This is a genomic window from Curtobacterium sp. GD1 (assembly GCF_020882855.1).
In the GTDB taxonomy this organism is placed as follows: domain Bacteria; phylum Actinomycetota; class Actinomycetes; order Actinomycetales; family Microbacteriaceae; genus Curtobacterium.
This window is the reverse complement of sequence record NZ_JAFEVQ010000030.1, coordinates 1-43,568: the sequence shown is the minus strand read 5'-3', so window position 1 is coordinate 43,568 and position 43,568 is coordinate 1. Positions and strand designations below refer to the sequence as shown.

Annotated in this window: 42 protein-coding genes; 21 read left to right on the top strand and 21 right to left on the bottom strand. The window is 71.8% G+C overall.

Features of this window, described 5'->3' with window-relative positions; genetic code table 11:
* The 10 genes from JSX79_RS15080 to JSX79_RS15035 all read left to right on the top strand — a co-directional run.
* On the top strand, window positions 1–342 hold a 342-nt coding region (locus tag JSX79_RS15080; protein WP_229086878.1), incomplete at its 5' end, for a substrate-binding domain-containing protein.
* 257 nt (window positions 343–599) lie between these two features.
* Window positions 600–2,339 carry a xylulokinase gene (locus JSX79_RS15075; protein WP_229086877.1) on the top strand — a complete coding sequence of 580 codons (1,740 nt, stop codon included), beginning with the start codon at window positions 600–602 and terminating at the stop codon, window positions 2,337–2,339.
* Window positions 2,336–3,034 (top strand): L-ribulose-5-phosphate 4-epimerase, encoded by a 699-nt coding sequence (locus JSX79_RS15070; RefSeq protein WP_071295581.1) that lies wholly within the window; start codon window positions 2,336–2,338, stop codon window positions 3,032–3,034. The genes JSX79_RS15075 and JSX79_RS15070 overlap by 4 nt, the downstream gene beginning before the upstream one ends.
* The gene (gene araA / locus JSX79_RS15065) at window positions 3,031–4,572 is read left to right on the top strand and encodes an L-arabinose isomerase (protein ID WP_229086876.1); all 1,542 of its coding nucleotides are present in this window, start codon (window positions 3,031–3,033) and stop codon (window positions 4,570–4,572) included. Before JSX79_RS15070 ends, araA begins: the two co-directional genes overlap by 4 nt.
* Window positions 4,573–4,582: 10 nt before the next feature.
* Window positions 4,583–5,842 (top strand): D-arabinono-1,4-lactone oxidase, encoded by a 1,260-nt coding sequence (locus JSX79_RS15060; RefSeq protein WP_229086875.1) that lies wholly within the window; start codon window positions 4,583–4,585, stop codon window positions 5,840–5,842.
* A 96-nt stretch (window positions 5,843–5,938) separates the two neighbouring features.
* A complete protein-coding gene (locus JSX79_RS15055; RefSeq protein WP_229086874.1) occupies window positions 5,939–6,790 on the top strand; it encodes a cation-transporting ATPase in 852 nt (283 codons plus the stop codon).
* A 381-nt stretch (window positions 6,791–7,171) separates the two neighbouring features.
* Entirely contained in the window at window positions 7,172–8,839 is a 1,668-nt protein-coding gene (locus JSX79_RS15050) for an ABC transporter substrate-binding protein (protein ID WP_229086873.1), read from the top strand.
* Window positions 8,836–10,524: an ABC transporter ATP-binding protein gene (locus JSX79_RS15045; RefSeq protein WP_229086872.1), complete on the top strand. Its 1,689-nt coding sequence runs from the start codon at window positions 8,836–8,838 to the stop codon at window positions 10,522–10,524. The genes JSX79_RS15050 and JSX79_RS15045 overlap by 4 nt, the downstream gene beginning before the upstream one ends.
* Window positions 10,521–11,459: an ABC transporter permease gene (locus JSX79_RS15040; protein WP_229086871.1), complete on the top strand. Its 939-nt coding sequence runs from the start codon at window positions 10,521–10,523 to the stop codon at window positions 11,457–11,459. The genes JSX79_RS15045 and JSX79_RS15040 overlap by 4 nt, the downstream gene beginning before the upstream one ends.
* Window positions 11,456–12,454, top strand: coding sequence for an ABC transporter permease (locus JSX79_RS15035; RefSeq protein ID WP_229086870.1), 999 nt, complete (start codon window positions 11,456–11,458; stop codon window positions 12,452–12,454). Before JSX79_RS15040 ends, JSX79_RS15035 begins: the two co-directional genes overlap by 4 nt.
* A 73-nt stretch (window positions 12,455–12,527) precedes the next feature.
* On the opposite strand, the gene JSX79_RS15030 is transcribed toward JSX79_RS15035, so the two are convergent.
* The 5 genes from JSX79_RS15030 to JSX79_RS15010 form a co-directional block, all read right to left on the bottom strand.
* Window positions 12,528–12,776 carry a hypothetical protein gene (locus JSX79_RS15030; protein ID WP_156794858.1) on the bottom strand — a complete coding sequence of 83 codons (249 nt, stop codon included), beginning with the start codon at window positions 12,774–12,776 and terminating at the stop codon, window positions 12,528–12,530.
* Between the two features lie 99 nt (window positions 12,777–12,875).
* Window positions 12,876–13,835: a prenyltransferase/squalene oxidase repeat-containing protein gene (locus JSX79_RS15025; protein WP_229086869.1), complete on the bottom strand. Its 960-nt coding sequence runs from the start codon at window positions 13,833–13,835 to the stop codon at window positions 12,876–12,878.
* 187 nt (window positions 13,836–14,022) lie between these two features.
* Window positions 14,023–14,478: a DUF2087 domain-containing protein gene (locus JSX79_RS15020; RefSeq protein ID WP_229086868.1), complete on the bottom strand. Its 456-nt coding sequence runs from the start codon at window positions 14,476–14,478 to the stop codon at window positions 14,023–14,025.
* Entirely contained in the window at window positions 14,478–15,797 is a 1,320-nt protein-coding gene (locus JSX79_RS15015) for a GNAT family N-acetyltransferase (protein WP_071302740.1), read from the bottom strand. Before JSX79_RS15015 ends, JSX79_RS15020 begins: the two co-directional genes overlap by 1 nt.
* Window positions 15,798–15,916: 119 nt before the next feature.
* Complete coding sequence (locus JSX79_RS15010) at window positions 15,917–16,411, bottom strand: MarR family winged helix-turn-helix transcriptional regulator (protein WP_229086867.1); 495 nt, start codon at window positions 16,409–16,411, stop codon at window positions 15,917–15,919.
* A 90-nt stretch (window positions 16,412–16,501) separates the two neighbouring features.
* Between JSX79_RS15010 and JSX79_RS15005 the strand changes: the two genes are divergently transcribed.
* Window positions 16,502–17,431, top strand: a complete 930-nt coding sequence (locus JSX79_RS15005; RefSeq protein WP_229086866.1) for an NADP-dependent oxidoreductase — start codon at window positions 16,502–16,504, stop codon at window positions 17,429–17,431.
* Window positions 17,432–17,482: 51 nt separating this feature from the next.
* Here the strand turns inward: JSX79_RS15005 and JSX79_RS15000 are convergent, their stop codons facing one another.
* Entirely contained in the window at window positions 17,483–19,006 is a 1,524-nt protein-coding gene (locus JSX79_RS15000) for a cryptochrome/photolyase family protein (protein WP_229086865.1), read from the bottom strand.
* A gap of 164 nt (window positions 19,007–19,170) precedes the next feature.
* Between JSX79_RS15000 and JSX79_RS14995 the strand changes: the two genes are divergently transcribed.
* Window positions 19,171–20,040 (top strand): SDR family oxidoreductase, encoded by an 870-nt coding sequence (locus JSX79_RS14995; protein WP_229086864.1) that lies wholly within the window; start codon window positions 19,171–19,173, stop codon window positions 20,038–20,040.
* Window positions 20,041–20,203: 163 nt separating this feature from the next.
* On the opposite strand, the gene JSX79_RS14990 is transcribed toward JSX79_RS14995, so the two are convergent.
* From JSX79_RS14990 to JSX79_RS14970, 5 genes are all read right to left on the bottom strand, one after another.
* Complete coding sequence (locus JSX79_RS14990; protein WP_229086863.1) at window positions 20,204–20,731, bottom strand: hypothetical protein; 528 nt, start codon at window positions 20,729–20,731, stop codon at window positions 20,204–20,206.
* A 1-nt stretch (window position 20,732) separates the two neighbouring features.
* A complete protein-coding gene (locus JSX79_RS14985) occupies window positions 20,733–21,377 on the bottom strand; it encodes a signal peptidase I (protein WP_229086862.1) in 645 nt (214 codons plus the stop codon).
* Window positions 21,374–22,267 carry a hypothetical protein gene (locus JSX79_RS14980; protein WP_229086861.1) on the bottom strand — a complete coding sequence of 298 codons (894 nt, stop codon included), beginning with the start codon at window positions 22,265–22,267 and terminating at the stop codon, window positions 21,374–21,376. The genes JSX79_RS14985 and JSX79_RS14980 overlap by 4 nt, the downstream gene beginning before the upstream one ends.
* Window positions 22,264–22,860, bottom strand: coding sequence for a CalY family protein (locus JSX79_RS14975; RefSeq protein WP_229086860.1), 597 nt, complete (start codon window positions 22,858–22,860; stop codon window positions 22,264–22,266). The genes JSX79_RS14980 and JSX79_RS14975 overlap by 4 nt, the downstream gene beginning before the upstream one ends.
* Before the next feature lie 135 nt (window positions 22,861–22,995).
* Window positions 22,996–23,550: an alternate-type signal peptide domain-containing protein gene (locus tag JSX79_RS14970; RefSeq protein WP_229086859.1), complete on the bottom strand. Its 555-nt coding sequence runs from the start codon at window positions 23,548–23,550 to the stop codon at window positions 22,996–22,998.
* A gap of 345 nt (window positions 23,551–23,895) precedes the next feature.
* Here JSX79_RS14970 and pnuC point away from each other — a divergent pair, with 345 nt between their 5' ends.
* The gene (gene pnuC / locus JSX79_RS14965) at window positions 23,896–24,561 is read left to right on the top strand and encodes a nicotinamide riboside transporter PnuC (RefSeq protein ID WP_070418223.1); all 666 of its coding nucleotides are present in this window, start codon (window positions 23,896–23,898) and stop codon (window positions 24,559–24,561) included.
* Between the two features lie 56 nt (window positions 24,562–24,617).
* Window positions 24,618–25,250, top strand: a complete 633-nt coding sequence (locus tag JSX79_RS14960) for a TetR/AcrR family transcriptional regulator (protein ID WP_070418224.1) — start codon at window positions 24,618–24,620, stop codon at window positions 25,248–25,250.
* Window positions 25,251–25,263: 13 nt separating this feature from the next.
* Here JSX79_RS14960 and JSX79_RS14955 read toward each other — a convergent pair whose 3' ends face one another.
* The 6 genes from JSX79_RS14955 to JSX79_RS14930 form a co-directional block, all read right to left on the bottom strand.
* Window positions 25,264–26,484 carry an ABC transporter permease gene (locus JSX79_RS14955; protein ID WP_229086858.1) on the bottom strand — a complete coding sequence of 407 codons (1,221 nt, stop codon included), beginning with the start codon at window positions 26,482–26,484 and terminating at the stop codon, window positions 25,264–25,266.
* Window positions 26,481–27,428 carry an ABC transporter ATP-binding protein gene (locus tag JSX79_RS14950; RefSeq protein WP_229086857.1) on the bottom strand — a complete coding sequence of 316 codons (948 nt, stop codon included), beginning with the start codon at window positions 27,426–27,428 and terminating at the stop codon, window positions 26,481–26,483. Before JSX79_RS14950 ends, JSX79_RS14955 begins: the two co-directional genes overlap by 4 nt.
* A 107-nt stretch (window positions 27,429–27,535) precedes the next feature.
* Complete coding sequence (locus tag JSX79_RS14945; protein ID WP_229086856.1) at window positions 27,536–29,206, bottom strand: glycoside hydrolase family 13 protein; 1,671 nt, start codon at window positions 29,204–29,206, stop codon at window positions 27,536–27,538.
* Window positions 29,207–29,241: 35 nt separating this feature from the next.
* Window positions 29,242–30,147 carry a carbohydrate ABC transporter permease gene (locus JSX79_RS14940; protein WP_070418228.1) on the bottom strand — a complete coding sequence of 302 codons (906 nt, stop codon included), beginning with the start codon at window positions 30,145–30,147 and terminating at the stop codon, window positions 29,242–29,244.
* Entirely contained in the window at window positions 30,147–31,115 is a 969-nt protein-coding gene (locus JSX79_RS14935) for a carbohydrate ABC transporter permease (protein ID WP_071295602.1), read from the bottom strand. The genes JSX79_RS14940 and JSX79_RS14935 overlap by 1 nt, the downstream gene beginning before the upstream one ends.
* 10 nt (window positions 31,116–31,125) lie before the next feature.
* On the bottom strand, window positions 31,126–32,424 hold the full coding sequence (locus tag JSX79_RS14930; RefSeq protein WP_229086855.1) for an extracellular solute-binding protein: 1,299 nt from the start codon (window positions 32,422–32,424) through the stop codon (window positions 31,126–31,128).
* Between the two features lie 187 nt (window positions 32,425–32,611).
* On the opposite strand from JSX79_RS14930, the gene JSX79_RS14925 reads away from it, so the two are divergent.
* The 7 genes from JSX79_RS14925 (at window position 32,612) to JSX79_RS14895 (ending at window position 37,255) form a co-directional block, all read left to right on the top strand.
* A complete protein-coding gene (locus tag JSX79_RS14925) occupies window positions 32,612–33,733 on the top strand; it encodes an ROK family protein (protein WP_229086854.1) in 1,122 nt (373 codons plus the stop codon).
* A 43-nt stretch (window positions 33,734–33,776) separates the two neighbouring features.
* The gene (locus tag JSX79_RS14920; RefSeq protein ID WP_083295452.1) at window positions 33,777–34,316 is read left to right on the top strand and encodes an RNA polymerase sigma factor; all 540 of its coding nucleotides are present in this window, start codon (window positions 33,777–33,779) and stop codon (window positions 34,314–34,316) included.
* On the top strand, window positions 34,306–35,094 hold the full coding sequence (locus JSX79_RS14915) for a hypothetical protein (RefSeq protein ID WP_229086853.1): 789 nt from the start codon (window positions 34,306–34,308) through the stop codon (window positions 35,092–35,094). Before JSX79_RS14920 ends, JSX79_RS14915 begins: the two co-directional genes overlap by 11 nt.
* Before the next feature lie 7 nt (window positions 35,095–35,101).
* A complete protein-coding gene (locus JSX79_RS14910; protein WP_229086852.1) occupies window positions 35,102–35,695 on the top strand; it encodes a bifunctional 2-polyprenyl-6-hydroxyphenol methylase/3-demethylubiquinol 3-O-methyltransferase UbiG in 594 nt (197 codons plus the stop codon).
* 37 nt (window positions 35,696–35,732) lie between these two features.
* Complete coding sequence (locus tag JSX79_RS14905; protein WP_229086851.1) at window positions 35,733–35,870, top strand: hypothetical protein; 138 nt, start codon at window positions 35,733–35,735, stop codon at window positions 35,868–35,870.
* A 300-nt stretch (window positions 35,871–36,170) separates the two neighbouring features.
* Window positions 36,171–36,704 (top strand): hypothetical protein, encoded by a 534-nt coding sequence (locus JSX79_RS14900; protein ID WP_229086850.1) that lies wholly within the window; start codon window positions 36,171–36,173, stop codon window positions 36,702–36,704.
* Window positions 36,705–36,718: 14 nt separating this feature from the next.
* Window positions 36,719–37,255, top strand: a complete 537-nt coding sequence (locus JSX79_RS14895; RefSeq protein WP_229086849.1) for a hypothetical protein — start codon at window positions 36,719–36,721, stop codon at window positions 37,253–37,255.
* Between the two features lie 11 nt (window positions 37,256–37,266).
* Here the strand turns inward: JSX79_RS14895 and JSX79_RS14890 are convergent, their stop codons facing one another.
* The 4 genes from JSX79_RS14890 to rhaI all read right to left on the bottom strand — a co-directional run bounded on the left by JSX79_RS14890 (window position 37,267) and on the right by rhaI (window position 43,349).
* Window positions 37,267–38,460, bottom strand: a complete 1,194-nt coding sequence (locus JSX79_RS14890) for an alpha-hydroxy acid oxidase (RefSeq protein ID WP_229086879.1) — start codon at window positions 38,458–38,460, stop codon at window positions 37,267–37,269.
* 128 nt (window positions 38,461–38,588) lie between these two features.
* Window positions 38,589–40,064 (bottom strand): rhamnulokinase family protein, encoded by a 1,476-nt coding sequence (locus JSX79_RS14885; protein ID WP_229086848.1) that lies wholly within the window; start codon window positions 40,062–40,064, stop codon window positions 38,589–38,591.
* A 22-nt stretch (window positions 40,065–40,086) separates the two neighbouring features.
* Window positions 40,087–42,174, bottom strand: coding sequence for a bifunctional aldolase/short-chain dehydrogenase (locus tag JSX79_RS14880; RefSeq protein WP_229086847.1), 2,088 nt, complete (start codon window positions 42,172–42,174; stop codon window positions 40,087–40,089).
* 5 nt (window positions 42,175–42,179) lie between these two features.
* Complete coding sequence (gene rhaI, locus JSX79_RS14875; protein WP_229086846.1) at window positions 42,180–43,349, bottom strand: L-rhamnose isomerase; 1,170 nt, start codon at window positions 43,347–43,349, stop codon at window positions 42,180–42,182.
* Window positions 43,350–43,568 lie beyond the last annotated feature (219 nt).

The window sequence follows — 43,568 nt, the reverse complement described above, 5'->3', positions numbered from 1 at the left end:
GGGCTCGCGTCGGCGGGGACCGGGGCCGGGGCAGCGTCCGGGTCGGGTGCGCTCGGCGTGGACGCGATCGTCTGCGGCAGCGACCAGATCGCGCGGGGCGTGTGCGACCGGCTGCGGGAGCTCGGGCTGTCCGTGCCGGACGACGTCGCGGTCGCCGGGTTCGACGACTGGGACGTGATGGCGCTCGCGAGCCGGCCGCCGCTGACCACGGTGGACCTGCGCCTCGAGGAGCTCGGGCGCGTTGCGGGTCGGGCGCTGCTCGACCTCATCGACGGGGGCGCTGCGGCGTCCGCGACCGTGACCCCGTCCCTGGTCGTCCGCGAGAGCACCGTCGGCGCGTAGGGCCCGCGCGGGGCGCCAGCCGGCGGGCGGGCCGAGGTCGCACGACTCGCCGTGGCCTGGTCGGTCAGGTCGCACGACGTGCCGTTCGGGGCGGCGGCGAGCGGCAGTTCGTGCGACCTCGCCGAGCGCGGGCGGGCGGCGGCGAGCGGCGGTTCGTGCGACCTGGGCGGGCGCGGGCGTGGCGGCGTTGCGGGAGTGAGCGCTCACGTGCCAGGATGTGAGCGCTCACGGAGGACGACGAGGTTCTGGAGGAACGCATGGGCGACGACCGCAGGCAGCAGGTCGTGGACGGCCGCACCACGCTCGGGATCGAGCTCGGCTCCACCCGCATCAAGGCGTGCCTCGTGGACGAGGACCTCGTCCCCGTCGCCGCGGGCGCCCACGAGTGGGAGAACGAGTTCGTCGACGGGCGCTGGACGTACTCGCTCGAGGCCGTCGAGACCGGACTCCGCGCGGCCTACGCCGCCCTCGTGGCCGATGTGGAGGCCCAGTACGGCGTCACCCCGACGACCTTCCGCGCCGCCGGCGTGAGCGCGATGATGCACGGCTACCTCGCGTTCGACGCCGCGGGCGAGCTGCTCGTGCCGTTCCGCACCTGGCGCAACACCTCGACCGGCCCCGCCGCCGAACGACTCAGCGACGCCCTCGGGTTCAACATCCCGCTGCGCTGGTCCATCGCGCACCTGTACCAGGCCGTCCTCGACGACGAGCCGCACGTCGCCGACCTCGCGAGCGTCACGACCCTCGCCGGGTACGTGCACCGACGGCTCACGGGGCGGGACGTGCTCGGCGTCGGCGATGCGAGCGGTGTCTTCCCGATCGACAGCACCCCGGCGGACAGCGGTCCGGGCGACCCCGGCACGCGCGACTACGACGACGCGATGCTCCGGACGGCCGAGGACCTGATCGGGGTCGGGGACCTCCGGGCGCTCCTGCCCGAGGTGCTCGTCGCCGGGGACGACGCGGGAGTCCTCACCCCCGAGGGCGCCGCGTGGCTCGACCCGTCCGGCACCCTGCTTCCCGGCGTTCCCCTCTGCCCGCCCGAGGGCGACGCCGGCACGGGCATGGTCGCGACGAACGCCGTCGCACCGCGCACGGGCAACGTCAGCGTCGGCACGAGCGTCTTCGCGATGGTCGTGCTGGAGCACCCGCTCGCGACTCCCCACGAGGAGCTCGACGTCGTCACCACGCCCTCCGGGGACGCCGTCGCGATGGTGCACTGCAACAACGGTGCGAGCGAGATCGCGAGCTGGGCGCGCGTGTTCGGCCGGTTCGCCGAGGCCGCGAGCGAGCGCACCGGCAGCACGGCACCGGACATGGACACCGTCTACGCGACACTGCTGGCCGAAGCCGAGCACGCGGACCCCGACGCCGGCGGCCTGCTCTCCTTCAACTACCTCGCCGGGGAGCCGGTCACGCACGTCGAGGACGGCCGACCCCTGCTGCTCCGGACCCCGGACGCACGCTTCACGCTCGGCAACCTCGTGCGCTCCGAGGTGCACGGTGCCTTCGCCACCCTCGCGATCGGCATGGACGTCCTGCACGGCGAGGAGGTCCAGGTCGACCGGATGACCGCCCACGGCGGGCTCTTCCGGACGCCCGGCGCGCCGCAACGCCTGCTCGCAGCCGCCCTCCGCGTGCCCGTCGCGCTCGAGGAGACCGCGGGCGAGGGCGGTGCGTGGGGGATCGCGGTGCTCGCCGCCTACCTCGAGCACACCGACCAGCACCTGGCGGACTTCCTCGCCGACACGGTGTTCGGGGGTGACGCCGTGCACGTGGCCGAGCCCGAGCCGGCCGACGTCGACGGGTTCCAGACGTACCTCGAGCGCTACCGGCGGGCCCTGCCCGTCCAGGACGTCGCCGCCGCCGCGACCCGCCCCGAAGCGACCCCCGCAAGCACCGACACCAGCGCCAGCGCCAGCGCGACCACCCCCGGAGCCGAGCCGACGACGGCAGGCGAGCCGCGCCTCCAGGCCGAGAAGGAGCCGATCCGATGACCACCGACACCCAGCAGGCCGTCGCCGCCACCCGCGAACGCGTCGCCCGCCTGCACGGCGAACTCGTCCGCTACGGCCTCGTGATCTGGACCGGCGGCAACGTCTCCGAGCGGGTGCCGGGCACGGACCTCTTCGTCATCAAGCCGAGCGGCGTGTCCAGCGACGACCTGACCCCCGGGAACCAGGTCGTCTGCACGCTCGACGGGGTGCCGGCCGACGGCTGGGAGAACAGCCACGGGCCGAGCTCCGACACCGCCGCGCACGCCTACGTCTACCGGAACATGCCGGAGGTCGGCGGCGTCGTGCACACCCACTCGACGTACGCGACGGCGTGGGCGGCACGGGCGGAACCGATCCCGTGCGTGATCACCGCGATGGCGGACGAGTTCGGCGGACCGATCCCGGTCGGGCCGTTCGCGATCATCGGCGACGACTCGATCGGACACGGCATCGTCGAGACCCTCGCCGGCCACCGCTCCCGTGCCGTGCTCATGCAGAACCACGGCGTCTTCACGATCGGCCGCGACGCGAAGGACGCCGTGAAGGCCGCCGTGATGTGCGAGGACGTCGCCCGGACCGTGCACATCGCGAAGCAGGGCGGGGACGTCGTCCCGATCGCCGAAGCAGACATCGACCGACTCTTCGATCGCTACCAGAACGTCTACGGACAGACCCCCGAAGGAGCACTCCAGTGACCCACGACACAGCGACGCACGTCGTCGACCCCGCCGAGACGTTGGCGGGCCACGAGGTCTGGTTCCTCACCGGGTCCCAGGGGCTGTACGGCGAGGAGACCCTGCGCCAGGTGGAGTCGCAGAGCAAGCACGTGCACGAGACGCTGGCGCCGCACGTGCCGGTGAAGCTCGTCTGGAAGCCCGTGCTGAAGGACGCCGACGGCATCCGGCGCGCCCTCATCGAGGCCAGCGCGGACGACAGGGTCATCGGTGTGACGACGTGGATGCACACGTTCAGCCCCGCGAAGATGTGGATCGGCGGCCTGCAGGCGCTCACGAAGCCGCTGCTGCACCTGCACACCCAGGCGAACGTCACGCTGCCCTGGGCGGACATCGACTTCGACTTCATGAACCTCAACCAGGCGGCGCACGGTGACCGGGAGTTCGGGTACGCCCTGGCGCGCCTCGGCGTCCGGCACGCCACCGCCGTCGGGCACGTCTCGGACCCCCGCGTCCAGCAGCGGGTCGCGAACTGGACCCGCGCCGCCGCCGGTGCCGCGGCCGTGCGGGAGCTCAAGCTCACCCGGTTCGGCGACAACATGCGGTACGTCGCGGTCACCGAGGGTGACAAGACCGAGGCGGAGATCGAGCTCGGCGTGCAGGTGAACACGTGGGCCGTCAACGAGCTGGCCGAGGCGGTCGCCTCGGCGGAAGCCGACACGGCAGCGGTCGATGCGCTCGTCGCGACCTACCAGCAGGACTACGACGTCGACCCGTCGCTCCGTGACGGTGGTGACCGCCACCAGTCCCTCCGCGACGGCGCCGCGATCGAGATCGGCCTCCGCACCCTGCTCGCGCAGAACGGGTCCGCCGCCTTCACCACCAACTTCGAGGACCTCGGCACGCTCAAGCAGCTGCCCGGCCTCGCCGTGCAGCGCCTGATGGCCGACGGGTACGGCTTCGGTGCCGAGGGCGACTGGAAGACCGCCGTCCTCGTCCGTGCGATGAACGTCGCCGGCGCCGGCCTCCCCGGTGGCGCGTCGCTCATGGAGGACTACACCTACGACCTCACGCCGGGTGCCGAGAAGATCCTCGGCGCGCACATGCTCGAGGTCTCGCCGACCCTCACCACCACGAAGCCGACGCTCGAGATCCACCCGCTCGGCATCGGCGGCAAGGACGACCCGGTGCGCCTGGTCTTCACCGCCGACGCCGGCGAGGCCGTCGTGGTCGCGCTCTCCGACACCCGCGACGGCTTCCGTCTCACGGCGAACGTCGTGGACGTCGTCCCGCCGACCGCGGCGTTGCCGAAGCTGCCCGTCGGTCGCGCCGTCTGGGAGCCGCGCCCGTCGTTCCCCGTCGCCGCCGAGGCCTGGCTCACCGCCGGCGCCGCCCACCACACCGTCATGACGACGGCCGTCGGCCTGCAGGTGGTCGAGGACTTCGCGACCATGGTCGGCACGGAGTTCCTCGTCATCGACGAGCACACCACCGAGCGCGGGTTCCGCGACGAGCTGCGCCTCCAGCAGACGTGGCACCGCCTCGACCGGGGGTTCTAGGCTCGTGACCGTGAGCGCGACGACGCGGACGAACTGGGCGGGCAACGTCACCTACCGGGCGTCCGGCCTGGCGCGCCCGACGTCGGTCGACGAGCTGCAGCAGCTCGTCGCGTCGACGCCGCGCCTGACGGCGCTCGGGTCACGGCACTCGTTCAACACGATCGCCGACACGGACGCGCTCCAGGTGTCGCTGGCGGACCTGCCGCCGGTGCTCGACGTCGACGAGGACCGCCGGGTCGTGCGCGTCGCCGCCGGCATGATCCACAGCCAGGTGGCCGCGGGCCTGGAGGCGCGGGGCTGGGCACTCGCGAACCTCGCCTCCCTGCCGCACATCTCCACCGCCGGCGCGGTCGCCACCGGCACGCACGGCTCCGGCGTCCGCAACCCGTCGCTCGCGCAGGCCGTGGTCGGTCTCGAGATCGTCCGCGCTTCCGGAGACCTGGCGTTCGTCGATGCGTCGACACCGGACGGATCCCTCGACGCACACCGGGTGGCGCTCGGCGCGCTCGGTGTCGTCACCGCGGTCGAGCTCGCGATCGAGCCCACCTTCCAGGTCGCCACGACCGTGCACCTCGACCTGCCGTGGGACGCCGTCGCCGCGCACTTCGACGAGGTCGTGTCGGACGCGTACTCGGTGTCGCTGTTCACCTCGTTCGACGACCGCGGAGCCCGGCAGGTCTGGGTCAAGCACCGCATGGGCGAACCGGCACCGGCCGTCGACCTCGTCGCGCTCGGCGCCCGTCCCGCCGACGGTCCCGTGCACCCGGGGGAGAACGACCCCGCCGGCGTCACCGAGCAGGGCGGCGTGCCGGGGCCGTGGTCCGAGCGGCTCCCGCACTTCCGGTCCTCGTTCACGCCGTCGACCGGGGCGGAGATCCAGGCGGAGTACCTGCTGCCGGCCGGTTCCGCGGTCGACGCACTGCAGGCACTCCGACCCCTGGAGCCGCTGTTCGCGCCGATCCTCATCGCGGCCGAGGTCCGGACGATCGCCGCCGACACCGCGTGGCTCGCGCCGTCCTCGGAGCGGCAGTCGGTCGGCATCCACTTCACGTTCCGGCGGGACGCGGCCGCGGTGGCAGCCGCGGTGGAGCGGATCGAGGAGGTCCTCGCGCCGTTCGACGCCCGCCCGCACTGGGGGAAGGTGTCGGCGGCGAGTGCCGAGCGGCTGCACGAGGTGTACCCGCGGCTGTCCGACTTCGCCGCGCTCGCCCGTGACCTCGACCCGACCGGACGGTTCCGGAACGCGTTCCTCGCGCGCATCCTGAACTGACCGGGGTCGGCGCTCCCAGGGGCTTCGGATGACATCTCCGGCCGATCCACCGGGGCGTTCCTGAGCGCTCACATGTGCGATCACAAAGGTTGGGGCATGGCGAACCTCAACCGCATCATCGGCATGGCCGGCAAGGTCATCGACAAGCAGCTCCAGAAGCGCGGGCAGGCGGGACCCGCGGCCGGCGCCGGGCAGCAGCAGGGCGGGACGGACTGGCGCGGCATCGTCCGGAGCGCGGCGGACAAGCTGACCGGGGACGATCGGAACCAGCAGGCGCAGCACGGGCAGCAGCAGCCGTACGGCCAGCAGCATCCGTACGGGCAGCAGCAGCCCGGCCAGCAGCAGCACGGCCACCAGCAGCACGGGGCCGCCGACTCCGACCAGGTCGCGATCGCCAAGTACGACTACCTGCTGCGGACCGCCCCGCCGGAGCAGCTCGAGCAGGTCCACCACGACGCCTTCGCCCGGCTCACCCCCGCGCAGCGCCAGCAGATCCGCAACCGTCTGAACTCCGAGCTGCCGCCGCACGAGCACCTCCGCGACGACTCCGCCGGTGGGATGGCCCGCGCGATGACCCGCGGTGAGGTCGCTCGGCCCGGACTCGTCCGACGCGTCCTGGGCGGCGGCGGATCGGCGGGGCGCGGCCGCGGTGGAGCGTTCGCCGGCGGGGCAGCGGTCGGCGCCGGTGCGATGGCGCTCGGCGGTCTGGGCGCAGCGGTCGCCGGTGGCGCGGTGCTCAGCGCGGCCGCGGGGCCGGTGCTGGCCGAGGCCGCGAACCTCGGCGTCGACTTCGAGGGCATCGCCGCCGGGATCGGCGACCTCGGACTCGGGGACCTCGGCGGTGGTGTCGAAGGACTCGCGGGCGAGGGCGAGCAGCTCCTGGGTGGGCTCGGCGAGCAGGCGTCGAACCTCGGCAACGACTTCCTCGGTGGGCTCTTCGACCGCTGATCGGGTGGTGAGTGGTGACCGTTCTGGTTCGCGATCCCCGGGGATCGCGAACCAGGACGGTCACTCGCTCAGAAGACCGCGCGGCCTCGGTTGGTCAGTGGTTCGATCGGTGATGCCCGAGGCGGGTCTTCCTGGGCCGGCTGCCCGCAGGACGACGCATCGGGAATAGACGGTGGTCGCACGGCGATTGGACCGTTACGCCGTGCGACGTCGGCCGTGCCCGGGATTCGGACACCGTCCGATCGCGGTGTCAGGATGGACGACGCCCCGACAGCCCGACGCCCCGACACACGGAGCCTGCACCGGCTCCGGAGCGCGGCGACACGTCACGGCCACCCCACGGCTGCGCACCACCACTTCCCCACGAGGAGCACCACCGTCATGAGACGCCCGAACCGCCTGACCATCACCGCTGCGGTCGCCGCAGCCGCAGCCCTGGTCCTCACCGGCTGCTCGGGCGGGGGTGCCTCGGACGACGCCTCGGGCGGAACGTCCAAGGGCGGCACGCTCAACATCCTGACGACGGCCACCGCGGTGCACCTCGACCCGGCGACCAGCCAGAACCTCAACATCACGACGCTCGGCCTCGTGCTCCGTCGTCTCACCGCGTGGGACGTCGAGCCCGGCAAGACGGCCAAGGTCGTCCCGGACCTCGCGACGAACACCGGCGACTCGAGCGACGGCGGCAAGACCTGGACCTACCACCTCAAGAAGGGGCTGAAGTTCCAGGACGGCACGGAGATCACCACGAAGGACATCAAGTGGGGCATCGAGCGCTCGTTCGCGCCGACGCTCACCGGTGGCCTGAGCTACCACAAGTCGCTCCTCGTCGGCGGTGACAGCTACAAGGGTCCGTTCGACGGCAAGACCCTCGACAGCATCGAGACCCCGGACGACTCGACGATCGTCTTCAAGCTCAACGCGGCGTACGGCGACTGGCCGTGGATCGTGTCGATGCCCGCGTTCGCCCCGGTCCCCGAGGGCGACGGCACCGACACCGGTGCGTACGACGCCAAGCCCGTCGCCTCCGGCCCCTACGAGGTGCAGTCCAACACGCAGGGCTCGCAGATCACCCTCGTGCGGAACGAAGAGTGGAGCGCGAAGACCGACGACGTCCGCACCGCCGGCCCGTCGAAGGTCGTGTTCAAGGAGAGCCAGGACCCGTCGACCGTCACCCAGACGCTCATCGCCGACAACGGTGACGCGAAGAACTCGTTCGGCGCGACGTACCTCGGTGCTGCCGAGCTGAACCAGGTCCGCTCGAACCCGGCCGCCCAGGACCGCCTCGCCACCTCGAAGGCCGGCCCGATCAACTACCTCGCGATCAACACGCAGAAGGGCTCGCTCAAGGAGCTCAAGGTCCGGCAGGCGCTGCAGTACGCCGTCGACAAGAAGTCGTACCGGATCGCCGCCGGTGGTGCCCTCGCCGGCTCCTACGCGACGACGCTCATCACGCCCGGCATCGCGGGGCGCCAGCAGTACGACCTGTACGAGCCCGGCGCCACCGGTGACGTGGCCAAGGCGAAGAAGCTCCTGCAGGAAGCGGGTGTCTCGGACCTCAAGCTGACCCTGGTCACGCAGAACGACTCGGCGAACCTGGCCGAGGCGCAGGCGATCCAGGCCGGCCTCAAGCGCGCGGGCATCACCGTGACGCTCAAGCCGCTCGACATCGACTCGTTCTACACGGCGACGACGGACGGCGACGACTTCGACCTCGCGATGTTCAGCTGGCAGCCGGACTTCCCGAGCGCGAACGCCAACATCCAGCCGCTGTACGACTCGTCGCAGATCGGTGGGGGCGGCTACAACGTCTCGAAGTACAGCAGCCCCGAGGTCGACGCCCTGATCGAGCAGGCGACGGGCACCATCGACCAGCAGGATGCGCAGAAGCTCTGGGCCGAGGCGGACAAGAAGATCATGGCCGACGCCCCGATCGTCCCGCTCACCTACGCGAAGCAGTCCTTCCTCGCCGGTTCGAACGTGCAGAACTTCCAGATCGCGGACTTCCCGGCGTACCCGAACTACCTCAAGGTCTCGCTCGCCAAGTGAGTGCACCGCTGCTCGAGGTCGAGGGGCTTCGCGTCGCGTTCGGCGACGCGGAGCCCGTCGTCCGTGACGTCTCCTTCACCCTGACGCCCGGCCGCGTGCTCGCCCTCGTCGGCGAGTCCGGCTCGGGCAAGTCCGTCAGCGCGATGAGCGTGCTCGGCCTGCTCCCGCCGGAGGCCCGCGTCATCGGCAGCATCCGCTTCCGCGGCACCGAGCTCGTCGGGGCGTCGGACGACGAGCTCCGAGCGGTCCGCGGTGCCGGCATCGGCGTCGTGTTCCAGGAGCCGATGAACTCCTTCACCCCCGTGCTCTCCATCGGCACCCAGATCGCCGAGGCGATCACGGCGCACCCGACGGACCTCGACCGACGCGGTGTGTCCGCGCGGACCGACGAACTCCTCCGCGCCGCCGGGCTCCCGGACCCGCAGCGGATCCGGAAGGCCTACCCGCACGAGCTCTCCGGCGGCCAGCTCCAGCGCGCGATGATCGCGATGGCCCTCGCCGGTGACCCGGTCGCCCTCATCGCGGACGAGCCGACCACCGCGCTCGACGTCACGGTGCAGGCGGGCATCCTCGACCTGCTCCGCACGCTCGGTCGCGAGCGCGACCTCGCCGTGCTGCTCATCACGCACGACATGGGCGTGGTGGCGGACGTCGCCGACGAGGTGCTCGTGATGCGGCGCGGCGACCCGGTCGAGCACGGGACCGTCGCCGAGGTGTTCGCGCACCCGGACGCCGAGTACACGCGGGCACTCCTCGCGGCGGTACCGGCCCTGGAGGCGCGACCCACCTCCGCACCGCACGCTGCGGACGGTGAGACGGTCGCGTCCACCGCGCCGGCCGACGAGACGGAGACGAGCCGCGCCTCCCGGCCCCTCGTCGCGCAGCTGCGCGACGTCGCCGTGCGCTACGCGCGCCGCGGTGACCCGACCGTCTCCGGCATTGACCTGACGCTCCGCGCGGGCGAGACGCTCGGACTCGTGGGGGAGTCGGGGTCCGGCAAGTCCACCATCGGACGTGCGCTCGCCGGTCTCGTGCCGGTGGTCGCGGGGTCCGTCGAGGTGGACGGCAGCGACCTCCGCACCGCTCGTGGTGCACGCCTGCGCGAGCTCCGCAGCCGGGTGGGCATCGTCTTCCAGGACCCCGCGTCCTCGCTCAACCCGCGACAGACCATCGGGTGGAGCATCGCCGAGCCGCTCCTCGTGCACGGCACGGCCTCGGCGGCGGACCGTGCCGAACGGGTCCGCGAGCTGCTCGTGGCGGTCCAGCTCGACCCGTCGTGGGCCGAGCGCTTCCCGCACCAGCTCTCCGGCGGGCAGCGGCAGCGCGTGGCGGTCGCCCGGGCCCTCGCGCTCCGGCCTGCGCTCGTGATCGCCGACGAACCGACCTCGGCGCTGGACGTCACCGTGCAGGCCGCCGTGCTCGACCTCCTCGCCGCGCTGCAGCAGGACTTCGGCTTCGGCATGCTCCTCATCAGCCACGACCTCGCCGTGGTGCGGCAGCTCGCCGACGAGGTGGTCGTGCTGCACGACGGCCGCGTGGTCGAGCGCGGCACGACCGACGCCGTGCTCGACGATCCGCAGCAGGACTACACGCGCATGCTCCTCGCGGCAGCGCCCGTCGCCGACCCGGCGCGACAGGCCGCCCGCCGCGAGGCCTGGCGCGCGTGGGAAGGGGTGGCCTCGTGACCGCCAACGTCGTCGACCGTCCGGTCGCGGCATCCGCGAACCGGAGCACCGGTTTCCGCGCCGTCGTCCGCCGCGTGCGTCAGGACCGCTGGGCGGTCGCGTCCGCGGTCGTCATCGTGGTGTTCGTCGTCGTCGCGCTCGCGGCGCCGCTCATCGCCGCCGTCACCGGCCAGGACCCGTACGGGTACCACATCGACGCGCTCAACTCGTTCGGCGCCCCGCGCGGGGTCGGCGGCGGGATCAGCGGCGAGCACTGGTTCGGGGTCGAGCCCCTGACCGGGCGCGACCTGTTCGCGATCGTCACCTACGGTGCCCGCACCTCGCTCGGCATCGGGATCGCCGCGACGATCGTCTCGATCGTCATCGGCGTGCTCGTCGGCGTGACGACCGGGTTCTTCGGCGGCTGGTACGACCGAGTGCTCTCCCGCGTCGTCGACGTCATCTTCGGCTTCCCGTCGCTCGTCTTCATGATCGCCCTGACCGCGATCGTCCCGACGTCGTTCCCGAAGCCCGTGCTCGTCGTCCTCGTCATCGGGTTCTTCGGGTGGCCCTCGGTCGCCCGTGTCGTGCGCGGGCAGACGCTGTCGCTCGTCACCCGGAACTACGTCGTCGCTTCCACCGCGATGGGCGCCGGGCGCTGGCACGTCATCCGGACGCAGCTGCTGCCGAACCTCGCCGCGACGATCACCGTCTACGCGACGATCTCGATCCCGTCGATGATCGGCGCCGAGGCCGCGCTGTCGTTCCTCGCCGTCGGCGTCACCCCGCCGACGCCGTCGTGGGGCCGCAGCATCGGCGACGCGATCGGTTGGGTGCAAACCGACCCGATGTACCTCGTGTTCCCGGGCTTGGCGCTGTTCCTCATCACGCTGGCGTTCAACGTGCTCGGCGACGCCCTGCGCGACGCCCTCGACCCGCGGAGGAGCAACCGGTGACCACCTTCCGCTTCATCGCGATCCGCGTGCTCGGCGCCGCAGTCGTCCTGCTCGTCGTGGCCGCGATCACCTACGCCCTGTTCATGCTGCTGCCGACGAACCCGGCGCGCGCGATCTGCGACAAGCCCTGCACGCCGGACCGGCTGCGCGAGGTGCAGGCGTTCCTCGGGACGGACAAGCCGTGGATCGCCCAGTTCGGGGCCTACCTCGCGGGCATCTTCACCGGGCGGACGTTCGGCTCCGGCGCCTCCGTCATCCACTGCGCGGCGCCCTGCTTCGGGTACTCGTTCCAGCTCCACGACAGCGTCACGAACCTCATCCTCACGCGCCTGCCCGTCACGGCGTCGATCGCCGTCGGCGCAGCCGTGCTCTGGCTCGTCGCCGGTGTGGCCGGTGGCGCGCTGTCGGCCCTGCGCCGAGGCACGTACGTCGACCGCACGGTCATGACGATCGCCGTCGCCGGGGTGTCCGCGCCGTCGTACCTCGTCGGGCTGCTGGCGATCCTGCTGTTCGGGTTCGTGCTCGGCGTCCTGCCCACCAGCGGCTACGTCGCGTTCGGGGACGATCCCGTCGGGTGGTTCACGCACCTCGTCCTGCCGTGGTGCGTGCTCGCGTTCATCAGTGCGGCGATCTACGCCCGGCTGACCCGGGGCGAGATGCTCGAGTCGATGTCGCAGGACTTCGTCCGGACCGCCCGCGCGAAGGGCCTCCGCAAACGCCAGGTCGTCGTGCGCCACGGGCTGCGGACGGCGATCCTCCCGGTGGTGACGCTGTTCGGGCTCGACCTCGGGTCGCTGCTCGGCGGTGCCGTCATCACCGAGAAGGTGTTCTCGATGCAGGGGCTCGGCGCGCTGCTCATCGACGCGGTGCACACGCTCGACCTGCAGGTCGTCGTCGGCTTCACGCTGTTCTCGGCGCTGCTCATCGTCACGGCGAACGTGATCGTCGACGTCGTGTACGCGTTCGTCGACCCGCGGGTGCGCCGCCGGTCCTAGGGGGGCGCGGCGCGGCCGGGCCGCAGCGTGCGAGGTTCCGCGCAGCACCGGTGGCGCAGTGGGTCGAGCGGACTCAGCCGTCGACCGGCTCCGCGGACCGTGCAGCCCGGACGACCTGCCAGACCGCGAGGGCGACGACGGTGGCCCCAGCGGCCCCGGCGATCCACGATCCGGCGACCCCGAGCACGGGTTCGGTCTCGCAGGTGCTCGTGCCCTGGCCGGGAGCGGCATCGGAGCAGCTGGTCACCTGGACCAGGACCAACCACAGCACCGTCACGGCCACGATGACGGCGACCGTGCTCCACCCCACCACTCGCTCCACGACCCGCTCCGTCCCCGACGTCATCAGTGACGACCAGGCTCGCACGGTCCGGGCGGCCCGTCGGTCTCGATCGTGCAACAGGACGCGGCCGTCGAGGGCTCAGACGCCGTCCCACCACCGCAGCACTCGCGTGCCTACGAGCGTGAGCCAGCGGGACGGCTCGCCGGCCGGCACGTCCACCTCGAACCACTGCCGGCCCGGCGGGCGGACGCCCTGGCGCCACCGTCCGTCAGCACCACGGGCAGCGCGGACCACCTCGATCGCCTCAGCGGCGCGGGGGTCCGGCGCCGCCTCGTCCCGGAGCGCCGCGGCCCGGAGGTGGTCGGTCGCGCGGAGCACGCTGTACCTCCAGCGGAACGGGTACGCGAACTCCGTGGCCCAGGGGCCGACGAGCGCTCCGTCGGACTTCCGGTGGAGCAGTCGTCGGTCGAGGAGGTAGTCGGCGCCTCGGTGGCGGGCGTCCCGGAGCTCGGCCGCGCGGGGATGCCGTCCGTCGGTCAGGACCTCGTGCTGCAGGAGCCCCTCGAGTACGTTGAGGGTCGAGTGGAACGACGAGACCGTCGAGCCCCCGACCCACTCGCAGTTCCACCCGCCGTCGGGCTGCTGGTGTTCGAGCACCCAGTCGGCGATGCCGTCGACGTCGGCGCCGAGCCACGCGCCGTTCGCGAGGGTGAAGGCGTTGATGCAGCAGTCGACCTCGCCGCCCCAGTACGGCAGGTCGTCGTACTCCCATCGGCTGTTCGCGTCGAGTCGTGCGGCGGTGTCACCGAGGACCGCGGCGTCCAGGCCCCACTCCCGCAGGGCGTTGAGCGACCAGGTCGTCGCGGTGTACGGCTGCCCGGGTCCCTCGGGCTCGGGTTCGGCGGGGAAGTACGCGCCGCCTGCCCACTGTCCGTCGGGGTCCTGGCGAGCGAGGAGTGCGGCGCCGAGGCCCTCGGTCGCGACCCGGGCACGCGTTGCCTGCCAGGTCGGTGCCGGCGCGCCGACGATGTCCCGTTCCACCTGCCACCGCAGGGCCGGGTCCGAGTCGAGGAGCCAGTCGACCACCGTGTCGTCCATGGCGCGGACACTACGCCGACCACGGCGCGCGGGCGCCTGCGCACGGCCGGGTCCGCACAACGGAAGTCGATCGGAGCCGTGCGTTCCCGTGGTTCGCGCGCACTTCGGTTGTGCGCCACCGCGCCGAACCGCGCCGGGCGCCACGCCCGCCACGCCCGCGGCACGCCGCGCCCGCCCCCCCCCCGCGTCAGCCGACGTAGCGGTACGACGCCCCGTCGTCCGTCCGCACGAGCACGCCGAGGTCCACCGCGTCCCGCCGCACGATCGCGACGTCCTCGGCGAACATGGCGATCGCGGCGTTGAGCACCGACTCGGGGACCGGTCTGCCCGTGCCGAGCCGCTCGAACACGAGCTCGACGATGCGCACGGACAGCGGGTGGCGCTGGTCGTCCGGCACCGGCATCCGGGCGATCCGGTCGAACTCGAGCAGCGCCGCCGGCCCCTGCAGCCGCTGGAGGTCCTGCGCCGTCCGCCCGAGGAGCGGCGTGTCGGGTCCGTCGTCGCCGACCCAGTCGAACGCCGCGACGGCAGCACTCGTCCGGCCGTCGAGCGCTGCGCCGCCGACGATCGCGGACCGGAGCGACGGGCTCGCCAGCACCGCGACGGCCTGGCGAGCCCGTGCGACCGACTCGCGAAGGGGCATCAGAAGTACGTGATGCCGTGCGGCGTCCGCGGCGGGGTCAGCATCGCTCGCAGGAGTGCCGGCGCCGCCGGGTCCGCCGCGCGGAGGAGCCCGGCCGCCGCGAGCGTCGTCGGCGACACCGACCCGATGAGCAACGCACCGAGGTCCGCGACGTCGAGCTGGAGGTCGGACCCGGCCGCGTCGGCGTCGTCGGCGGTCTTCGTCACGGTGCCCCGCGCCTCCTGGACGTCCAGCCGGTACGTGCCGGAGGCGAACCCGAGCGCATCCGTCACGGCGAGCGTCAGCGAACCGTCGACGGCGTACGGACGCGACGCGAGCACCCGCTCGACGTCGAGGACGCGCAGCCAGACGTGGTCCTCCTCGTGGTCGACGTCGTACGCGCGGTTGTCGCCCAGCGCGGCGACGATCGGGTCGTCGAGCCGCGACCGGTTGTACGTGACGACGTCGTTGAGGTCGATCGAGAGCAGGAACTCCCAGAGCGACAGGTAGGCGTCGTCGGTCGCGTACACCAGGTCGACGACCTCGAGCGTGGTGTCGCCGTCGCGGCTCTCCTTGACGCGCCAGGTCACGTAGCCGTCGAGCTCGTCGGAGCCGTCCGGGCGGTGCACGGCTGCCCGGACGTCCTTCGCCTTCTCGCCGTCGCCGTTGCGCAGCCCGAACACGACGGGCCAGGTGCCGGCGTTGCGCACCATGGAGCCCGGCGTCCGCGCGTTGAACCGGTCGAAGACGGCACGGCCGGGGCCGCCGGCGAGCCACTCGGGCGTGACGACGCTGACGACACCGGTGGTCGGCGCGAGGAGCGGGAGCGCACGCTCGCGGCGGACCCGGACGGCCCGCTCGCGGATCGCGCTGCCGAAGCCGAAGCGGCGGTAGATGGTGCCCTCGGACGCGGTCAGCGAGGCCACGGCGTAGCCCTCGGCGACACCGCGCGCGAGGGCGTGCGTCATCATCGCGCGGAGGATCCCGCGGCGGCGCTCGGTCGGTCGGACGGTCACGGCGGAGATCGCCTGGGTGTCGATCGACGAGCCGTCGCCCCAGCTCAGCTCCTTGCCGAACCAGGCGAAGGTACCGGCCGGCCAGGTCTCGTCGACGGAGCCCGGTGCGGGTCGGCGGACGTACGCGCCGAGCCAGGTCTCGTCGTCCTCGATGAAGTGCGCGACCATGCGCGCGGCCGCCTCGTCGCCGGGGTGCGGTTCGTGGAACCCGAGTCCGACGGCCTGCATCCAGGCCTCGGTCTCGGCGTTCGGTGCCCCCTGCTCGTCCGTCCCGGGCGCGAAGGCGCGCAGCTCGTAGCGGTCGTCGAATGCCTCGTTGCTCACGTTCCCGACCCTATCGGGGTCCGGTGACGGAACGACAGGCGCGACGAGCGGGCCAGGAGGCGCGGGTCGGCCCCGCCACGCGCCGCACGCGGGCTCGGGTCACGCCGTCGCGCGCCGGCTCACCTCGCGGCGCGGCGGGACGCCGATCGGGGCGGGTTCTTCCGGAGGTGCTCGCTGATCCGGCCGAGGATCCGGTCGAGCTCCGCGGCGTCCTCGTCCGTGATCGGTGCGAACAGCAGCCCGTGCACCGTGCCGATGTGCCCCGGGAACACTGATGCGAGGACGGCTCTCCCGTCGTCGGTCAGCGACACCACGGTGCTGCGCTCGTCGTCCGGAGAGGGGCCGCGCGTCACGAGTCCGCGCTGCTCGAGCAACTGCGCCTGGTAGGTCAGCCCACTGCGGCTGTAGACCACCCCGTCGGCGAGGTCCGTCATCCGCAGGTGCCCGTCGGGGGAGTCCCCGAGTCGTGCCAGCAGCTGGAACTGCACGTACGACAGCCCGCCCACGTCCTTGAGCTGCTGCTCGACCGAGGGGCGCAGGAGCGCACTGACCTCGGTGAACGACAGGTAGGCGCGCAGCTGCGTCGGCGTCAGGGACGAGGGGGTTTCGGACATGATCCGATCCTACCTGTTGCTTCGAGTTCGAAGCAGTGTTACGGTTCCATCAATCGCTTCGAATTCGAAGCAAATGACGGAGGAGTCATCATGAAGGCAGTGCAGTTCCACGAGGTCGGCGGTCCTGAGGTCCTCACCTACGGCGACGTCGACCAGCCCACCCCCGGCCCGGGCGAGGTCCTCGTCCGGGTCACGGCATCGGCGTACAACGCGGCGGACAACGGCATGCGCGCCGGCTTCCTGCCCATCCCGGTCGCCCTGCCCCACGTCCCCGGGTACGACGTCTCCGGAACGGTCGCGTCCCTCGGGGACGACGTCACGGACCTGGCGGTCGGCGACGCGGTGATCGGCTTCCTGCCGATGGAACGCGACGGCGGAGCGGCCGAGTACGTCGTCGCTCCGGCGGACGCGCTCGTCGCCGCCCCGACGAGCATCCCGCTGGCGGACGCGGCTGCGCTGCCGTCGGTGGCGCTCACGGCGTGGCAGGCGCTCTTCGACGACGGTCGGCTCGAGGCCGGGCAGCGCGTGCTCGTCGTCGGCGCGGGCGGTGTGGTCGGGAAGTACGCGATCCAGCTCGCGAAGCGCGCCGGTGTCGAGGTCATCGCCACGGCCAGCCCGCGCAGCGCCGACGCCGTCCGGGTCGCCGGTGCCGACCAGGTCGTCGACCACACCACGACCGACGTGCTGCAGGCGGTCGACGGGCAGGTCGACGTCCTGCTCAACCTCGCCCCGATCGAGCCCGAGCAGTTCGCCTCGTTCGTGGCCGCGGTCCGCGACGGGGGTGCGGTCGTGAGCACGACGGCGTTCATGGCGACCCCGGGGGACGAGTCCCGCGGGGTCCGAGCGGCGACGGTGTTCGTGCTGCGGAACCGCGAACGGCTGGCCGAGCTCGTCCGGCTCGTCGACGCCGGGGAGCTCACGGTCGAGGTGACGCGGCGCATCCCGCTGACCGAGCTGCAGGCGCTGCACACCGAGGGCGCCGCCGGACGGATCGCCGGCAAGGTCGTCGTCCTCGTCTGAGCGACCAGCGACCCGGTGGGGGGATCGTGACCCACCACCGGGCCGGGCGGGTCAGGGGGAGCCGCGCCGCGCCTCCTGGGCCACCACCTCGTCGAGGTCCGCCAGCTTCCGCATCTGCTGGAGCGGTCGGGCCATCCGGTTGTTGTCCCGCAGGGCGGGCTCCGTCCGCGCGAGGAAGGCCCAGTAGCCGGCGGTGAACGGGCAGGCGTCCTCGCCGAGCCGCTTCGTCGGGTCGTAGCGGCACCCGCCGCAGTGGTCCGACATCCGGTCGATGTACCGACCACCGGACGCGTACGGCTTCGTCGCGACCATCCCGCCGTCGGCGTGCTGCGACATCCCGATGATGTTCGCGGGCATCACCCAGTCGGTCCCGTCGACGAACACGTCCGTGAACCACTCGGTGAGGTGCACGGGGTCGTACCCGCGCTGCAGTGCCCAGTTGCCGAGCACCATGAGCCGCTGGATGTGGTGCAGCCAGCCGTGGTCGTGCAGGCCCTCGATCGCGGTGCCGAGGCAGGCGGCCTCGACCCGGGACGCGTCGAGCTCCCGCCACCACCGGGGGAGCCGCTCGTGCGCTCCGAGGGCGTTCTCCGACGCCCCGTAGTCGTCGCCGAACCACCAGTAGAGGTGCCAGACGTAGTCGCGCCACCCGGCGATCTGCCGGACGAACCCCTCGACGCTCGCGAGCGGGGCGTCGTCGTCGCGGTGGGCCACGAGTGCCGCCTCGATCGCATCGCGCGGGTCGAGGACACCGAGGTTCATCGGGACGCTGAGCAACGAGTGCGCCATCGTCCAGTCGTTCGTGAGCGTGGCGTCCTCGAACGGGCCGAAGTCGTTCAGCCGGGTGCGTACGAAGTCGTCGAGGGCGCTCTGCGCCTCGTCGGGCGTGACCGCGAAGCGCCGACGGTCGTCCGCACCGACGAAGCGGGCGATGCCGTCCCGCTCCCAGCGGTCCAGGTCACGTCGGACCTCCTCGTCGACCTCGTCCTCCTCGGGCCACCACGGCTCCGGGAGTCCGAGCGTGGTCGCACCCTTCGGCGGCGACTCCCGGTTCTGCTCGTCGAGGCTGAACTTCCCGCCGACGGGCGCGTCCGAGCGCATCAGCCAGCCCTCGCGACGGCGGACCCGCTCGTAGAACGTCTCCATCCGGAAGCGACCGGTGCCCTGCGCGGCCCACTCGGCGAACTCGTCCTCGTCGGTCACGAAGCCGCGGCTCGGCAGCACCTCGGTGCCCCTGCCCCAGTGCCGCACCTGTGCGCGGAGCGTCCGCGACGGCGGGTCGACGACCTCGAGGTCGTCCCGGCCGACCAGCGCCTGCCGGAGCGTGTCGACCTGCACGTGCTCGACGCGGTCGCCCTCGCCCCGGTCGCGGAGGTCGCGGACCAGGTGCCGGAGCGCACTCAGCCACAGGTGCGCCTTCGCACGGTGCACGGGACGCGCGGTGAAGAACTCGCGGGCCTCGACCACGAGGAGCGGGCCGCCGTCGTCGAAGTCCGGGCCGTACTGTCCCGGCAGGATGAGGCGCCGGCGCCGCTCGGAGCGTCGGTCGGCCGGGGCGGTGCGCGCGTCCGTCATGCGGCGGACGGTACGCGAGCACGCGGGTGCGGGCCCGGGACGTCCCCCGACTCCACGGCGGTTCCGCGGGCGCGCCCTCCTGTGTAGGGTGGCGGACATGCAGTGCCGCTGAACCCGCTTCCGACTCCCTCCAGTGCCCCGTCGGGGCCGTCGAAAGGTTCAGCATGCCCGCATCCACCCTGCCCCTTGCCGGCAAGACCGCCCTCGTCACCGGTGTCTCACGACGCCGTGGCATCGGGTTCGCCGTCGCGTCGAAGCTCGCCGACCTCGGCGCGAGCATCGTCGTGCACCACCACCGCCCGCACGACCTCGACCTGCCGTGGGGCGGCGACGACCTCGACGCCGTCCGCGTCGGACTGCGCGCACACCTCACCGAGGGCGCCCGGTTCGCGGACGTCCCCGGCGACCTGTCCGATCCCTCCGTGATCCCGGAGCTGATCGACACCGCGACGGCACTCACCGGCCGCCTCGACGTCCTCGTGTGCAACCACGCCAAGAGCGGGGACGACGGCAGCATCCTCGACATGACGCCGGAGCGGCTCACCGCCTTCTGGGAGGTCAACACCCGCGCGACGATGCTGCTGACCGCCGAGTTCGCCCGGCGCCGCGCACCGCGGACGGACGAGCCACGACGGCCGGGGGACCGGATCGTGGGCACCGGCCCGTACGCCGAGGCGCAGGGGCACGTGTTCTGGATGACCTCGGGGCAGATCCACGGGGCGATGATCGGCGAGGTCGCGTACGCCGCGAGCAAGGCCGCGCTCGCCGGGGTGACCGCCACGGTCGCGAAGGAGCTGCTCGAGCTCGGCATCGTGCTCAACACCGTCAACCCGGGGCCGGTGAACACGGGCTACATGGACCCGGAGACCACGGACCGGTCGCTCGACGGCCTCGACGAGTGCCTGGCGAGCACGCCGTTCGGTCGCGTCGGGACGCCGCAGGACCCGGCCGAGCTCATCGGGTGGCTCGCGACGTCCTCGGGCAGTTGGGTCGTCGGGCAGGTCCTCACGTCGGACGGCGGCTTCAGTCTGTGACGTGGCCACGGTCCTGACCCGGCCACGGTCCTGACGTGGCCACGGTCGGACGGGAGGCGCGGTGCGGGCCGGCACCGCGCCTCCCGTCCGTCGACGGGTCCTGTCCACCGCGACGGGTCGCGTCCACCGCGACGGCGCGCGCGGACGCGCGGTCGCGCTGTGGTCAGTCGGTCGCGCCGCGTGGGGGATCGACCAGCAGCCCGACGCGGTCCGCCAGGTACGCCTCGAGCGGGACGGCAGCACCCGCGGTGGGGGACCAGCGGACGAAGGAGCTCCCGTCCTCGACGAACAGCACGCCGTCCGAGCCGACGAGCGACCCGTCGACCGGGATCGGCGTCGCGCCGTGGTTCACGGTGTCCCCGGGCTCGAAGTGCCCCTTCTGCGCCGCTGCCCGGTAGGCCCGACGGACCTCGGCGGAGACGGACACGAACTGCGACCGCCCGGGTTCGGTGACGCGCGTGATCCGTCCGGTCGCCCAGACCCGGCCGTCGGTCTCGGGGGAGGACCCGAGCAGCAGCGCGCCGACCCGCCACACCCGGCCGAGCGATCGGATGGTGGGCTCGCGCCGGATGCCGAGCACGGCCTTCGGCTCGACGTACTCGCCGAGGGCCTCGTCCGGGACGTCGGCGTCGCGGAGCCGTCGCGCCGCGTCGTCGAGCAGCGCCCTCGCCCGTTCCACGCCGTCCGTCACGTCACCCGAGCGTAGCCCGGTGGGTGCCGCGACCGCGTGGTCCCCGCCCGTCGGCGTCGCCCGCGGCGCGTCGGCGACGCACGGCCGACACGGTGCCGATCGTGACCATCACCGCGCCGTACGCCAGCAGGACCCCGGCGATCGCGGGCACGAGCCACGAGCGCGACCCGTTGACGAGCTGGTTCACCAGGCCGATGTCCGGCAGGCTGTACCAGACGACGCCGCGCACCTGGGCAGCCGTCACCGGTGCGGGATCGGCGAGCGCGTTGTTGTCGCCCTTGAGCGTGAACGTCCGGGACCCGTCCGACGACGACGCGACCGAGACCACCCGGTGGCTGATGACCGCCGGCTGCCCGGACGTGATCTGGTAGGTCACGACGTCGCCGACGCGGATGTCCTCGACGGGCGTCGGCCGGACGACGAGGAGCGTGCCCGGCGGCAGCGTCGGGTCCATCGACTGCGTGAGCACGGTGAGCGGCGTGGACCCGGTCGCCTTCGGCACGACGATGAGCACGACGGCGAGCCCGGCGACGATGACGAGCAGCCCCGTGCTCAGTCCGAGCGCGAGGGCGTGGACGACCGCACGCCAGCCGGTGCGCGGCGAGCGCCGGCCGCGCCGGGCAGCGCCGTCGGTGGCCGCGCTCATGCGCCGCACCGGACGGCTGCCCCGTCGTTCTGGGTGAAGAGGGTGATCTGCCCGGTCCCGACCACGGTGCTCGTGGGGTTGCCCGCGCTGTCGAGGATCTTCACGGTGATCAGCACCGGGCCGCTCGTGGCGACGCTCGCGGGGATCTGGCTCGGCGCGATGGTGAAGCGGCCGTAGTAGTCCTGTTGCTTCGGGGCGACCATGGTGGACGCGTCGCGCCCGGCGTAGGCGCCGTACCAGGTGTCCTTCGGCCGGGACGAGGTGGCCCAGGCGACCTCGACGTAGTTGCCGCTGTGGTCCGTGCACGTGAGGGCGGGTGTGGCGGCGGAGGTGTTGAGGTAGAAGCCGCCGGACACGACGCCCGAGCTCCAGGTGCCGGCCGTCACCGTGAGGTTCACGTTCACGTTCGCGGTGCTCGACGCCGGCGCGGACGAGGACGGCGTGCTGCGGGTGCACCAGACGGCACTCGCCCCGGCGGCGAGCTTCGTGGTGAGGCTCGGCAGCGACGCCCAGGTGCCGGAGACGGAGCCGGTGCCGACCGAGGTCGACGCCGTGCAGGCCGCGGTCCCGGTCACGGGCCACGCGACGACGCTCACGGCCTGTGCGAGGGCGGTCGAGCTGCCGGACACGACGGAGACGGTGGTCGTGGCGGTGCCGGCGAGCGACCCCGCGTTGGTCAGGGTGAGCGGCTTCGTCGTGCTCGTCACGCTCGAGGAGAACGTGGTCGTCATGTCGCTCGTGCCGGTCAGGGACGCCCCGGTCTTCCCGATGGTCACGCTCGACGCGGTCGTCCCGGTCGCGCTCCAGAGCGCCCACGCGGCGGACGACCCGCCGACGACGAACGCCAGCGCGAGCAGCCCGGCGAGCACGGTGCGGTGTCGGCGGCTCATGCGCTGACCTGCGTCCCGGTCACGGTCAGGGTGAAGTCGGTGACGGCCCCGGCGACGGTCTGCGGTGCGTCGGCGTCGAGGTCCATCTCGACGCACCCGACGGCGCTCGCGCCGGCCGCGAGGGTGAACGAGCCGCTGCCGGTGTCGAAGGCGGCGAGCCGTCCGCTCGCGCCGGACAGCCCGGTGCGGCAGTCGGCGGTGCTGCCGACCACTGCGAGGCGCAGGGTCAGTTCACCGAGCACCGCAGTCGGGGTCGCGTTCGTGGCGTAGGCGACGTTCGTCGAGGTGGTGGCGACCCGCATGGTGAGCGGGATCGAGCCGGTGTTGCGGACCGTGAACGTGCCGGTGACGCCGCCACCCGGACCGAGGACGGACGTGTTCATCGCGGAGAGCGGGCCGGTGGTGATGGTGGCGGTCGCGGACCGCACCGTCGAGGTCGAGGTGCTGGCGGTGCCGTTCCAGAGCGCGTAGGTGCCGCCCGTGCCGAGCAGCGCCGTCACGACCGCGACGACCAGGGCGAGGGCAGTGGGCCAGATCCACCGGTGACGACGCGGCGCCGCGTGGCGTCCGCTCGTCCTCGGTGTGCTGGTCATGTCCGTCCCCTGGTCGTCGTGGTGGTGTGCACCGCCGTCCGGCGGTGCGGGTGGGCCAGGAGGCGCGTGGTCGCGATCGGCGGATCAGGGACCCATCGAGACCACGGGCTCCACGGCCCGGGTTGCTTCCGCGGGTCAGGAACCGATCGCGGTCTGGGTCAGCGTGAACGCGAGCGCGCCGACGTTGAGCGTGCCGCCCTGGCCCGTGGTGGCCGACGACGGCAGGGTGATCGTGAAGACGACCTTGACGGTCGAGGTCGCGGCCGAGGGGGAGACCACGAAGGTGTTCGCGTTCGCGGCCGACTGCACGACCGAGGCGCTCGACGAGGTCACCGCGAGGGTCTTCGTCGTCGCGGCGAGCAGGGCGCTGTCACCGGTGATGCTCTGGCTCGCGTAGGTGAGGTTCGCCTTGAGGTCCTGGCCGGTCGCACCGATCGTCAGGGTCTGCGTGAACTGGTACGAGTTGCCCGGCACCATGAGGGCGCTCGCCGGGTTGATCGTCGCGGAGCGGCCGTTGGTGATGTCCGTCCAGACGCCGTCGTTGTTCGCGCTGAGGGTCAGCGATCCCGAGCTCACCGAGGAGGCCGCGGTGCTGGCGCTGGCGTTCCACAGGGCGAAGGTGCCCGCGCCGCCGAGGAGGAGGGCGACACCGGCGGCGCCGGCGATGGCACCGGTCACGATCTTGTGCATGAGGGGTCCGTTCTGCGCGTTCGGGCGCGCTGCGACCATCGGCAGTGCCGACGGGACGATGTCATCGACCCGTGGTTCGTGCGGGTCGCGGCTGACCTGTGCCGGAGAGCTGTCGCCGGGCTCCGCGACGTGACACGTCTCGGGCGGGCTGGACTCGCTCTGGTGTCGACGCTACCGGTCCCCCAAAGTGCGGACAAGTGGGAACATGCGTCTGAATGGACCCAGTACAGGGGTCATTTTCGTCCCCGGGAGTGCCGACACGATTTGTACCCCGATCGGTCTCGGTCGTGCAAGGAATGCCGACCGCCCCCGTACCGTTGCACCGTCCGGAAACGAGGAGGGCCCATGGGCATCGTGCGGTGGCTGTTCGACGCGCAGCTCGTCATCGGCGACCAGACCGTGCTCTGGCGCGAGGTGATCGGCAACGTGTTCGGCCTGCTCAGCGCCCTCGGTGGGATGCGCCGCAAGGTGTGGGCCTGGCCGGTCGGCATCGTCGGCAACGCCTTGCTCTTCACGGTCTTCATGGGAGCGCTCTTCGACACCCCCAACCCGGTGAACCTGCTCGGTCAGGCCGGACGCCAGGTGATGTTCATCATCGTGAGCGTCTACGGCTGGTACCGCTGGACGCACCGTCCCGACGACGCGACGACCGTGATCGAGCCGCGCTGGGCCTCCTGGAAGGCCCGTGGACTGATGGTCCTCGTCATGGTGGGCGGCACCGCCGTCCTGACCCCGGTGTTCCGCGCCCTCGGCTCGTACGAGCCGGTGTGGAGCGACGCCTGGATCTTCGTCGGCTCGCTGCTCGCCACCTACGGCATGGCCAAGGGCTGGGTGGAGTTCTGGCTGATCTGGGTCGCGGTCGACCTGGTCGGTGTGCCGCTGCTGTTCTCGGCCGGGTACTACGCCTCCGGGCTCATGTACGTGTTCTACGGCGTCTTCACCCTGACCGGGTTCTTCGTCTGGATGCGCCAGCGCACGAAGCCCTCGGCGGCCCCGGTCACGGTCGGCTGACCGAGGCCCCCGCTCTGGGACGAGACAAACCCTCGGGAACAGTGTGTGATGGTCGGATGGCACACCACCACGACGCGGCCTTCGAGGACGAACAGTCCCTGGCCGAACGGATCGTCCGCGCCGCGATCCGCGCCTACCGACTGCACCCGTTCGACAGCGTCGACGCCGAGGTGGTCGCCGAGGTCGCCGGCATCGAGGTGACCACGGTGGAGCGGCTCTTCCCGACGTGGGACGCGCTGCTGCTCGTGACCTACGACCGGTGGACGCAGCTGCGCGGGACGCGTCGGAGGAACCCGCCGACGTGCACGATCGAGCACGTCCGGATGACCCTCGCCGAGGACGTCGCCGACCCCGGCCTCGTCCGGGTGCTCGCCGGTGCCATCACGATCGCGGCGGCCGACACCGGCTTCGCCGAGCTCTTCCGCAAGCGCTTCGAGGAGTACGCCGAGCAGCTCTCGTCCGGGCTCGAGCGCGACGTCGAGTCCGGGTCCGAGCGCCTGGCGATCCCTGCGTACCAGGCCGCGACGCAGCTGCTCGCGGTGTACGAGGGACTGCAGATCCAGATGCTCGTGCGCCCGCACATCGACGTGCTCGTGGAGTTCGACCGTGCGGTCCGCACCCTCCGTCAGGGGTGGCGCGAGCGCGAGGTGCGGGCGTGGGACCTCGACGAGGTCGTCCTCACCAGCTAGCCGGTCGGGCCGGTCAGGCCCGCGACCGACGCCGCCACGACACGATCTGCCGGAGCGTCACCTTCGAGCCGTACTGCGCGACGGAGTGCCGGAACAGGTACTCGGCGAACCACAGCAGCACGGCCGCGACCACGAACACCTCGACGATGCAGACCACCGACTCGGTGACGGTGAGCGACCCGACCGCGTTCCGGACCATCGCGGTGATCGGTGTGAACGTCGGGAAGTACGTGAAGAACGACGCCACCGGCGAGGTCGGCGTCGTCATCACGAAGAACGCCGCGTAGAGCGGGATGATCAGCGAGAAGATCGCCACCGACTGCAGCGCCGAGGCGTCCTTGATCGAGGGCACGGCGGCCCCGACCGCGACGAACAGCGCCGACGCCAGCAGGACCCCGCCGACGAGGAGCAGCGCACCGACCACCATCCGCCAGGGGTCGATGGTCAGCCCGCCCAGTCGTGACGCGACGAGGGGGAGCGCGGCGAGCAGCCCGATCAGCCCCGGGACGACGAACACCCCGACCTGGACGAACCCGACGAGCAGCATCGCGATGACCTTGCCGCGGATGAGGTCGCCGGCCGTGACGGTCGTGAGGATCATCTCGGAGATGCGGTTCTCCTTCTCCTCGACCACCACCGTGACCATGCGGGTGGCGAGCAGGATGACGAGCCCGAAGAACGCGGCGACGTAGAGGAACGGCGGCACGATCGACAACCAGCCCGGCGCCACCCGGCCGTCCGCGTAGGTCGTCAGGTCGGTGTCCGGCGGGTTCCGGAGGAGTTCGACGGACTCCGGGTCGTCGACGGTCGCGGCGACGCTCTGCTCGAGGACCCGCTCCGCCAGCGAGGAGTACCCGCCGTTCCCGAAGAGCCCGCGGTCGGCCGCCTCGACCCGGATCGGTGACGTCGACGGCGACTCGGGGAAGGTGATGAACGCGTCGAGGGTCCCGGAGCGCACCGCGGCCCGGTCGGCGGCGGGGTCGGTCGACGGCGACCCGCCCCACTTCGCGGCGACGCTCTCGGACACCAGGCCGGAGTCGTCCACGTACCGGAAGGGCGTCTTCGTCGCGGACGAGCTGGACACCACCGAGTCCGTCCCGGCGGACTGCCCGACCCCGACGAGGAGCGACACCACCACGATGACGACCGGCAGCGCCAGCGTGCCGATCCAGAACGCGGGCTTCTTCACCGCACGCAGGAACTCGAACCGGATGACGGTCCCGAGGCGGCTCACGCGGCGGCTCCGGCCCGTGCGGTGTCGGCGGCCGCGTCGGCTCCGGCGTCGTGCCCGTACACCTGGACGAAGATCTCGTCGAGCGGGATGCGCCGCATCTCGAACCCGGTGACGTGCACGCCGGCCGAGACGAGCGACGCGAGGATGTCCGACCCGTCGGCCGCGGCCGTGGGCATGGGCACGAGGTAGGCGACGTGCCCCTCGTGCCGGGCGAGGCGGTACAGCGGCGACGGCGGCACCGGCCCGTCGAGCCCGACCCGGGCGACCGCGCCCCCGAAGGCGTCCTGCACGTCGGGGATGGTGCCGTACGCGGCCGCGGTGCCGTCCTTCAGGAGCAGGATGCGGTCGCAGAGCCGCTCGACCTCGTCCATGTGGTGGGTGACGAGGACGACCGTGGCACCGTCGGCCTTCCGCTCGTCGACGAGGTCCAGCAGCAACCGACGGTTGACCGGGTCGAGGCCCTTCGTCGGCTCGTCGAGGATGAGCAGGCGGGGCCGGTCCATGATCGTGATGCCGAGCTGGACCTTCTGCTGCTGCCCGCCGGAGAGCTTGTCCACCCGGAGCTTCGCCCGGTCCGCAAGGCCGACGCGGGCGAGGTAGTCCATGCTCCACGCCGTCGCCTCGGGCCCGCGCAGGCCGCGGAGCCGCCCGAAGTACGTCATCACGTCGATGACCGACTCCTTGCGGTACAGGCCGCGTTCCTCGGGCAGGTAGCCGATCCCGCCGGTGGCCGGTCGGTAGGGCTGCCCGTCGATCGTGAGGGTGCCGGCGGTCGGGGTGGTGATGCCGAGCAGCGCACGGATGGTCGTGGTCTTGCCCGAGCCGTTGCTGCCGAGCAGGCCGAAGGTCTCACCGGGGGCGATGTCGAACGAGAGCCCGTCGACCACGTTCCGGTCCCCGAACCGCATCACGAAGTCCTGCACGCTGATGGTCGCCCCGCTCATGCCGTGACCCTACCGGCAGCGCCTGACGGCGCTCGGGCGTGACCGCCTGACGGACGGGAGGCGCGGTGCCTGCCCGCACCGCGCCTCCAGTCCGTCACCTGGTTCCGTCAGGAACGCAACCAGGCCGTCCCCCCACCCGACAGTGCGCCGTCTGCCACCGGCGCGGAGGCGAGCAGCAGCTCGCCTGCGGGGAGGTCGTACGGCTCGTCGCCGAACACCGTCACGCTCGTCCAGCCGTTCGGCCGACGGAACGCGAGCACGTCGTCGCGGCCGGTCTCGAGCCACTCGAGGTGTTCCTCGGACTGCAGCTGGCCGCGCAGGCCGAGCGCCTTCCGGTACAGGTTCAGGGTCGAGTCGGGGTCGGCGTCCTCGGCCTCGACCGACACATCGGCGAACCACGCCGGCTGCGGCAGGTGCGCACCGCCGTCGCCGAACCCGAAGCTCCTGCCGTTCCGGGTCCAGGGGAGCGGCACGCGGCAGCCGTCACGGCCGACGTCGACGCCCGGGTTCCGGAAGAACGCCGGGTCCTGGCGGTCGGCTTCGGGGATGTCGCCGACCTCCTGCAGGCCGAGCTCCTCGCCCTGGTAGAGGTAGGCCGAGCCGGGCAGCGCGAGTTCGAGCAGCGTGGCCGCGGTGGCACGGCGCAGCCCGAGCGAGCGGTCGAGCGCGTCCTGCGAGCCGCCGGCGAGCAGCCAGGCGCTGCCCTGCTTCTCCTCGGCGCCGTTGCGTGCCGGCAGGGCGTAGCGGGTGGCGTGCCGGACGACGTCGTGGTTCGAGAAGACCCACGTGGTCGACGAGCCGGACTCCTCGGCGAGCCCGAGGTTGAACTCGATGATGCTCCGGAACTGCCCGGCGTCGAAGTCGGCCTCGAGCAGGTCGAAGTTGAACGCCTGCCCGAGCCCCTCGGCGCTGGCGTACCGGGCGCGGCGGTCGGCGGCGACCCACGCCTCGGCGACGGCCGTGCGTGCGGGTGTGTACTCGTCGAAGACCTTCCGCCACTCGGCGTAGATCTCGTGGACGTCGTCGCGGTCCCAGAGGATGTGCGAGCCGTCCTTCGGCGACGCGAGGACCTCGGCCCACGTCGGGAGCGGGCCCGACGGCAGGTCCTTCGCCAGGCCGTGCGCGACGTCGATGCGGAACCCGTCCACACCGCGGTCGGACCAGAAGCGGAGGGTGTGCAGGAAGTCGTCGCGGACCTCGCGGTTCGCCCAGTTGAGGTCGGGCTGTTCCTTGGCGAAGTTGTGCAGGTACCACTGGCCGTCGCCGACCGCGGTCCAGGCCGGGCCGCCGAAGATCGACACCCAGTCGGCGGGCGCTTCCGCCCCGTCGGGACCGGACCCGTCACGGAAGACGTACCGGTCGCGGGCGGGGGAGCCCTTCTCCGCTGCGAGCGCCTCGCGGAACCACTCGTGCCGGTCGCTCGTGTGGTTCGGGACGACGTCGACGATCACGCGGATCCCGGCACCGTGCAGCGCCGCGACCATCTCGTCGAAGTCCTCGAGCGTGCCGAGGCGCGGGTCGACGTCCCGGTAGTCGTCCACGTCGTAGCCGCCGTCGGCGAGGGCGGACGGGTAGAACGGGCTGAGCCAGACGGCCTCGATCCCGAGGGACGCCAGGTACGGCACCTTCGCGGTGACACCGGGCAGGTCGCCGATGCCGTCGCCGTTCGCGTCGGCGAAGGACCGCGGGTAGATCTGGTAGACGCTGGCCTGGCGCCACCAGGTGCTGCTCCCGTCCTCGGTCGCGGGTGCGGCGGCGGTCTCGACGACGTCGGTCATGGTGGGGGTCCTCTCGGTTGCGGAGTCGGTGGTCGTCACTTGATCGCGCCCTGCGTGACCCCGGCCATCACCCAGCGCTGCGTGAACAGGTAGACGATGATCGCCGGCGCCATCGCCATCAGGTACGAGGCGAACGACACGTTGTAGTTGTTGCTGAACTGCGTCTGGAACATCTGCTGCAGCACCGGCAGGGTCTGCAGCGCCGGGTTCGAGGTGATCAGCGACGGCATCACGAAGTCGTTCCAGGACGCGAGGAACGCGAAGATGCCGACGGTGGCGCTCATCGGTGCCAGCAGCGGGAACACGAGTCGCCAGAACACCTGCCCCGTGCTCGCACCGTCGATGCGGGCACTCTCCTCCAGTTCGGCCGGGATCGACCGCAGGAACGCGGTGAAGAGCAGCACGCTGAACGACAGCTGGAACATGACGTGCAGGATCGCGACGCCGAACGGGTTGTCGAGGTGCGCCAGGCCGGTGAGCTTCACCTGCGACAGCGCGAGCACCGGGAACGGCAGGAACATCGCGGCGAGCAGGTAGAAGAACGACCAGCGGAAGAGCCTGCGGTCCCAGTTCCGGGCGATCGCGTACGCCGTGAACGAGGCGAGCAGGATCGTGCCGACGACGGTGATCGCGGCGACGAGCACCGAGACGCCGAACGCGCGCGGGAAGTCCGTCAGCTGCCAGGCCTGCACGAAGCCGTCGACGCTGAACGGCGCCGGGAGGGAGAACGCGTTGCCGTCGACCGCCTGGCTCGTCGTCTTGAACGCCATCGTGATCGTCACGTACAGCGGGACGAGGACGGACAGGGTGCAGAGGACGAGGACGACCGTGACCGGCCAGTTGAAGCGCTCGCCACGACGGCCGGCGTTCCGATCGGCGTCGACGGAGCGGATGGTGCCGGTCGCGGTGGTCCCCGGCTGGAGGGGTGCCTGGATGGTCATCAGAGCGCTGCCTTCCCGCGGGTCGCCCGCAGCTGGATCACGGCGATGACGACCGCGATGACGAAGAAGATCGTGGCGTTCGCCATCTGGTAGGCGTAGTCGCCGCCGTTGAAGCCCTTGAAGATCGACATCGCCACGCTGGTGGTCGAGGTGCCGGGGCCGCCGTCGGTGAGGCCGACGATGATGTCGTACGAGTTCAGGAAGTTCTTGAACCCGATCACGAGGTTGATGAGGATGTAGCCCGCCGTGAGCGGTGCCGTGATCGACACGAGCTGCCGCCAGGCGCTCGCGCCGTCGAGCGCCGACGCCTCGTACACCTCGGCCGGGATCGAGAGCACGCCGGCGATGTAGATGAGCAGTGTCGACGGGATCGCCTGCCACGCGGTCACGACCACGATCGCGATCCACGCCAGGTCCGGGTTCGCGAGGATGCTCTGCTCGAGCGGCGCGAAGCCGAGCGTGGTCGCGAGCGCCGGCAGGCTGTTCGCGAACAGGAACGAGAACACGTAGGCGATGACGATGCCCGAGATCACCATGGGCAGCACGAACACGGCGCGGAGGGTGATCTTGCCGCGGACCTTCGAGGTCAGGGCGATCGCGAGCAGGAACGCGACCGCGTTCACGACGAGGACCGTGACGAGCGAGAACCCGATCGTGAACAGGTACGCCTGCAGGATCGCCGGGTCGCTGAACACGGCGACGTAGTTCGTCAGGCCGATGAACCGGAAGTCACCGAAGCCGACGGAGTCGGTGAAGCTCAACACGATGCCCATCACGGCGGGGAGCGTGATCGCCAGGGTGAAGAGCAGGAGGGTGGGGATCAGGAAGACCAGGAAGAGCGGGTCGGTCCGGCTGCGCTTCGTGCGCAGTCCGGCTCCGCCTCGTCGTCCGGACTGGAGGCGCGGTGCGGCTCCGCCCCGTCGGCGGCTGCCCGCCGTCGTGACGGATTCTGTGGTCGTGGTGGCCAAGGTCGTCTCCTTACGCGGCCGTACGGAGCGCGAGACGCGCCCAGTCGCCGTCGAGGGTGCGGAGTTGGGGAGCGGGGGCACCGCCGAAGGCGATGGACTGCAGGTAGTTCGCCACCGGGATCTCGGCGGGGATGAGCTGCGAGGCGCCCAGGGAGAACTTCGCCTGGTCGTAAGAGTCCTGCATGCCGCGGAGCGCGGGGTTCGACGCGGGTGGCGAGTCCTTCCGGACGCCGAAACCGTTGTTGTCGGCGTTGTACTTGTCGTTCACGGCGGGGCTCATCAGGAACGACAGGAACTCGCGCGCCGCCTCCTTCTTGCGGGACGCCTCCGGGATCCAGAGGCCGAGGTCGACGTTCACGCGCACCTTGTTGTCGGCGGCGTCGTCGGTCGCCGGGAACGGGAACGTGCCGAGGTCGATGTCCTTATTCGACTTCGCGATCTCACCGAGCGCCCACGGCCCCTGCAGGTACATCGCGGCCTTCCCCTGCGCGAACGCGAGGTTGCCGTCACCGTACCCGCGGCTCGCCGCGCCCTTCTGGTGCCACTGCAGGAGGTCCACCATGCGGTCGACGGGGGCGGCGAAGTCCTTCTCGAACGAGACGCTCGAGCTCGTGCCCACCTTCGTGCCCTCGCGGTCGAGTGCCGCGAAGGTCTGCTGCAGGTCGAGCATCCCGCCCACCGAGTAGTCGAACATGCCCTGGGCGATCGTCCAGTTGTCCTTGTAGGTGCCGTACATCGGCGTGATGCCGGCCTTGGTGAGTCGTTTGCAGACGTCTCGGAACTCGCTCCACGTGGTCGGCACGTCGATGCCCTGGTCGGCGAAGATCTGCTTGTTGTAGATCACCGACGCCGCGGTCACCGAGTACGGCAGCACGCTCGTCCGACCCGGGTAGTCCGCGGTCTGCTCCATGAGCGGCCACAGGTCGGGGTTGATCGTGTCCTTCTCCGGCAGGTCCGACAGGTCGGAGAGGGCGCCGTGCTCGACGAACGAGACCATCGCGTAGTTGTAGTTCAGGCAGCCGAGGTCCGGCGGTCGGTTCCGGACGAAGTTGGCGGACATGTTGGACGTCGAGTCGCGGATGACGCGGATCCTCGACTGGCTGTCGTGGAACTTCGCGATGACCTCGTCGAAGTAGCCGATGACCTCGGGCTTCGACACGTAGAACGTGATCGTCTCGGGGCGGCTGCTCGAGGAACCGAGCGGGGCACACCCGGCGAGGGCCAGGCCCGCTCCGATGCCGCCCGCCCCGAGCAGGAACCCGCGGCGGCTGAGCGCGGCGGCGTCCCTGGTGGTGGCGTGTGTCTGCACGTCGTCTCCGTCCGTCCGGACCCGGCGTCCCTGCCGTTCCGGTTCGCGGTCCGGCTCCACTGCCGCCCGCAGAACTAAATCTAGCGACAAAATCTAATTCTGCAAGGAACTGTTTCCGCGGTAGTGTGCGGGCATGCCGCCGCCCCGTGGAACGAGCGCAGAGACGCTTCTCGCGTACGCCTTCTCCGTGCGCGCGTTCACCGCGACCGAGGCGATCGACACGACCGGTCTGACCCGTTCCACCGTCCTCGCCGCGTGCGAGGAGCTCGTCCGCCTCGGTTGGGTCCGCGAACTCGACGACGCCCGGGCCGCGGGGGAGTACCGCATCGGCCGTCCGGCGCGCCGGTACGAGCTCGACACCGCCGGCGGCGTGGTCGTCGGCATCGACGCCGGGCAGCACCGGGTGACCGTGCTCGTCGCCGATCTGCGCGGCACCGTGCTCGGCCGTGCCGAAGGGGCCCTCGGCGACTCCGGTCTCGACGTCCCGGTCCGGCTCGGGGTCGTCGGCGAGACCGTCGCCGCCGCACTCCTCGACGCCGGGGTCGACCCGCTGCGGGTGCTCGTGTCCGTCGTCGGCATCCCCGCCCCCGTGGACGCCGGCGGCGCGTCACCCGGCGACGGCGGGTTCTGGGACCGGATGAACCCGGGCTTCGCCGACGCCGTCCCGGGTCACCGGGTCGTGGTCGAGAACGACGCCAACCTCGCCGCGCTCGCCGAACGGCCCTCCTCGGGCGACGCCTCGTTCGCAGCCCTGCTGTCCGGCGAGCGGTTCGGCAGCGGACTCGTCGTCGACGGGGTCCTGCTCCGGGGTGCCCACGGCGGCGCGGGGGAGATGCGCGTGCTCGACCTCGTCGAGGGTGTCGGATCGTCCGACGGCATCGGTGCCACCGCCCGCCGGCTCGTCGCCGAGGCGCTCGCCGCGGGCGACGTCCCGCCGGACAGCCCCCTCGCCGCGGACGCCGACGCCTCCGTCCTGTTCCGCGCGGCGCACGACGGGGACCCGGTCGCCCTCGGCATCGTCGACCGCCTGGGGGACCGGTTGGCCCGCGTCTGCGTCCTGCTCGTCAGCCTGCTCGACATCGACCGCGTGGTCGTCGCGGGGGCCATCGCCGAGCCCGCCGGTGCCGTGATCGACCGGGCCCGGGCCTGGCTCGACGGCGCGGGGTTCGACCCGGTCCCCGAGATCGTCGCGTCGACGCTGGGCGCCGACGTCGTCGTGCTCGGTGCGGTCGCGCACGCGGTCGACGCGGTCCGGGCGGCGCCGCTGTCCTTCGCCCTCACGACACGCCCGGCTGTCCCCGCACTGTGACGATCGGACCGGTCCGGACACTGCTGGGGTGAAGGGGGTGGTCATGGACCGATCACGAGAACCGGACACAGCACTGGTCCGGGCGGCGGGGAACGGCGACCGGGCAGCGGGCGTCGCGCTCTTCGACCGCTACGTGGCGACGGTGACCCGGTACGCCTGGGCGCTCGTCCCGTCGCGCCAGGACGTCGAGGAGGTCGTCCAGGACACGTTCGTGACGCTCTGGCGACGGGCGGCTTCCATCGAGCTCCCCGACGAGTCGATCCTGCCGTGGCTGCTGGTGGTCAGCCGCAACCACGCGGCGAACCTCCGGCGCACGCACCAGCGGCACCAGGGCGACGAACTGCCGGACGACCTGCCGGCACCGGTCGAGGACGACGACGCCCGAGACCGGCTGCGCTGGGTCAGAGCCGAGATCGACGCGCTCTCGCCGATCGACCGGCAGGTGTGCGAGCTGTGCCTCATCGACGGCCGTTCGTACGCCGAAGCCGCGACTGCGCTCGGGTTGAGCGTCGGAGCGGTCAGACAGCGGGTCGCGCGATCGCGGGCCCGGATCAAGAAGGCGGTGACGCACGATGAGCTCTGAACCTCCCGTCGGAGACGACCTGCAGCAGATGATCGTCGGCATGCGCCAGCGCTTCGTCGCACACCTCGACGCCGAACCCCGTCGGGTCTCCGTCCGCAAGCGTGTCGGGATCGCCGTCGCGATCGTGGCGCTGCTCGGTGTCGGCACCGCGAGTGGAGCGGTCGCGCTCGGGATGATCCCGAGTCCGATCGCCGCGCCGCCGGCTCCGAGCGCCTCGAGTCCCGCAGCCGTGCCGCGGTCGGACCGGACGGCCTCGTCGGCTCCCATCCGTCCGACCACCCGGCCGTCCTCGCCGACGTCCGGTGGTGTCGCGGCATCGATCCCGGACTCGTGCGCGGCGGCGGTGCCGTCAGCCGATTCCGCGCGGCTGTTCGGCCAGCGGAAGGTCGAGCAGATCCGACCCGTCGCACCCGGCGGAGTCGGATCGGACTACTGGGTCGACCCGGACGAGCCGTTCGTCGCCGACGCGGCCCTCGTCTGCCGGTGGTCCCAGACCGGGAGCCCGGAAGAATCGGACAACCTCTTCCTCGCGATGGGGTCGACCGCGGAAGGGACCCTCGACGAGCGACTCAGCGCACACGAGCAGGCGGGTTGGTCGTGCTCCGATCGGCTCGGTGGGCGGGCGTGTCAGCACAGCGAGTCGTCGGACTACTACGGCGACCCGCTGGAGACCACCCACACGTTCTTCGTCCGGGGGGACACGTGGATCTCGGTGACGCAGACCAACACGCCCACGGACGGGCTGCTCGAGGTGCTGGTCCGGCAGACGTGGCGGTGAGACGGAGGTGACGGGGCACTGGAACCACGACACGCACTTCCACCCGAGGGTGCTCGCGGCCATCCCCGAGGGCGCCCGGACCGCGCTCGACGTGGGGGCCGACAACGGGCTGCTCGCGCGGGACCTCGCCGACGCCGGACTCGACGTGACGGCGATCGACCTCGACGGGACCGTCCTCGACGCCGCCCGCGCCGAACACGGGAGCACCGACGTCGAGTGGGTGGTCGGTGACGTGATGACGGCCGACCTCGGGCAGCGGTTCGACGTCGTCGCCTCGATCGCGACGGTGCACCACCTGCCGGACCTCCCCGCGGCACTGGCTCGCCTCGCCGACCTCACGGCGCCCGGCGGGGTGCTCGTCGTCGTCGGGCTCGCCGAGTCGACCCGGGTGCGGGACCACCTGCTCGGGCTCGTCGGTGTCGTCCAGCACCGCTGGTATTCGTGGCGCCGCGGCTTCTGGGAACACTCGGCGCCGAGGTGCTGGCCGCCGCCGCACTCCTACCCCGAAGTCGAGCAGGCGGTCCGGGCCGTCCTGATGGGGGCCGAGTACCGCCAGCACCCGCTCTGGCGCTACTCGTTCACCTGGCGCCGTCCGCGCTGATCGTCACCGGCAGGCTCGCGCCGGACCCGTCGCCGTCGTGGCTGCTCACGTCGAGGACGGCGTCGCCCACCGGCAGGTCGTCGGGCAGGTCGAAGCGCCCGGCGACCGTGAACTGCTCGCCCTGCGGGGGTCGGCCGCCCGAGCAGCACCGGGTCGCCGGTCGACGCGGGCGTGATGGTCACCGTGACGTCGTCGGACGCACGGAACGTGCCGCCACCGTCCTCGCAGTCGCGGTAGAGCCAGTCGACGTGCAGGTCGACCGTGCCGCCGGGGCGCAGGTCCGAGTCGCCGAGCTCGATCGAGGTTCCGGCGCAGGACGCGGCCGCTCCGGCCTGGACAGCGCAGCCCGACAGCGCCGCGCCGACCAGCAGCACCACGACCATCCCCGTCACCGCACGACCCTCTCCCCACCGCATGACGGCATTCCATCACCTCCGAGCGGTCCATCGGGTCACGATCTCGGTACGGTCGGAGCGTGGGGAACGAACGATCAGCTGACCAGACCGAGCCGGAGCACGACCCGTACGCCCGGCGCCCGGGCTACGTGACGAGCATCGACGGCCGGACGGACCGGACGACCAAGGCAGCAGCGATCGGTGTCGGCGCCGGCCTGGTCACCAGCTTCGTGCTGGGGTTCCTCCAGGCGATCGACTGGGTCGTGTGGCCGGTGTCCGTCACCATCGGCGTCGCCGTCTGGCTCGTGCTCCGCGCCCGGCAACGCCGACGCGACCGGCGCGAGGGCCGTTCGCCTGCCGCCGTCGCCACCGCCCGCGACCGTGCGATCGCCGACGCGAACGGCGGCCGACGCTTCTTCGTCGCCCCGAACCCGGTCGTCGTGATCGTGATGGGCGGGATCTTCATCGCACTCGCCGTGGGGACGCTCGTGCTGGGTAGCGTGTCGGTCATCGCGGTCATCAGGACGGTCGTCCTCGTGGGGAGTGGCGCGTACTTCGTCGTCCAGGGCATCGGCACCCTCGTCGTGCGCCGCCGCCCGCCCGACCCCCGCTGACCCCCGGTTGCCTCGTGGACCGCATCCGCAAGCTCCCACTGCCGGCACTGCTCGCCCTGCTCTTCGTGCTGTTCGGCGCGTTCTGGTTCGGCATCGGGTTCGTCGTCGACGCGCACGGCTTCGACCCCGTCGAACGGGCTGTCGGTTCCCTGGTCTACGCCGCGGTGGCGACGGTGGGCTTGGGCGCGCTCGTCGTGCTCCGACAGCGACGGGGTGGCGGGGACGACGTGGTGAGGGGCATCCACCGTGCCGTCCGGACCGGGGAGTTGCCGTCACAGGTCGACCGCGCCACGTGGCTGCGCGCCCTGGAGTCAGCCCGGTGGCGTTACCGCAACAACCGCGTGGTCGTCCCGGTCTCCGCCGCGGTGTCCATCGCGCTCGGGGTCTGGGCGGTAGTCGCGCTCGGGCCGACCGGGTGGGTGTTCCTCGCCGTGTGCCTCGCTCTCACCGCGTACGCGGCCTGGGAGACGCGCCGGGCGCTCCGGAACATCGAACGCCTGCTCGAGCAGCTGCGCGGGCGCACGACTCAGCCGGTCGGACCGCCGGCGTGACCGCGCGCCGGTCAGCCCCGCGGGACCGGCGTCAACCGCTGCAACTGCGTCACGTGTCCCGGCTCGAGCTCGTCGAGCGAGGCCACCCCGAGCAGCCGCATCGTCCGCTCGATCTGCTCGGACAGGATCTGGATCATCCGGTCGACACCGGCCTCGCCACCCGCCATCAAGCCGTACAGGTACGCCCGACCGACCATCGTGAACTTCGCACCGAGGGCCACCGCGGCGACGATGTCGGCGCCGGACATGATTCCCGTGTCGAGGTGCACCTCGGTGTCCTTGCCGACCTCGCGGACGACGGAGGGGAGCAGGTGGAACGGGACGGGAGCGCGGTCGAGCTGCCGGCCGCCGTGGTTCGACAGCGTGATCCCGTCGACGCCCATGTCTGCCAGACGCTTCGCGTCCGCCAGTGACTGCACGCCCTTGACGACGACCTTGCCCTTCCACTGCGACCGGATCCACTCGAGGTCCTCGTAGGTGACGGTCGGGTCGAACATGTGGTCGAGGAGCTCGCCGACGGTGCCGGACCAGCGGTCGAGCGACGCGAACGCCAACGGCTCGGTGGTGAGGAAGTCGAACCACCACCAGGGCCGCGGGATCGCGTTCAGCACGGTGCGGGCGCTCAGCTGCGGCGGGATCGAGAACCCGTTGCGCTTGTCCCGCAGCCGGGCACCGGCGACGGGCACGTCCACGGTGACGAGCAGCGTGTCGAACCCGGCCTTCTCGGCGCGGGAGACGAGCGCCATCGACTTCTCGCGGTCCTTCCACATGTAGAGCTGGAACCAGTTGCGGCCCGACGGGTTGGCGTCGCGGACGTCCTCGATCGCGGTGGTCCCCATCGTGGAGAGCGAGAACGGGATGCCGGCGCGGCCCGCTGCCCGGGCTCCGGCGCGCTCGCCCTCGGTCTGCATCATGCGCGTGAAACCGGTCGGGGCGATGCCGAACGGGTATGCGACGGGCGCACCGAGCACGTCGCGCGTCGTGTCGACCTTCGAGACGTCGCGCAGGATCGCGGGGGTGAACTCGATGTCCTCGAACGCCTGGCGGGCACGGGCGAGGGAGATCTCGGCCTCGGCGGCGCCCTCGGTGTAGTCGAACGCGGCCTTCGGCGTGCGTCGGGCGGCGATGTCGCGCAGGTCCCAGATCGTCAGCGCCGACTCGAGACGCTGTCGCCGACCCGGCAGCGACGGCTTCTTGAACTGCATGAGCGGCGCGAGGTCGCGCACGGTCGGCAGCTGCCGCTTGATCGGAGTACGCCGGGCCGACGGCGCCCCGGGGGTCGCTGCCGGAGCGCCCGTCGCGGGGTCGACGCGGTGCTGGTCATCGGTCGAGGTCATACAGACATCCTACGTCTCGGGGTGGATCGGTGGGTGGAGTGGTCGGCTCGCGGGGTGTAGCGCACGGGTTCGACGGAACGGGCGATCGTCGAGCGCAGGGCCTCGAGTGAGGCGCCATCGAGGCCGCCGAGCCCGACGGCCCGCGCCTGCACGAGGACGTTGCCGAGCGCGGTCGCCTCGACCGGCCCGGCGAGCACGGGGAGCCCGGTGCGGTCGGCGGTGAGCTGGCAGAGGAGCCGGTTCTGCGATCCTCCGCCGACGACGTGCACCTGTCGGACGTCTCGGCCCGTGACGGCGACGATCGTCTCGAGGGTCGAGGCGTACGCCGAGGCGAGCGACTCGAGGATCGACCGCACGGTCTCGGCCCGCGATGCCGGGGCGGCGAGTCCGTGTGCACCGCACCAGGCGGCGATCCGTGCCGGCATGTCACCCGGCGCGGTGAACGTGTCGTCCGCGACGTCGAAGACGGGGACCGGGGCGGTGACGTCCGCTGCGGAGGCGAGCAGCGCCTCCAGGTCGACGCGCTCGCCACCGCGCTCCCAGGTGCGCACGCTCTCGGAGAGCAGCCACAGCCCGGACACGTTCTTCAGGAACCGGACGCGTCCGTCGACGCCGCCTTCGTTGGTGCAGTTGGCCTCGCGAGCCGCGTCCGACAGGACGGGTGCGTCGAGCTCGACGCCGACGAGCGACCAGGTGCCGGACGAGATGTACGCGAAGTCCGGGTCGGTGGCCGGTACCGCCACCACGGCCGAGGCCGTGTCGTGGGAGCCGACGAGCGTGACCGGCGCAGTGCCGCCGACCGCCTCGGCGACGGCGGGCAGCAGGGGACCGAGTCGGTCGCCCGGGTCGCGCAGGGTGGGCAGGAGTCCGCTCGGGAGGCGCGCAGCAGCCCGCAACGCCGGGTCCCACCCGCGGGTGGTCGCGTTCAGGACCCCGGTCGTCGAGGCGTTCGTGCGCTCGGCCGCCTCGACGCCGGTCAGCCAGTAGCCGAGCAGGTCGGGCACGAGCAGCGCCCGTTGCGCGAGCTGCAGGGAAGGATCGGCGGCGAACTGGAACAGGGTGTTGAACGGCAGGTGCTGCAGGCCGTTCCGGGCGTACAGCTCGGCGGCGGAGAGCCGCTCGTGCACGGTCGCGACGCCGCGCTCGTGTCGTGCGTCGCGGTAGTGGGACGGCAGCCCGAGCAGCCGCCCGCCGCGGAGCAGACCGTAGTCGACCGCCCACGAGTCGATGCCGATGCTGGCGATGTCCGGATTCCGGGCGAAGGCGTCGCCGAGGCCCGCGGTGACCTGCCGGTACAGCTCGACGACGTCCCAGTGCAGGGCGTCGCGATCGCCCTCGTGGAGCGCGACCGGGCCGTTGGGGAACCGGGCGACGTGCTCCATCCGGACGCCGTCGGTGTCGACGTGGCCGACGATCACCCGCCCGCTCGTGGCGCCGAGGTCGACCGCGGCGACGCTGCCGCTGTTCGTCACGCTGCTGCCTCTGTCCCGGACATCAGCGCAGGAACGCTGCCGCGACACCGGCGTCCACGGGGACGTGCAGGCCGGTCGTGTGCGAGAAGTCGTCGGTGCAGATGGCGTAGACGGCGTTGGCGACGTTCTCGGGCACGACCTCGCGCTTGAGGATCGTGCGCTGGGCGTAGAACTTGCCGAGGTCCTGCTCCTCGATGCCGTACGTCTTCGCCCGGTTCGCACCCCAGCCGGACGCGAAGATGCCCGAGCCACGGACGACACCGTCGGGGTTGATGCCGTTGACGCGCACCCCGTGCTCACCGAGTTCGGCCGCCAGCAGCCGGACCTGGTGCGCCTGGTCGGCCTTGGTCGCCGAGTACGCGATGTTGTTCGGGCCGGCGAACACCGAGTTCTTCGACGAGATGTACACGATGTCGCCGCCGAGGCCCTGCTCGATGAGGACCTTCGCGGCCGCCTTCGACACCAGGAAGGAGCCCTTCGCCATGACGTCGTGCTGCAGGTCCCAGTCCTGCTCGGTGGTCTCGAGCAGGCTCTTGCTGAGGCTCAGCCCGGCGTTGTTCACGACGAGGTCGAGGCCGCCGAAGTGCAGGAGCGTCTGCTGGATCGCGTGGTCGATCGCGTCGGCGTCCGTCACGTTCGCGGCGATGCCGATCGCCGTATCGGTGTTCCCGATCTCGGCCGCGGCCTCCTGCGCCTTGGCGAGGTCGAGGTCCGCGATGACGACCGCGGCACCCTCGGCCGCCAGGCGCTTCGCGATGGCCTTGCCGATGCCGCTCGCGGCTCCGGTGACGAGGGCGATGCGCGTGGCGAGCTTCTTCGGTGCGGGCATCCGCTGGAGCTTCGCCTCCTCGAGGGCCCAGTACTCGATGCGGAACTTCTCGGCCTCGTCGATGGGGGCGTACGTGCTGAGGGACTCCGCGCCGCGCATCACGTTGATGGCGTTCACGTAGAACTCGCCGGCGACGCGGGCGGTCTGGGCGTCCTTGCCGTAGGAGAACATGCCGATGCCCGGGACGAGCACGATGAGCGGGTCGGCGCCGCGGATCGCCGGGCTCGTCTCGTCGGCGTGCCGGTCGTAGTAGGCCTGGTAGTCGACGCGGTACTGCTCGTGGAGCTCGTGCAGGCGGGCGGTCTGTTCCTCAACCGTCGCCGTGGCGGGCAGGTCGAGGATGAGCGGCTTCACCTTGGTGCGGAGGAAGTGGTCCGGGCAGCTCGTCCCGAGGGCCGCGAGCTCCTCTGCCCGTGAGGACGCGAGGAAGTCGAGTACGACGTCGCTGTGGGTGAAGTGACCCACCACCGGCTTGTCGTGCCCGGCGATGCCCCGGATCGTCGGGGCGAGGGCTGCGGCGCGCGCGCGCCGTTCGTCCGTCGGCAGCGCCTCGAAGCCGCGGCGGACGGGGCCGAACGGCTGGTCCTTCCCGTGCTCGGCGATGAAGGCCTCTGCCGTGTCGATGATCCAGCGGGAGTTCGCCTCGGCCTCGGCGCTGGTGTCGCCCCAGGCGGTGATGCCGTGGCCGCCGAGGATCGTGCCGATCGCCGCGGGGTGGTCTCGCTTGACCGCCGCGATGTCGAGCCCGAGCTGGAACCCCGGTCGGCGCCACGGCACCCAGACCACCTTGTCGCCGAAGACCTGCTCGGTCAGGGCCGGGCCGTCGGCGGCGGTCGCGATGGCGATGCCGGCGTCGGGGTGCAGGTGGTCGACGTGCGCGGCGTCGACGAGGGCGTGCATCGCGGTGTCGATGGAGGGAGCCGCCCCACCGCGACCGAACAGGGTGTGGTCGAACGCGGCGACCATCTCGTCCTCGCGCTCCACGCCGGGGTAGACGTCCTGCAGGGCGCGGACGCGGTCGACGCGCAGGACTGCGAGGCCCGCCGGGGTGAGGGTACCGAGGTCGCCCCCGGAGCCCTTCACCCAGAGCAGCTCCACCGGTTCGCCCGTGACCGGGTCGGTGTCGGTGCCCTTGGCGGAGGTGTTGCCGCCCGCGTAGTTCGTGATCCGCGGATCCGAGCCGAGCGCGTTCGAACGTGCGACGAGCGCACTGATCGTGGTGTCTGCGTCGGTGCCGTGCGTTGCGGGGTCCACCCGGGCCTCCAGTCCTGTGCTTGTCATGATGTCTACGCGCCCCAACCGGCCTGGACGCCGCCGACCCGGTCCTCGGCGATCTGCCGCTGGTAGCCGGAGTCGAGGTAGGCGCGCATCGGGTTCGCGGGGAGCCCGCGGGACTCGCGCCAGGCGGCGAGGTCGGCCCGGACGTCGGTCTGGTACGCGTCCATGAAGATCTCGTTCGCGCCGAGGACGTCGTGCGCCTCCTGTGCGGCGGTCAGTGCGACGCGGTCGAGGAGCAGTGCTCGGGCCGTCATCTCCTGGACGTTGAGCACCGAGCGGATCTGCCCGGGGATCTTGTCCTCGATGTTGTGGCACTGGTCGAGCATGAACGCGACGTCGGGGTTGTCGTAGCCGCCGCCGCGGATGACCTCGACGAGGATGCGGAACAGCTGGAACGGGTCGGCGGCGCCCACGATCAGGTCGTCGTCGGCGTAGAAGCGCGAGTTGAAGTCGAAGCTGCCGAGCTTGCCGAGGCGCAGGAGCTGCATGACGATGAACTCGATGTTCGTGCCGGGGGCGTGGTGGCCGGTGTCGAGGCAGACCATCGCCTTGTCGCCGAGCGCCGCCGTCTGCACGTAGCTCGTGCCCCAGTCCGGGACGTCCGTGTGGTAGAACGACGGCTCGAAGAACTTGTACTCGAGCACGAGGCGCTGGTCCGGGCCGAGGCGGTCGTAGATCGTGGTCAGCGAGTCGTGGAGGCGGTCCTGGCGGGAGCGCATGTCCTCCTGGCCGGGGTAGTTGGAGCCCTCGGCGAGCCAGATCTTCAGGTCGCGGGAACCCGTGGCGTCCATCACGTCGATGCAGCGCAGGTGGTGGTCGATCGCCTTCTGCCGGATCGTCTCGTCGACGTGGGTCAGGGCGCCGAACTTGTAGTCGTCGTCCTGGAAGGTGTTCGAGTTGACGGTGCCGAGGGAGACGCCGTGCTCTTCCGCGTGGCGCTTCAGGTCGGCGAAGTCGTCGACGAGGTCCCACGGGATGTGGAGTGCGACGGTGGGTGCGAGCCCGGTGTACCGGTGGACCTGGGCGGCGTCGGCGATCTTCTCGTAGGGGTCGCGCGGGGTGCCGGGGGTCCCGAACACCTTGAAGCGGGTGCCGGAGTTGCCGAACGCCCAGCTCGGGAGCTCGATCGCCTGCCGGGCCAGCTGGCCGGCGACGGAGCTGAAGCTCGCTGATGTCATCGTGTCACTTCCTCGTGTCGATTGAATCGTTTCATACGGTACGTGCTGCGCGGGGTTCGCGCAAGCCGGGGTCTGGTCGCGCGCTCCGTGGTGGCGGTTCGGGGCGGTGCTGCACAACCACAGTGCGTTCGAACCGCGCGATCGCGCGGCGCAACGTGCCTTTGGTTGTGCGCCGCCCGCGGCCGCCGCGGCGGGGGCGCGGCGGGCGCCGGGCGGCGC

Coding starts and splice junctions, on each gene's coding strand:
- JSX79_RS14920 (WP_083295452.1), top strand. CDS start 33,777: ATGGACCGATCACGAGAACCGGACACAGCACTGGTCCGGGCGGCGGGG.
- JSX79_RS15070 (WP_071295581.1), top strand. CDS start 2,336: ATGACCACCGACACCCAGCAGGCCGTCGCCGCCACCCGCGAACGCGTC.
- JSX79_RS15055 (WP_229086874.1), top strand. CDS start 5,939: ATGGCGAACCTCAACCGCATCATCGGCATGGCCGGCAAGGTCATCGAC.
- JSX79_RS15010 (WP_229086867.1), bottom strand. CDS start 16,411: ATGTCCGAAACCCCCTCGTCCCTGACGCCGACGCAGCTGCGCGCCTAC.
- JSX79_RS14980 (WP_229086861.1), bottom strand. CDS start 22,267: ATGAGCCGCCGACACCGCACCGTGCTCGCCGGGCTGCTCGCGCTGGCG.
- JSX79_RS14960 (WP_070418224.1), top strand. CDS start 24,618: ATGGCACACCACCACGACGCGGCCTTCGAGGACGAACAGTCCCTGGCC.
- JSX79_RS14975 (WP_229086860.1), bottom strand. CDS start 22,860: ATGACCAGCACACCGAGGACGAGCGGACGCCACGCGGCGCCGCGTCGT.
- JSX79_RS14915 (WP_229086853.1), top strand. CDS start 34,306: ATGAGCTCTGAACCTCCCGTCGGAGACGACCTGCAGCAGATGATCGTC.
- JSX79_RS14945 (WP_229086856.1), bottom strand. CDS start 29,206: ATGACCGACGTCGTCGAGACCGCCGCCGCACCCGCGACCGAGGACGGG.
- JSX79_RS14880 (WP_229086847.1), bottom strand. CDS start 42,174: ATGACAAGCACAGGACTGGAGGCCCGGGTGGACCCCGCAACGCACGGC.
- JSX79_RS15075 (WP_229086877.1), top strand. CDS start 600: ATGGGCGACGACCGCAGGCAGCAGGTCGTGGACGGCCGCACCACGCTC.
- JSX79_RS14890 (WP_229086879.1), bottom strand. CDS start 38,460: ATGCAGTTCAAGAAGCCGTCGCTGCCGGGTCGGCGACAGCGTCTCGAG.
- rhaI (WP_229086846.1), bottom strand. CDS start 43,349: ATGACATCAGCGAGCTTCAGCTCCGTCGCCGGCCAGCTGGCCCGGCAG.
- JSX79_RS14940 (WP_070418228.1), bottom strand. CDS start 30,147: ATGACCATCCAGGCACCCCTCCAGCCGGGGACCACCGCGACCGGCACC.
- JSX79_RS14995 (WP_229086864.1), top strand. CDS start 19,171: ATGCCCGCATCCACCCTGCCCCTTGCCGGCAAGACCGCCCTCGTCACC.
- JSX79_RS15050 (WP_229086873.1), top strand. CDS start 7,172: ATGAGACGCCCGAACCGCCTGACCATCACCGCTGCGGTCGCCGCAGCC.
- JSX79_RS15020 (WP_229086868.1), bottom strand. CDS start 14,478: ATGCCCCTTCGCGAGTCGGTCGCACGGGCTCGCCAGGCCGTCGCGGTG.
- JSX79_RS14970 (WP_229086859.1), bottom strand. CDS start 23,550: ATGCACAAGATCGTGACCGGTGCCATCGCCGGCGCCGCCGGTGTCGCC.
- JSX79_RS14950 (WP_229086857.1), bottom strand. CDS start 27,428: ATGAGCGGGGCGACCATCAGCGTGCAGGACTTCGTGATGCGGTTCGGG.
- JSX79_RS14985 (WP_229086862.1), bottom strand. CDS start 21,377: ATGAGCGCGGCCACCGACGGCGCTGCCCGGCGCGGCCGGCGCTCGCCG.
- pnuC (WP_070418223.1), top strand. CDS start 23,896: ATGGGCATCGTGCGGTGGCTGTTCGACGCGCAGCTCGTCATCGGCGAC.
- JSX79_RS15005 (WP_229086866.1), top strand. CDS start 16,502: ATGAAGGCAGTGCAGTTCCACGAGGTCGGCGGTCCTGAGGTCCTCACC.
- JSX79_RS15025 (WP_229086869.1), bottom strand. CDS start 13,835: ATGGACGACACGGTGGTCGACTGGCTCCTCGACTCGGACCCGGCCCTG.
- JSX79_RS15000 (WP_229086865.1), bottom strand. CDS start 19,006: ATGACGGACGCGCGCACCGCCCCGGCCGACCGACGCTCCGAGCGGCGC.